This is a genomic window from Duganella radicis, from assembly GCF_009720825.1.
Lineage (GTDB): Bacteria > Pseudomonadota > Gammaproteobacteria > Burkholderiales > Burkholderiaceae_D > Rugamonas > Rugamonas radicis.
The window spans coordinates 57672-103728 of record NZ_WNKY01000020.1 but is presented as its reverse complement, the minus strand read 5'-3'; the positions used below and the strand labels follow the sequence as shown (position 1 = coordinate 103728).

Annotated in this window: 30 protein-coding genes, 1 tRNA gene, 2 pseudogenes and 1 riboswitch (1 of these 34 running past the window's edge); of the genes and pseudogenes, 20 read left to right on the top strand and 13 right to left on the bottom strand. The window is 61.7% G+C overall.

The genetic code is table 11. From position 1 onward, the window contains the following. The 10 genes from GM676_RS18390 to rpoC all read left to right on the top strand — a co-directional run. Positions 1–308 (top strand): EF-Tu C-terminal domain-related protein (locus tag GM676_RS18390; protein WP_155465259.1); only part of this gene is annotated, 308 nt, incomplete at its 5' end. A 65-nt stretch (positions 309–373) separates the two neighbouring features. Next, positions 374–449: transfer RNA gene (locus GM676_RS18385), tRNA-Trp, on the top strand. 36 nt (positions 450–485) lie between these two features. Then, positions 486–869, top strand: a complete 384-nt coding sequence (secE, locus tag GM676_RS18380; RefSeq protein ID WP_155465257.1) for a preprotein translocase subunit SecE — start codon at positions 486–488, stop codon at positions 867–869. Next, positions 869–1483, top strand: a complete 615-nt coding sequence (nusG, locus tag GM676_RS18375; RefSeq protein WP_092281524.1) for a transcription termination/antitermination protein NusG — start codon at positions 869–871, stop codon at positions 1481–1483. The genes secE and nusG overlap by 1 nt, the downstream gene beginning before the upstream one ends. A 123-nt stretch (positions 1484–1606) precedes the next feature. Beyond that, the gene (rplK, locus tag GM676_RS18370) at positions 1607–2038 is read left to right on the top strand and encodes a 50S ribosomal protein L11 (RefSeq protein WP_072789258.1); all 432 of its coding nucleotides are present in this window, start codon (positions 1607–1609) and stop codon (positions 2036–2038) included. Between the two features lie 2 nt (positions 2039–2040). Further along, entirely contained in the window at positions 2041–2736 is a 696-nt protein-coding gene (rplA, locus tag GM676_RS18365; protein WP_155465255.1) for a 50S ribosomal protein L1, read from the top strand. Between the two features lie 252 nt (positions 2737–2988). Then, positions 2989–3510, top strand: coding sequence for a 50S ribosomal protein L10 (gene rplJ / locus GM676_RS18360; RefSeq protein ID WP_371866284.1), 522 nt, complete (start codon positions 2989–2991; stop codon positions 3508–3510). Between the two features lie 61 nt (positions 3511–3571). Beyond that, the gene (gene rplL / locus GM676_RS18355; protein WP_155465253.1) at positions 3572–3949 is read left to right on the top strand and encodes a 50S ribosomal protein L7/L12; all 378 of its coding nucleotides are present in this window, start codon (positions 3572–3574) and stop codon (positions 3947–3949) included. Positions 3950–4215: 266 nt separating this feature from the next. Beyond that, the gene (gene rpoB, locus GM676_RS18350; protein ID WP_155465251.1) at positions 4216–8325 is read left to right on the top strand and encodes a DNA-directed RNA polymerase subunit beta; all 4110 of its coding nucleotides are present in this window, start codon (positions 4216–4218) and stop codon (positions 8323–8325) included. A gap of 73 nt (positions 8326–8398) precedes the next feature. After that, positions 8399–12628, top strand: a complete 4230-nt coding sequence (rpoC, locus tag GM676_RS18345; RefSeq protein WP_155465249.1) for a DNA-directed RNA polymerase subunit beta' — start codon at positions 8399–8401, stop codon at positions 12626–12628. A gap of 55 nt (positions 12629–12683) precedes the next feature. Here rpoC and GM676_RS18340 read toward each other — a convergent pair whose 3' ends face one another. Further along, positions 12684–13802 (bottom strand): SGNH/GDSL hydrolase family protein, encoded by a 1119-nt coding sequence (locus GM676_RS18340; RefSeq protein WP_211923254.1) that lies wholly within the window; start codon positions 13800–13802, stop codon positions 12684–12686. 133 nt (positions 13803–13935) lie between these two features. Between GM676_RS18340 and GM676_RS18335 the strand changes: the two genes are divergently transcribed. Then, complete coding sequence (locus tag GM676_RS18335) at positions 13936–14550, top strand: helix-turn-helix domain-containing protein (protein ID WP_155465247.1); 615 nt, start codon at positions 13936–13938, stop codon at positions 14548–14550. On the opposite strand, the gene GM676_RS18330 is transcribed toward GM676_RS18335, so the two are convergent. Beyond that, positions 14531–15883: a sensor histidine kinase gene (locus GM676_RS18330; protein WP_155465245.1), complete on the bottom strand. Its 1353-nt coding sequence runs from the start codon at positions 15881–15883 to the stop codon at positions 14531–14533. The two genes, GM676_RS18335 and GM676_RS18330, sit on opposite strands and share 20 nt — an antisense overlap. Positions 15884–16049: 166 nt before the next feature. On the opposite strand from GM676_RS18330, the gene GM676_RS18325 reads away from it, so the two are divergent. Next, on the top strand, positions 16050–16463 hold the full coding sequence (locus tag GM676_RS18325; RefSeq protein WP_155465243.1) for an acyl-CoA thioesterase: 414 nt from the start codon (positions 16050–16052) through the stop codon (positions 16461–16463). Between the two features lie 35 nt (positions 16464–16498). Here GM676_RS18325 and GM676_RS18320 read toward each other — a convergent pair whose 3' ends face one another. Then, positions 16499–18307 carry a DUF885 domain-containing protein gene (locus tag GM676_RS18320; RefSeq protein WP_155465241.1) on the bottom strand — a complete coding sequence of 603 codons (1809 nt, stop codon included), beginning with the start codon at positions 18305–18307 and terminating at the stop codon, positions 16499–16501. 200 nt (positions 18308–18507) lie between these two features. Between GM676_RS18320 and GM676_RS31860 the strand changes: the two genes are divergently transcribed. Further along, positions 18508–19161 (top strand): PEPxxWA-CTERM sorting domain-containing protein, encoded by a 654-nt coding sequence (locus GM676_RS31860; RefSeq protein WP_229262757.1) that lies wholly within the window; start codon positions 18508–18510, stop codon positions 19159–19161. 53 nt (positions 19162–19214) lie between these two features. On the opposite strand, the gene GM676_RS18310 is transcribed toward GM676_RS31860, so the two are convergent. Continuing rightward, entirely contained in the window at positions 19215–20387 is a 1173-nt protein-coding gene (locus GM676_RS18310; protein WP_155465239.1) for an HPP family protein, read from the bottom strand. 38 nt (positions 20388–20425) lie between these two features. Continuing rightward, positions 20426–20902 (bottom strand): Lrp/AsnC family transcriptional regulator, encoded by a 477-nt coding sequence (locus GM676_RS18305; RefSeq protein WP_155465237.1) that lies wholly within the window; start codon positions 20900–20902, stop codon positions 20426–20428. Positions 20903–21001: 99 nt separating this feature from the next. Between GM676_RS18305 and GM676_RS18300 the strand changes: the two genes are divergently transcribed. Together GM676_RS18300 and GM676_RS18295 are read left to right on the top strand one after the other, a co-directional pair. Beyond that, a complete protein-coding gene (locus tag GM676_RS18300; RefSeq protein ID WP_155465235.1) occupies positions 21002–23098 on the top strand; it encodes an aminotransferase class V-fold PLP-dependent enzyme in 2097 nt (698 codons plus the stop codon). Between the two features lie 167 nt (positions 23099–23265). Further along, positions 23266–32010 carry a GH36-type glycosyl hydrolase domain-containing protein gene (locus GM676_RS18295; RefSeq protein ID WP_155465233.1) on the top strand — a complete coding sequence of 2915 codons (8745 nt, stop codon included), beginning with the start codon at positions 23266–23268 and terminating at the stop codon, positions 32008–32010. Here the strand turns inward: GM676_RS18295 and GM676_RS18290 are convergent. After that, positions 31978–32553: a TMEM165/GDT1 family protein gene (locus GM676_RS18290; RefSeq protein WP_155465231.1), complete on the bottom strand. Its 576-nt coding sequence runs from the start codon at positions 32551–32553 to the stop codon at positions 31978–31980. The genes GM676_RS18295 and GM676_RS18290 overlap by 33 nt on opposite strands. Positions 32554–32664: 111 nt before the next feature. Further along, a riboswitch (yybP-ykoY riboswitch) is annotated at positions 32665–32863 on the bottom strand. Between the two features lie 72 nt (positions 32864–32935). Here GM676_RS18290 and GM676_RS18285 point away from each other — a divergent pair. Then, positions 32936–34777, top strand: a complete 1842-nt coding sequence (locus GM676_RS18285) for a M1 family metallopeptidase (RefSeq protein ID WP_155465229.1) — start codon at positions 32936–32938, stop codon at positions 34775–34777. Continuing rightward, entirely contained in the window at positions 34774–36333 is a 1560-nt protein-coding gene (locus GM676_RS18280; protein ID WP_155465227.1) for a serine hydrolase, read from the top strand. Before GM676_RS18285 ends, GM676_RS18280 begins: the two co-directional genes overlap by 4 nt. 10 nt (positions 36334–36343) lie before the next feature. Here the strand turns inward: GM676_RS18280 and GM676_RS18275 are convergent, their stop codons facing one another. Next, positions 36344–38059: a GGDEF domain-containing protein gene (locus GM676_RS18275; RefSeq protein ID WP_155465225.1), complete on the bottom strand. Its 1716-nt coding sequence runs from the start codon at positions 38057–38059 to the stop codon at positions 36344–36346. A gap of 150 nt (positions 38060–38209) precedes the next feature. Here GM676_RS18275 and panD point away from each other — a divergent pair, with 150 nt between their 5' ends. Continuing rightward, positions 38210–38569 carry an aspartate 1-decarboxylase gene (gene panD / locus GM676_RS18270; protein WP_155465275.1) on the top strand — a complete coding sequence of 120 codons (360 nt, stop codon included), beginning with the start codon at positions 38210–38212 and terminating at the stop codon, positions 38567–38569. Between the two features lie 36 nt (positions 38570–38605). Here panD and GM676_RS18265 read toward each other — a convergent pair whose 3' ends face one another. After that, entirely contained in the window at positions 38606–39595 is a 990-nt protein-coding gene (locus GM676_RS18265; RefSeq protein ID WP_155465223.1) for a DUF4351 domain-containing protein, read from the bottom strand. Positions 39596–39865: 270 nt separating this feature from the next. Between GM676_RS18265 and GM676_RS18260 the strand changes: the two are divergent. After that, positions 39866–40170: pseudogene (locus GM676_RS18260) on the top strand (IS110 family transposase); the annotation flags it as partial. Positions 40171–40350: 180 nt separating this feature from the next. On the opposite strand, the gene GM676_RS18255 reads toward GM676_RS18260, so the two are convergent. From GM676_RS18255 to GM676_RS18240, 4 genes are all read right to left on the bottom strand, one after another. Next, a complete protein-coding gene (locus tag GM676_RS18255) occupies positions 40351–41550 on the bottom strand; it encodes a hypothetical protein (protein WP_155465221.1) in 1200 nt (399 codons plus the stop codon). 18 nt (positions 41551–41568) lie between these two features. Then, positions 41569–42678, bottom strand: a complete 1110-nt coding sequence (locus tag GM676_RS18250) for a hypothetical protein (RefSeq protein ID WP_155465219.1) — start codon at positions 42676–42678, stop codon at positions 41569–41571. Between the two features lie 18 nt (positions 42679–42696). Next, the gene (locus GM676_RS18245; RefSeq protein WP_155465217.1) at positions 42697–43416 is read right to left on the bottom strand and encodes a hypothetical protein; all 720 of its coding nucleotides are present in this window, start codon (positions 43414–43416) and stop codon (positions 42697–42699) included. 613 nt (positions 43417–44029) lie between these two features. Then, a complete protein-coding gene (locus GM676_RS18240; RefSeq protein ID WP_229262756.1) occupies positions 44030–44647 on the bottom strand; it encodes a Crp/Fnr family transcriptional regulator in 618 nt (205 codons plus the stop codon). A 570-nt stretch (positions 44648–45217) separates the two neighbouring features. Between GM676_RS18240 and GM676_RS32310 the strand changes: the two are divergent. Further along, positions 45218–45409 (top strand): annotated as a pseudogene (locus GM676_RS32310) (methyl-accepting chemotaxis protein); the annotation flags it as partial. 118 nt (positions 45410–45527) lie between these two features. On the opposite strand, the gene aqpZ reads toward GM676_RS32310, so the two are convergent. Continuing rightward, on the bottom strand, positions 45528–46057 hold the 3' portion of the coding sequence (gene aqpZ / locus GM676_RS18225; RefSeq protein ID WP_155465215.1) for an aquaporin Z. 157 nt of this gene lie beyond the right edge of the window; 530 of the gene's 687 nt are visible here — the last part of the coding sequence; the start codon falls outside the window, past its right edge — the gene reads right to left on this strand; its stop codon occupies positions 45528–45530.

The following is a 46057-nucleotide window of genomic DNA, read 5'->3' as shown; positions in this document are numbered from 1 at the left end:
TGGCCAAGCCAGGTTCGATCAAGCCGCACAACCACTTCACCGGCGAGATCTACGTTCTGTCGAAAGATGAAGGCGGCCGTCACACCCCGTTCTTCAACAACTACCGTCCACAGTTCTACTTCCGTACCACCGACGTGACCGGTTCGATCGAGCTGCCAGCGGACAAAGAAATGGTTATGCCAGGCGACAACGTGTCGATCACCGTCAAGCTGATCAACCCGATCGCGATGGAAGAAGGTCTGCGCTTCGCTATCCGTGAGGGTGGCCGTACCGTAGGCGCAGGCGTGGTCGCCAAGATCATCGCCTGATAAGGAATGACGATTGCCACCCGGTCTGACCGGGTGGTATAATCCGATCCTTTGTGGTTTTATGTAGGGGCGTAGCTCAATTGGCAGAGCGTCGGTCTCCAAAACCGAAGGTTGGGGGTTCGAGGCCCTCCGCCCCTGCCACCGAATCTGGTGCAGGGCACCGAAAGTAAAATATAAATGTCTAATCAATCCGTGCAGACCGTCAGCACGTCGAATGACAAGATTAAGGTTGCACTGGCAATTGTCGTTGCAATCGCAGGCGTGATAGGTTTTTACTACCTGTCGGACAAACCAGCTCTGGTACGCGCAGGCGCACTTGTGGCTGGTTTGGCTTTTGCCGTTTTGATCTTGTGGACTTCGTCGACTGGCCGTGATTTCCTGAATTTCGCCAAAGAATCCGTTCGCGAGACGAAAAAGGTCGTATGGCCTACCCGTCGCGAGGCGACCCAGATCACCGGCATCGTGTTTGCCTTCGTGCTGGTGATGGCGATTTTCCTGTGGGGCACGGATAAGACTTTGGAATTCCTGTTGTACGACGTCATTCTGGGCATACGAAAATAATGAGCGAAAATGTGCAAGACGACGCTCAGGGCGCGGTTCCTGAGCAAGACGCTGGCGCAGCGCCAATCAGCGTACCAGTGAGCAACAAGCGCTGGTACGTTGTGCATGCGTATTCCGGCATGGAGAAAAGCGTGCAGCGTGCGCTGACCGAGCGCGTCGAGCGCGCCGGCATGCAAGACCAGTTTGGCCAGATCCTGGTGCCGACCGAAGAAGTGGTCGAAGTGCGCAACGGCCAGAAATCGGTCACCGAACGTCGTTTCTTCCCTGGCTATGTGCTGGTCGAGATGGAAATGACCGACGAGACCTGGCACCTGGTGAAAAACACCAGCAAGGTCACCGGCTTCATCGGTGGCAAATCGAACAAGCCGACCCCGATTCCGGCGCGCGAGATCGACAAGATCATGCAGCAGATGCAAGAGGGCGTCGAGAAGCCACGGCCTAAAGTGCTGTACGAAGTGGGCGAGCAAGTCCGCATCAAGGACGGTCCGTTCACTGACTTCAACGGCAATGTCGAGGAAGTCAACTACGAGAAATCGAAAGTGCGCGTCTCGGTCACCATTTTTGGCCGCGCAACGCCAGTCGAACTCGAATTCGGCCAAGTCGAAAAAGTATAAACAACCGTTCGCCAGAACGGGCGACGGTGTCAAAACCCTAGTTAATCTGGCACAAGAGGAGCCCCGTCATGCAATGGATCGCATCACGGGGCGCTACTACTCATATCCAAGACAGGAGCCATCATGGCAAAGAAAATCATTGGTTTTATCAAGCTGCAAGTGCCAGCTGGTAAAGCAAACCCATCCCCACCGATCGGCCCGGCGCTGGGTCAGCGCGGTCTGAACATCATGGAATTCTGCAAAGCGTTCAACGCGCAGACCCAAGGCATGGAACCAGGCATGCCGATCCCGGTGGTGATCACCGCCTTCGCGGACAAGTCCTTCACCTTCGTGATGAAGACCCCGCCAGCGACCTTCCTGATCAAGAAGCATTCGGGCGTGCAAAAAGGTTCGGCCAAGCCACATACCGACAAGGTCGGCAAGCTGACCCGCGCGCAAGCTGAAGAAATCGCTAAACTGAAAACCCCTGACCTGACCGCTGCCGACCTGGATGCTGCCGTACGCACCATCGCTGGTTCCGCACGTTCGATGGGCATCACCGTGGAAGGTCTGTAATCATGGCAAAACTGTCCAAACGCGCACAAGCCATCAAGGCCAAAGTTGACACCACCAAGAACTACTCGTTCGACAACGCTGTTGCTCTGATCAAAGAACTGGCCACCGCCAAGTTCAACGAATCGATCGACGTGTCGGTCCAGCTGGGTGTGGATCCGAAGAAATCGGACCAGGTGGTGCGTGGTTCCGTGGTGCTGCCAGCCGGCACCGGCAAGACCGTTCGCGTTGCCGTGTTCGCTTCGGGCGACAAGGCTGAAGCCGCTAAAGCAGCTGGCGCCGACGTGGTCGGTATGGAAGACCTGGCCGAGCGCGTCAAAGCCGGCGACATGCCTTTCGACATCGTCATCGCTTCGCCAGACACCATGCGTATCGTTGGTACCCTGGGTCAGATCCTGGGCCCGCGCGGCCTGATGCCTAACCCGAAAGTCGGCACCGTTACCCCTGACGTCGCTACCGCCGTGAAAAACGCGAAAGCCGGCCAGGTGCAGTATCGTACCGACAAGGCAGGTATCATCCACGCGACTATCGGCCGCAAGTCGTTCTCGGACGCCGACCTGAAAAACAACCTGAACGCCCTGATCGACGCGCTGAACAAAGCCAAGCCGGCCTCGTCGAAAGGTGTGTACCTGCGCAAGGTTTCCCTGTCGTCGACCATGGGCGCTGGCGTCCGTGTTGACCAGGCTACCCTGGCAGCCTAAGTTACAAAATTAAGTCGCTGAGCTGAAAAGCTTGGCGCAGTTCTTTGGGATGGCTGCTGTTTCGGCAGCAGCCGCAATCAAAGACCGTTGGGCTGGATGCATCAGGCAGGCATCTGGTTAATTGAGTTGTTTCACCCAACGCAGATGGTGTTCCCGATCAAGTTTTGCAGTCCATTGGACTCCTAACCTCGGACGCCGTTGTTCGAACCGATGGCCGGCAATTCAGCTGGTTATCATTTAAGGAGATTGACCGTGGGTCTCAATCTGAATGACAAAAAGGCCGTTGTTGCCGAAGTTTCCGCAAAAGTAGCAACTGCGCAAACTATCGTCGTGGCCGAGTATCGTGGCATCCAGGTTGCTCACTTGACGCAACTCCGTGCCAAAGCGCGCGCTCAAGGCGTGTACCTGCGTGTGTTGAAAAACACCCTCGCTCGTCGCTCCGTTGAAGGCACGCAATTCGCCGCCCTGGCAGACAGCATGACCGGTCCGCTGATCTACTCGATCTCGGATGATGCCGTTGCAGCAGCTAAAGTCGTAGCCGACTTCGCTAAAACCAACGACAAACTGGTTATCACTGCCGGTAACTACGCAGGCAAACAGCTGGATAAAGCAGCTGTCGCAGCGTTGGCGAGCATTCCTAGCCGTGAAGTCCTCATCTCGCAGCTGTTGGGCGTTATGCTGGCTCCGGTTTCGGGCTTTGCACGTGGTCTGGCTGCTCTGGCAGCGAAAAAATCCGAAGGCGCTCCTGCGGAAGCAGAAGCCCCAGCCGCGTAATTGGCCGGTTTTTTCTCAAGTAGCATTCTGAATTAACGAATCAAAATTATTGGAGTTTCAAATGGCAATTAGCAAAGACGACATCCTGAACGCAGTGAGCGAAATGTCCGTAATGGACCTGAACGAACTGGTTAAAGCTTTCGAAGAGAAATTCGGCGTTTCGGCCGCTGCAATGGCTGCTCCAGCAGCTGGCGGCGCAGCTGGCGCTGCTGCTGCTGCTGAAGAGCAAACCGAGTTCAACCTGGTTCTGTCGGAAGTTGGCGCTAACAAAGTTGGCGTGATTAAAGCAGTTCGCGAAATCACCGGTCTGGGCCTGAAAGAAGCCAAAGACCTGGTTGACGGCGCACCGAAGACCGTGAAAGAAGCCCTGTCGAAAGCTGACGCTGAAGCCGCTAAGAAGAAGCTGGAAGAAGCTGGCGCCAAGGCCGACCTGAAGTAATTCGTTGTACCGGCCGCTAACAGTTGATAGTTAGCGCCACGAGCCAAAGCTGCGGAAGTTTCCCCTTGAAAGAGGGGAAACTTTCGGCTTTGGCTCCTTTGTCGTCTGTGTCGTATTTGTAGCGTTGTATTGACGTTGCAGTCCCAATTGAATCAGCTGGAAATGGTAGAAGTTTCAGGTTTCGTCTGTGTGACAGACAGCCCGGTTCTGCTGGAATACAGGCAAAACCTGAAATTTTTTCCCTTTCTGTCACTCACGGAGTGTCCATGCACTACTCATTTACTGAGAAGAAACGCATTCGCAAATCATTCGCGAAGCGCGCCAACGTTCACAACGTTCCGTTCCTGCTGGCTACCCAGCTCGAGTCCTACCACAGTTTCCTGCAAGAAGACGTTGCGGCGTCGGCGCGCAAGAACGATGGCCTTCAATCGGCCTTTACCTCGATTTTCCCTATCGTTTCGCACAATGGCTTTGCGCGTCTCGAATTCCTGTCGTACGTGCTGGGCGATCCTGCCTTTGACGTCAAGGAATGCCAACTGCGTGGCCTGACCTTCGCGTCGCCGCTGCGCGCCAAGGTGCGTCTGGTGATCCTGGACAAGGAATCGCCGACCAAGCCGGTCGTCAAAGAGATGAAGGAACAGGAAGTGTACATGGGCGAACTGCCCCTGATGACCTCCACCGGTTCGTTCGTGATCAACGGTACCGAGCGCGTTATCGTTTCGCAGCTGCACCGCTCCCCAGGCGTGTTCTTTGAACACGACCGTGGCAAGACCCACTCGTCCGGCAAACTGCTGTTCTCGGCCCGCATCATTCCTTACCGCGGCTCGTGGCTGGACTTCGAGTTCGACCCGAAAGACATCCTGTACTTCCGCGTCGACCGTCGCCGGAAGATGCCAGTCAGCATTTTGCTGAAGGCGATCGGCATGACGCCGGAACAGATCCTGGCCAACTTCTTCGTGTTCGACAACTTCCACCTGCGCTCGGAAGGCGCGGAAATGGAATTCGTCGCCGAACGCCTGCGCGGCGAAGTCGCGCGCTTCGACATCGTCGATCCGAAGACCGGCAAGACCATCGTCATGAAAGACAAGCGTATCAATGCCAAGCATGTACGCGACATCGACGCCGCCGGCCTGAAACACATCTCGGTACCGGAAGACTATCTGGTCGGCCGCGTGCTGGCCAAGAACATCGTGGACGCGGACACCGGCGAAGTGATCGCCAACGCCAACGATGAGCTGACCGACGAAGTGCTGAACCGCCTGCGCGACAGCAACGTGAGCGACATCCAGACCCTGTACACCAACGATCTGGACCAGGGCGCCTACATCTCGCAGACCCTGCGCATCGACGACACCGCCGACCAGACCGCTGCCCGTATCGCCATCTACCGCATGATGCGTCCTGGCGAACCGCCAACCGAAGAGTCGGTGGAAGCCCTGTTCAACGGCCTGTTCTACAGCGCCGACCGTTACGACCTGTCGGCTGTGGGCCGCATGAAGTTCAACCGCCGCATCGGCCGCGATGAACTGACCGGCGCCATGACCCTGTCGAACGAAGACGTGCTGGCCGTGATCAAGATCCTGGTGGAACTGCGCAATGGCCGCGGCGAAGTCGACGATATCGACCACCTGGGTAACCGTCGCGTGCGTTGCGTCGGCGAACTGGCCGAGAACCAGTTCCGCGCCGGCCTGGTGCGCGTTGAGCGCGCCGTGAAAGAGCGTCTGGGCCAGGCGGAAGCCGACAACCTGATGCCGCACGACCTGATCAACTCGAAGCCGATCTCGGCCGCTATCCGCGAGTTCTTCGGTTCGTCGCAGCTGTCGCAGTTCATGGACCAGACCAACCCGCTGTCGGAAATCACCCACAAGCGCCGTGTCTCGGCCCTGGGCCCTGGCGGTCTGACCCGCGAGCGCGCCGGCTTCGAGGTGCGCGACGTGCACCCGACCCACTACGGCCGTGTGTGCCCGATCGAAACGCCTGAAGGTCCGAACATCGGTCTGATCAACTCGCTGGCACTGTACGCCCGCCTGAACGAATACGGCTTCCTGGAAACCCCATACCGCAAGGTAGAAGGTTCGAAAGTGACCGACCAGATCGACTACCTGTCGGCGATCGAAGAAGGCCGCTACATCATCGCCCAGGCGAACGCCAAGGTGAACGATGCTGGTCAGCTGGTCGACGAACTGGTGTCGGCACGTGAAGCCGGCGAAACCATCCTGGTGTCGCCGGAGCGCGTGCAGTACATGGACGTGGCCCCGGGCCAGATCGTGTCGGTGGCAGCCTCGCTGATTCCATTCCTGGAACACGATGACGCGAACCGTGCACTGATGGGCGCCAACATGCAGCGTCAGGCTGTGCCTTGCCTGCGTCCTGAAAAGGCGCTGGTCGGTACCGGCATCGAGCGCACCGTGGCAGTCGACTCCGGCACCACCGTGCAGGCAGTCCGCGGCGGTATCGTGGACTACATCGACGCGGGCCGCGTGGTGATCCGCGTGAACGACGACGAAGCGCAAGCTGGCGAAGTCGGCGTGGACATCTACAACCTGATCAAGTACACCCGTTCCAACCAGAACACCAACATCAACCAGCGTCCTATCGTGCAGCGCGGCGACCGTGTGGCCAAGGGCGACGTGATCGCCGACGGCGCATCGACCGACCTGGGCGAGCTGGCGCTGGGCCAGAACATGACCGTGGCCTTCATGCCATGGAATGGTCTGAACTTCGAAGACTCGATCCTGATCTCGGAAAACGTCGTGAAAGACGACCGTTACACCTCGATCCACATCGAAGAGCTGTCGGTTGTTGCCCGTGACACCAAGCTGGGCGCGGAAGAAATCACCCGCGATATTTCGAACCTGGCCGAGAACCAACTGGCTCGCCTGGACGAATCCGGTATCGTGTACATCGGCGCCGAAGTGCAAGCCGGCGACACCCTGGTTGGCAAAGTGACGCCGAAGGGCGAAACCCAGCTGACCCCGGAAGAGAAGCTGCTGCGCGCCATCTTCGGTGAAAAAGCGTCGGACGTGAAAGACACCTCGCTGCGCGTGCCTTCGGGCATGGTCGGCACCGTGATCGACGTGCAAGTGTTCACCCGCGAAGGCATCGTGCGCGACAAGCGTGCACAGCAGATCATCGACGATGAACTGAAGCGTTTCCGTCTGGACCTGAACGACCAGATGCGTATCGTGGAAGGCGATGCCTTCCAGCGTCTGGAGAAGATGCTGATTGGCCAAGTGGTCAACGGCGGTCCGAAGAAGCTGGCCAAAGGCGCCAAGATCACCAAGGAATACCTGGACGATCTGGACAAGTATCACTGGTTCGACATCCGCCCTGCGGACGACGCCGCTGCTACCGCGCTGGAAGCGATCAAGGAATCGATCAACGAGAAGCGCCACCAGTTCGACCTGGCCTTCGAAGAGAAGCGCAAGAAACTGACCCAGGGCGACGAGCTGCAACCTGGCGTGCAGAAAATGGTCAAGGTGTACCTGGCCGTTAAACGCCGCCTGCAGTCGGGCGACAAGATGGCGGGCCGCCACGGTAACAAGGGTGTGGTCTCGCGTATCGTGCCAGTGGAAGACATGCCGCACATGGCGGACGGTACGCCGGCCGACGTGGTGCTGAACCCGCTGGGTGTTCCATCCCGTATGAACGTGGGTCAGATCCTGGAAACCCACTTGGGTTGGGCAGCAAAAGGCCTGGGTATCCGTATCAGCGAAATGCTGGCACAGCAGATTAAAGTGGAAGAGATGCGCAAGTATCTGACCACGGTCTACAACGAATCGGGCCGTCCGGAAGATCTGGACAAGTTCGACGACGAAGAGATCATGAAGCTGGCGCACAACCTGAAAAAAGGTGTGCCGTTCGCAACGCCGGTGTTCGACGGTGCGCACGAGTCGGAAATCCGCCGCATGCTGGACCTGGCCTATCCGGACGACATCGCCAACCACCTGGGCATGACCGCCTCGAAGAACCAGGTCACCATGTACGACGGCCGCACTGGCGAAGCCTTCGAACGTAAAGTGACCGTGGGCGTGATGCACATGCTGAAACTGCACCACTTGGTCGACGACAAGATGCACGCGCGTTCGACCGGTCCATACTCGCTGGTGACGCAGCAGCCGCTGGGCGGTAAAGCCCAGTTCGGTGGCCAGCGCTTCGGTGAGATGGAGGTGTGGGCACTGGAAGCGTACGGCGCATCGTACGTGCTGCAAGAAATGCTGACCGTGAAGTCCGACGACGTGAACGGCCGTACCAAAGTGTACGAAAACCTCGTCAAGGGCGACCACGTGATCGATGCCGGCATGCCGGAATCGTTCAACGTGCTGGTGAAAGAGATCCGTTCCCTGGGTATCGATATCGACCTGGAACGCAACTAAGACACACGCACGGGCCCCGCTGGCAGTCGCCGGCGGGGCAGTTTAAAGAATTCATCACTACCTGGAGTGATACATGAAAGCACTGCTCGATCTATTCAAGCAAGTACAGACGAACGAGACCTTTGACGCGATCAAGATCGGTCTCGCCTCGCCTGAGAAAATCCGTTCGTGGTCCTACGGCGAAGTCAAAAAGCCGGAAACCATCAACTACCGTACCTTCAAGCCTGAGCGCGACGGTCTGTTCTGCGCCAAGATCTTTGGCCCGATCAAGGACTACGAGTGCCTGTGCGGCAAGTACAAGCGCCTGAAACACCGTGGCGTGATCTGCGAAAAATGCGGCGTCGAAGTCACGCTGGCCAAGGTGCGCCGTGAGCGCATGGGCCACATCGAACTGGCTTCGCCAACCGCCCACATCTGGTTCCTGAAATCGCTGCCGTCCCGTCTGGGCATGGTGCTGGACATGACCCTGCGCGACATCGAACGCGTGCTGTACTTCGAAGCTTACGTCGTGACCGATCCTGGCATGACCCCGCTGAAGAAGTGCCAGATCATGTCGGAAGACGATTACGCCGCCAAGTACGAAGAGTACGGCGACGACTTCACCGCCTTCATGGGCGCTGAAGGTATCCGCGAACTGCTGCGCTCGATCGACATCCACCGCGATGCCGAAACCCTGCGCGTGGAACTGAAGGAATCGAAGTCCGAAGCCAAGATCAAGAAATACGCCAAGCGTCTGAAAGTGCTGGAAGCGTTCCAGCGTTCGGGCATCAAGCCTGAATGGATGATCATGGAAGTGCTGCCGGTGCTGCCACCGGAACTGCGCCCACTGGTGCCACTGGACGGCGGCCGTTTCGCGACCTCGGACCTGAATGACCTGTATCGCCGCGTCATCAACCGTAACAACCGTCTGAAACGCCTGATGGAGCTGCGCGCTCCAGAGATCATCACGCGCAACGAAAAGCGTATGCTGCAAGAAGCGGTAGACTCGCTGCTGGACAACGGCCGTCGCGGCAAAGCGATGACCGGCGCCAACAAGCGTCCGCTGAAATCGCTGGCTGAAATGATCAAAGGCAAGGGCGGCCGCTTCCGTCAGAACTTGCTGGGTAAGCGCGTCGACTACTCGGGCCGTTCGGTCATCGTGGTGGGTCCGCAGCTGAAACTGCACCAGTGCGGTCTGCCGAAGCTGATGGCGCTGGAACTGTTCAAGCCGTTCATCTTCAACAAGCTGGAACTGATGGGTCTGGCGACCACCATCAAGGCTGCCAAGAAACTGGTGGAGATTCAAGAACCAGTGGTCTGGGACATCCTGGAAGACGTGATCCGCGAACACCCGATCATGCTGAACCGTGCACCAACCCTGCACCGTCTGGGTATTCAGGCGTTCGAGCCAGTCCTGATCGAAGGCAAAGCCATCCAGCTGCACCCACTGGTCTGCGCGGCATTCAATGCTGACTTCGACGGTGACCAGATGGCAGTGCACGTTCCGCTGTCGATCGAAGCACAGATGGAAGCCCGCACCCTGATGCTGGCTTCGAACAACATCCTGTTCCCGTCGAACGGCGAACCATCGATCGTTCCTTCGCAGGATATCGTGCTGGGTCTGTACTACGCGACCCGCGAAGCGATCAATGCGAAAAACGAAGGCATGCTGTTCCCTGACGTGTCGGAAGTCATCCGTGCTTACGACAACAAGGAAGTGGAACTGACCACCCGTATCACCGTACGTATCGTTGAGAATCCAAAAGATCCAGCGACGGGCGAATTCGTTCGCACCGTGACCCGCTACGAAACCACGGTTGGCCGCGCCATCCTGTCGGAAATCCTGCCGAAGGGCCTGCCGTTCAGCGTGCTGAACCGCGCCCTGAAGAAGAAAGAAATTTCCAAGCTGATCAACACCTCGTTCCGTAAGTGCGGTCTGCGCGCCACCGTGGTGTTTGCCGACCAGCTGATGCAGTCGGGCTTCCGCCTGGCGACCCGCGCCGGTATTTCGATCTGCGTGGACGACATGCTGGTACCGCCTCAGAAAGTCACCCTGATTTCGACCGCCGAGTCGGAAGTGAAACAGATCGAGCAGCAGTACGCTTCGGGTCTGGTGACCGCCGGCGAGCGTTACAACAAAGTGGTCGACATCTGGGGCAAGACTTCCGACGAAGTCGGCAAGGCCATGATGGACCAGCTGAAAGTGGAAGACGTCATCAAGCGTGACGGCACCAAGTCGACCCAGGAATCGTTCAACGCGATTTACATGATGGCTGACTCGGGCGCGCGTGGTTCGGCCGCACAGATCCGCCAGCTGGCGGGTATGCGTGGTCTGATGGCGAAACCGGACGGTTCGATTATTGAAACCCCGATTACCGCGAACTTCCGCGAAGGCCTGAACGTTCTGCAGTACTTCATCTCGACCCACGGCGCTCGTAAAGGTCTGGCGGATACGGCACTGAAAACCGCGAACTCGGGTTACCTGACCCGTCGTCTGGTCGACGTGACCCAGGATCTGGTGGTGATCGAAGACGATTGCGGCACCAGCAACGGCACCGTCATGAAGGCGATGGTCGAAGGTGGTGAAGTGATCGAAGCCCTGCGCGACCGTATCCTCGGCCGCGTGGCTGGCACCGACATCGTCAACCCGGAAACCCAGGCGACCCTGTACGAAGCCGGCACCCTGCTGGACGAAGACATGGTCGAAGAGATCGAACGCGTCGGCATCGACGAAGTGAAGGTCCGTACCCCGCTGACTTGCGACACCCGCTACGGCCTGTGCGCCAAGTGCTACGGCCGCGACCTGGGCCGCGGCCTGCTGGTCAACGCCGGCGAAGCGGTTGGTGTGGTGGCAGCGCAGTCGATCGGTGAGCCGGGTACCCAGCTGACCATGCGTACCTTCCACATCGGTGGTGCGGCATCGCGTGCGGCAGTGGCGTCGTCGGTGGAAGCCAAGTCGAACGGCACCATCCGCTTCACCTCGACCATGCGTTATGTGACCAACGGCAAAGGCGCGCAAATCGTCATTTCCCGTTCGGGCGAAGTCCTGATCACTGACGACCACGGCCGTGAGCGCGAGCGCCACAAAGTGCCGTACGGCGCGACCCTGATCGTCAAGGATGGCATGGCTGTGAAAGCCGGCACCGCCCTGGCGACCTGGGACCCGCTGACCCGTCCGATCATTACCGAGTACGCCGGTACGGTGCGCTTCGAGAACGTCGAGGAAGGCGTGACCGTGGCCCGTCAGGTGGACGAGGTGACCGGTCTGTCGACCCTGGTGGTGATCGATGCCAAACGTCGCGGTTCGCTGACCAAGACCATGCGTCCACAGGTGAAACTGCTGAACGACGACGGCCACGAAGTGAAGATCGCCGGCACCGAACACGCGGTGGCGATCGGCTTCCAGGTTGGCGCACTGATCATGGTGAAAGACGGCCAGCAAGTGTCCGTGGGTGAGGTTCTGGCGCGTATCCCGACCGAATCGCAGAAAACCCGTGACATTACCGGTGGTCTGCCACGCGTTGCCGAGCTGTTCGAAGCACGTTCGCCGAAAGACGCGGGCATGCTGGCGGAAGTTACCGGTACCGTGGCCTTCGGTAAAGAAACCAAGGGCAAGCAGCGTCTGGAAATCACCGACATGGACGGCAACAAGCACGAGTTCCTGATTACCAAGGACAAGCAAGTGCTGGTGCACGACGGCCAGGTGGTGAACAAGGGCGAGATGATCGTGGACGGCCCGGCCGATCCGCAAGACATCCTGCGTCTGCTGGGTATCGAAGCGCTGGCGCGCTACATCGTTGACGAAGTGCAGGACGTGTACCGTCTGCAAGGCGTGAAGATTAACGACAAGCACATTGAGGTGATCGTTCGCCAGATGCTGCGTCGTGTTCAGATCACCAATGCCGGCGACACCAACTACATCGTTGGCGAACAGGTCGAGCGTTCGGAACTGCTGGAAGAAAACGATCGCGTCACCGCAGAAAACAAACTGCCGGCAACCTACGAGAACGTACTGCTGGGTATTACCAAAGCGTCGCTGTCGACTGACTCGTTCATTTCGGCCGCATCGTTCCAGGAAACCACCCGCGTGCTGACCGAAGCCGCGATCATGGGCAAACGCGACGGTCTGCGTGGCCTGAAAGAAAACGTGATCGTTGGCCGTCTGATCCCAGGCGGTACCGGTCTGGCCTTCCACCGCGCTCGCAAAGAGAAAGAGCAGTGGGAAGTCGAAGAGCGTCAAGCTCTGCTGGCAGCTGAAAAAGCCGCCATGGCCGGCGCCGACATCGAAGCCACCGAAGTGGCTCCGCACGACGGCGAAGCGTAAGCTTCAATGCCCCACAAAAACGGCACCCTCGGGTGCCGTTTTTTTTACCGCCGCCTTATTGGGACGTTTTTCTTGCCGTCCACAGTTCCGGATGCGCGTCGACGAAGGTGGTCAGGCCGTTCGCGATGGTGCGGTCGTCGGCCACCGAGGGGTGCCAGTGGCAGCCGCCAAAGGTCAGTTTGTTGACCGGCATGAAGTGCACACGGTCTTCACCGCCCGCCTTGAGTTTCGCCACCACCTTGCCAACCTCGGCCTGGATTTCGCCGTTGGCGCCGTCGGTGGCCCACAGGATGAAGTAGGCGTCCGGATTGCCGGCCCGCAGCGAACGCACGAAATCGACGTAGCCGGTCACGTAATCGGCTTGCAGCGCTTCCCTGGTCTTCCATTTTTCCCCTGGGTTAAGCGGTGTGGAGAAATCGTTGGTGCCCAGCGCAATGACAATCAGCTGGGGGCGCCAATCGGGCGAGGTATCGCGATCGGCCTTGTTGAACAGAATGTAGGGATAAGCGGCCGGGAGGGTGTCGGCGGCAAAGCCATTGTAATTGCGTACCACGCCGCGCCCTGAAATAGCCTGGACACGATAATCGGCGCCATAATGTCGCGCGGTGATTGCGCCAAATCCCTGGGAAGTATCGGTGGTCGCCCAAACCTGCTCTTCGCTACAGTCGCGCGAGGCCGAGGTATTACCGTAACTCACAGTATGCGAATCGCCGATAAACTCGATTTGCCGCGCGCGGCGCGACAGGGGCAATACCTTGCCGCTATTATCCAATGCGAAGCCGCCGAATATATTGGGGCCGGCCTGGCTTTCTGAAATGACTTCGACACGAATGGTATGGGCCGTGTTATTTAACCCGTCAACCTGATACCAGCCGGCCGCCGGTTTAACCAGCTTGGCTTTTTCCACAGAATCGACCAGCACGCGCAATATGACATTGCCCGGCCCCACATTGAAATACACCTGCTTCCCTTCAAACGCGGCGTCGAAATAAATCCCGGGCCATTGGTATTGATAACCCTTGGCCGGGTCCTTCAACACGCGGCCGGCTATCGATGCGGGCAGGGTGGTCAGGTTGCCGGGAGCGGCACTGATTGCCGCGACGCGGGCTTCTTCCGCCATCGCGGAACTGGCTATCAGTGCGCCGAGCAGCGCGATCATAATACGTTTCTTCATGCTTCTTATCCTCCGTTGATGTGAGGGAATGTTATCACTGCGCATCCAGGAAGGGCGGGCTCGCGCATGACAGTTTGGTAAACATGATGTGAAACATGCCAGTCAACAGTGTGTTCATGCTAAGATTTGGCTCATGATCGCCCAAGCCCTCTTCACTCCCGCCCAGCAAAAACTGCTGGGCTTGCTGTTTGTACGTGTCAATCAAGGATTCCACTTGAATGAGATCATGCGCCTGACTGGCTTGGGCAGCGCGTCGGCGCAGCGGGAGTTGAAGCGTCTGCATGAGTCGGGCGTGATCGTGTCCGAGCGCATCGGCAATGTACGCCGCTTTAAACCGAACAAGGACTGCATCGTGTTTGGCGAATTGAGCGGCTTGGTGAAAAAAACCTTTGGCCTGGTCAGCGTCCTGAATTCCGCGCTGGCGCCGTTACAGCATGTATTGAATGTGGCGTTTGTTTATGGCGCCACCGCCAAGGAACAAGAGGGCATGGATACCGCCGTTGAATTACTGCTGATCGGCGATAATACCAGCTACGGTGAATTATTATCCCGCCTGCCGGTTGCCGAACGTTTATTGCGCCGTAAAATCAATCCTAATCTTTATTCCATTCCCGATTTTAAGCGCCGTCTGCGCGAACAACAGCCATTTATTCTGGAAGTTTTGCGCGGCCAAAAGATTTATGTTTTGGGCGACGAAACCGATCTTGAAAAAGTCAGCGGCGAAGATTTTAATCCGCTGGCAGACTGATTAAAAAGCAGGTGTATCGTCCGGCTTTGGACTGGCATTGAATATTGCCGCCAAAGGCGGTAATCACCTTGCGGCAAAACGCCAGTCCCATGCCAGTGCCGCCGGTGCTATAAAAGGGTTCAAATACATGTGGCAACACGTCGTCCGGAATACCCATGCCGGTATCGGTGACCATTAATTGCCGCCCCCGTAATCGGATTTCTACCTCGCCCCGCCCAGCCGCCTTGATGGCGTGCAGGGCGTTCTTGAACAGGTTGTACAGCACGTACACCAGCAGCACGTCCGAGCCGAAAAAGGTGAAGTCCTCGCTGCCGCGCACTTTGACTTTTTCCCGCATCGCGCTTTCAAACGGGTAGCTGGCCAGCGCCTCGTCCACGCATTTCTTGATTGAATGGTTGGCAAAATCGCTACGGTTAAGCGTGCCGGCGCGGGCCGAGGCCAGCATCATGTCGACGATGAAATTGGAGCGGCTGATCTCGGTTTCGATGTACTGATTGATTTGCTGCAAATATTGCAACTGCACCGCCGACAGTGTCGGCGAGATCAATTGTTGCTGTACGGCCAGCTGGTAGCCAGTCAGCAAGTCGGGCAGGCAGCGGCTGAGGATGCGCGACTGGTTGCGGATGGTGGCCAGCGGCGTGCGCATTTCGTGGGCGATGGTGGCCGCCACCTCCAGCGGATCGGCCAGCAGGTTGTAGCGCACCATGGCCTGGGCGATCAGCCCGAGGCTGGTGGCCACGAACAGCACGCCAGGCGGGTAGAACTGCATGCCGTAGTTGCACAGGTAGTCCACCGAGGCGAAGAAGTAGATCAGCAGGCTGACCAGGCAGTAACGCAGCCGGGTGCGCTCGGTCGACACCGCCATGCGCTGGCGCCGGTACAGCAGCCACAGGCCGCGTCCCACCACCAGCACGGTTTGTAACAGATGCAGCGGATGCAGCAGGCCGGCTTTGGGATAAAAGCCGAAGAAATAGCGGTACAGCCCGGCCACCAGCCAGTCGCTGGTCAGCAGCAGCACGCCCAGCAGCCCGGCCGCGCCGTAAGATAGCGCTACCCATCGCCCCTCGCCGCGCTGCACCGTCAGCTCGGCAATGAAGTGGTACAGCGTGGTCGGCAGGAACAAAATCATCAGGTAGCCCAGCTTGGCCAGCGACAGGGCCGCGTGCTCGTCCTCCATCTGGAACAGGATGGCCCAGGTGAATTGCCAGCAGAAGGTGGTGCTGCACAGCAGGAAGAAGGTCAGGCTGATGCGGCTGACGCCACGCGAATGCAACACGTAAGCGCCATAGCACAGGAATAGCAGGGAAACCACGACGGGCAGGAGGGAGTGCATGATTGCGGATTCCAGGCGAGTTGTGAGGTCAGACAAGTATTGCGCGGGATGAAGCAGCTCGCTTGTTTATTGCAACAGCCTTTGCGCCAGATCAAACATCGTTCGCGGGATCGCCTTTTTAGTGGTCTTGCCCGGCTGTCGGGCATCACACTTTTAGGAGAATCCCATGCTGATGCAAGTTACCACCCAAACCTTCGCCCACACCCTGACCATCTACCTCAAGGATTCCAACGCCTACGGCAACACCTATTTCGCGCGTTACTTCGAATGGCAGGGTATTTGCCGCGAAAAGTGGTTCTTCGAGTGCATTTCGGCCGATATGTTGCAGAAGGAGGGCGTGTTCATCACCAAGCACGCGGAGCAGGACTATTTGCAGGAGACCTTCCCGTTTCAGGAGGTTTCCTGCGAGTTGAACGCATATGACGTGAGGAAGTGCTCGTTCTGGCTGGAGTTCCGCTTTTACGCCGGCGGCAAGCCGGTCTCGGTGGGGCGCCAGCAGATTGTGTTTGCCAACCATGCCAAGCAAATCACGGCGCTGCCGGCCGAGGTGATCGAGCGCATCAAGCAGTATGTGAAGTAAGCGGGGAGAGGCGGGCCGCGCGGCCCGCCTTGGGATCAACGCTGGGTCGCGATCCAGTGGTCGACCTTGGCTTCCAGCAGGGCCAGCGGCAGGGTGCCGTCGCCCAGCACCACGGCGTGGAAGGCCGGCAGGCTGAACTTGTCGCCCAGCGCCTGTTCGGCGCGCTTGCGCAGTTCCTGGATTTTCAGCGAGCCAACCTTGTAGCCCAGCGCCTGGCCCGGCCACGCCATGTAGCGCTCGGTCTCGGTCTTGGCCACGACGTCATAACCCAGCGTATCCTTCATGTACTGAATGCTTTGCTCGCGGGTCCAGCCCTTGGCGTGCATGCCGGTGTCCACCACCAGGCGCACGGCGCGCAGCATCTCGTCGTTCAGGTGGCCGAAGTACTGGGCCGGATCGTCAAACAAGCCCATTTCCTTGCCCAGGGTTTCGGCATACAGCGCCCAGCCTTCGATAAAGGCGTTGTTGCCGCCGAATTTACGGAAGTTGGGCAGGTTCAGTTCCTGCGTCAGGGCGATGTGGAAGTGGTGGCCCGGCTTGCCCTCGTGCAGGAACAAGGTGGTCATGCCGGTGCTGCCGTACTTGGCCGGATCGTTGACCACCGACCAGAACACGCCAGGACGCGAACCGTCGCCGGCCGGCGCGGTGTAGTGGTCGGAGGCGGTGGCGCGGCTCAGTTCAGGCTCCAGGCGCAGGTCCAGCTTGGCTTTCGGCAGCAGGCTGAACATCTGCGGCAGCTTGGTGTCCAGCACGTCGCTCAGCTTGTGATAGACCGCCTGCACCTCGTCCTCGGTCTTGAACGGGTAAAACTTGGCTTGCGCCGCCACCCACACCGGCAAGCCGGCGGCGGGGCCGGTGTAGCCCAGCTGCGGTCCGACTTTTTCAAATTCGGACTGGATGCGCGCCACTTCCTTCAGGCCGATGGCGTGGATTTCATCGGGCGTCAGCGAAGTCGTGGTGGCGTTGGCGACGCGGGCCTGATACCAGGCGGCGCCGTCCGGCAGCGCGCCCAGGCCGGTCGAGGTGCGGCAGGCCGGCACATAGTCTTTTTCCAGGAAGGTGGCCAGGCGCACCAGCGCCGGCATCACCTTGTCGTTGATGGTCTTACGGTAGGCGGCGGTCAGGCGTTGCTTGTCGGCGTCGGAGAACGCGGCCGGCAGTTTGGTGACCGGGGTGTAGTAGATGCTGGCTTCCGGCGTGGCGCTCACCAGTTTCTGGAACTGCGGCAGGGCCGAGATCATGATGGCCTTCGGCTCCGTCACGCCTTGCTTGATGCCGGTGCGCATGTTGGCGATGGCCTGGTCGATCCATGCCGGCAGTTGCGATACGCGGCTCAGGTAAGCCTCATATTCCTTGACGGTGCCGATCGGCTGCGACGCTTCGCCGCCGGCGTAGTTGGCCAGGGTGACCGGGATGCTGTCCATCTGATTGATCGGCAGCAAGTGCTCGGGGAAGCGCTCCATCGCGATCAGGCCGTTCAGTTCGTATTGCAGGATGTCGTAGTTGAGGCGGTCGGCGGTGGTCAGCTGTTCGCGCGAGATGGCTTGCAGGCGCCGGGCGAACTGGCGGTACAGCTTGAACTGCGCGGCACGTTTGGCCGGGGCGATGCTCAGGCCCAATTGGTCGTCGAAGCGGTTGTCGCCATCCTCCGTCGCCGTGACCGGTTCGAAGCGCGCCACCGCGTCGTAGTATTGATCGGCAAGCTTCAGCAGCGCCTTGTGGGCGGCGTTGGCGACTTCCGCGCTCACTTTGGCGGCCGGCGCGGCGGTAGTGGCGCCGACGGGAGCAAAGGCCAGCGCGATAGCGGCGGCGAGGGGAGCGATGATGTTGCGGCGATACGTCATGTGGTAATCCTCGGTGTAACAAAGTTGGCCGCTAGCATAAGCCATCAAGGGGCTGGCGCGGCGACAATTTTGTATCAGCGACACATTGTTTTGTAGCAGAAAGAGTCGCTACTGAATTGCTATTTAATTTGTCGATGCGCTGCCGGATGAGGAGTAAGATCGATTTCCGCAGCACCCAAAAACATAACAAAGGGGGATGTATGAACGGACTGAGGAAAACAGCCCTGGCGCTGGCCGTGATGGCGCCTTTGCAAGCGTTTGCGGTCGATACCGTCAGCTGGGCCAAGTGGGCGGATGCCAGCACCGGCCAGTTCCAGTACGGCGCGACCACTGTCACGGTGACCTACACCGGACAAACCATCGGCATGGATACGGCGGCGTATATCTACAATGTGCCGTCATCGTTCACCAACGCCGAAGTGACCAACACGCCCGGCAGCAACGGCACCATCCTGATGACGGGCGGCGGCCCCACCGTCATCAACAACTTCCATTTCAGCTCGCCGGTGACCGATCCGTATATGGATCTGATCAGCGTGGGGCGCGACTCTCAGCCAGTCAATTTTGTGTTCCTGAATGGCAGCTTCAGCATTCTGGCGCAGGGAGCGGGCAACTGGGGTGGCGGCCTGCTGACGCAGTCCGGCATGACGGCCACCGGCTGGGAAGGCAATGGCTTGCTGAAGTTTTACGGTACTTACACTGACATCAGCTTCATCACACCGGACGACGAGTATTACTACGGCGCGACGGTGGGTGGGCTTGTCAATGCCGTGCCGGAACCTTCAAGCTACGCCATGCTGCTGGCAGGTCTGGGGCTGGCCGGCGCCATGGCGCGCCGGCGCAAGAATAAGTAATAAAAACAAGTGTGTCACGCCATCGGCCGCGCAGCTGCATGCGCGGCTTTTTTTTATGCCGCCGCTTCGGCGAAACGGCTTTCATACAGCGCCGCCACCAGGTCGGATTGGGTGACGATGCCGACAAATCGCTGCTCTTCGTCGACGATGGGGATGTGGTGGAAGCCCGAGTCCGCCATCAGCGGCACCAGGTCGACGATGGGCGTGTCGACCCGCGCCGTGGTGGGATGGGCGGTCATGATCTGGCCCACCACTTCGGCTTTTTCGGTGTGGCTCACGCCGGTCTTGCGCAGGAAGCGTCGCAGCTGCTGGCGGATGCTGCGGAAGTCGTCCAGCCCGCCGTGTTCGAGGAAATCGGTCTGGGTGACGATGCCGATCACGCGGCGCGCACGGTTCAGCACCGGCAGCGCCGTCACGCGGTGGGCGCGCATCTGCTGCCAGGCTTCCTCCAGGCCGGTGCCGAACTCGGCGCTGACGATGTCGCGCGACATGATGTCGGCGCAGTTGATGATGCCGAAGCGGCGCTGGTAGGCGCGCTGCTCGGTCTGCATGAACAGCGATTCCAGATCATCGCGGCTGATGTCCAGCACCTGGTTATGCTGTTGCAGCACGGCGTCCAGGTCTTCCGGCTTGAAGCCCAGCCGCACGGTCGGCACCGCGTCCTTGGTGGCGTGCGGGTTGATGTGCGGATTCTGTTGCTGATGCGGATAGGCGCGCCCGGTCAGGTTGTTGTAGGTGATGGCCATCAGCACCAGCAGCACTGAGTCGGCCAGCACTGTCATCAGCACGAATTCGAAGCCGGCCGCCTGTACCACGGCGCCGCCGATCACGGTGGTCAGCGCCACCGCGCCGCCAGGCGGATGCAGGCAGCGCATGATGAACATGGCTGCAATCGCGCCACCGCAGGCAGCGCCCGCCAGCAGCGGCAGGGGCAGGCTGTTGCCCAGCCAGCGCACGCAGGCCGCGCCCACCAGACCGCTGACCACATTGCCGCCGATCACGGACCACGGCTGCGCCAGCGGGCTGGCGGGCAGCGCGAACAGCAACACCGACGAGGCGCCGATCGGCGCCACCAGGAACACGGCGGCGTGGGTGGATTGCAGCAGCGCCTTGCCGAGGATGGCGGTCAGCATGATGCCGAGCAGGGCGCCGGCGGCGGCGCGCAGCTGCTCGCGACGGTTGGCGGTGGTGGGGCTGGGCAGCCAGCTGGCGAAGAAGGCGCGCATGGGCTTAATCAAGTATTTAAAAGATGCATTATCGCACTTTATTGGTGCGAAAGCAGACCGAGCGGCAGAGAGGTGGTGATCTTGATCTGTTCCATGGAGAACGCCGACGATACCCCGGTCAGCTTCACGGATTTGATTAACTTCTTGTAAAAACGGTCATATCCTTCGATGTCGGTGGTAACCACCTTCAACAGATAATCCACGTCGCCGCTCATGCGGTGGAATTCCTGCACTTCCGGCAGCGCCGCCACGGCATCGGCAAAGCGGGCGAACCAGTTCTCGTCGTGCTGGGTGATGCGGATGCTGACAAACACCGTCACCGGCAGCCCGACCTTGCGGCGGTTGACGATGGCCACGCGGTGCTCGATATAGCCTTCCTCCTCCAGCCGGCGCAGGCGTTTCCAGCACGGCGTGGAGGACAGGCCGATCTGCTCGCTGAGCTGGGCCACGGACAGGGTGCCGTCGCGTTGCAGGGCGTCGAGGATGGCGTAATCGTAGCGGTCAAGTTGATTCATTCTAATAATTCTCAGATTGAGGCATAAAATACCTGCATGTTAGGCGTTGTGGCGTAACTTTGGTACGTTTATTTCAGCATCAGTGCGTAAGCTATACGGATGACTACTGAAATCTATCTCGACAGCAACGCCACCAGCGTTGTTCTGCCGGCCGCCATTGCCGCGGCCACCGACGCCATGGGCCAGCGCTACGGCAATCCGAGCAGCACCCACGCCACCGGCCTCAAGGCCAAGTCCATCCTCGACCAGACGCGTGCCTGCGCCGTGCGCCTGCTGGGCGTGGGCGACGGCCGCCTGATGTTCAACAGCGGCGCCACCGAAGGTATCCATACCGCCGTGCTGTCGGCGCTGGTGTCGCTGCGCGAGCGCCGCGCTGCGGGCGAAGCCATCGGCTCGCTGCTGGTCTACGGCGCCACCGAACACAAGGCGGTGCCGGAAAGCCTGGCGCACTGGAATCGCCTGCTGGGCCTGAACCTGACGCTGCACAAACTGCCGGTCGACCACGACGGCGCGCACAGCCTGCCAGCGCTGCGCGAGGTGGCGCCGCAAGCCGCCATGGTCTGCACCATGGCCGCCAATAACGAAACCGGCGTCATCAGCGATCTCGACGGCATCGCCGCCGCGCTGGAAGGCAGCAAGGCGCTGTGGCTGGTCGACTGCGTGCAGGCGCTGGGCAAGCTCAAGCTGGATCTGTCGTCCACCCGCATCGATTACGCGCCGTTCTCCGGCCATAAGCTGTACGCGCCCAAGGGCGTTGGCATGCTGTACGTGCGCGCCGGCGCGCCGTTCACGCCGCTCATCACAGGCGGCGGCCAGGAGGGCGGCCTGCGCTCCGGCACCGAAAACATGGCCGGCATCGCCGCCTTGGGCGCGGTGCTGTCGGCGCTGGAACGCGGCGACACCTTCCGCGGCACCGCCGAGCTGTGCGGCTTCCGCGCCCGCCTGGCCGACAGCCTGCGCGCCGCCTTGCCGGGCGTGGTGTTCAACAACCCGTTCGACAAGGCCTTGCCGACCACGCTGAATTTCGCCGTGCCCGGCCTGTCCAGTCGCGAGCTGATGGATGTGTTTGACGCCGCCGAGGTGCGCGTCAGCGCCGGCAGCGCCTGCTCGTCCTCCAAGGCTGCACCCAGCTACGTGCTGGACGCCATGGGCCTGCCGCTGTGGCGCAGCGCCGGCGCCATCCGCATGTCGTTCGGCCCGCTGGCCGATGAAGCCACCATCGCCGCCGCCTGCGAACGCATCGCGCGCTGCGGCGCAGCCCTGCGCGCCAGCTGCCTGATCCCGTCCGAGCGCGGCGCCGCACCGCACGACGGCTTGCTGCAACTGGGCGTGGAGGGCGCGTGCAGCTGGATGGTGCTGGACGCCGCCAGCCGCAGTTGCATCGTCATCGATCCGCTGCCGGACCACACCGCGCGCATCGAATCCTATGTGCGCTGCCAGAACTATCAGGTGCAAGCCATCGTCAGCACCTTGCCCAATGCCGGCCGCGACATGCTGATCGAGGCGCTGGGGCGCCACTTCAACCGCCATGCCGACGCCGACGAATACGGCTGGCCGCGCCACGCCGCCAGCATCGTGCTCGGCAATGGCGCCGGCGCGTCCGCCATCCAGCTGGGCGAACAGGTGCTGGCCTGCGTGCCCTGCGGCGGCGGCGACGAGCTGCGCGCCTACCTGCTGGGCGCGCCGCAAGAGGGCAGGCTGCCGGCCGCCGCCGTGCGCTTCGCCTTCAGCGCGCGTCCCGCGCTGCAAGTGCTGGGTGCGGTCAGCGCCGGCCACACGCTGCTCTGTCCCACCCGCGACGAGCACAACCAGTTCTGCACCATTGCTGAACCGCTGGCAACGCTGGCTGCCGACGCGCAACTCGACAGCGGCGCGCTGGACGCTTTCCTGCAAGCCCACCCGGACGCTTGCCTGGTCGACGTGCGCGAGCCCTACGAATTCGCGGCCACCGTGGCGCCGGCCTGGGCCGGCCGCGCGGCGCTGAGCGTGCCGCTGGGGCGCCTGGCCGAGTACGCCAGCGCCTGGCTGCACGCCGAGCAAACGCCGCTGGTGTTCTTCTGCCGCAGCGGCAACCGCAGTCTGAAAGCGGCGCAATGCCTGCGCCGTCTCGGCCATCGCCAGGCTTACAGCCTGAACGGTGGGCTGGCACTGGCGGGCGCCGCGCCGGCGCCGCTGCCGCTGCCGCTGGCAGCCTGAAAAACGATATAAATAGTTTCTTCTCCTCACTTTTACGGGCCGCTCAGCGGCCCGTTTTTTTATTGCTGACTTTGTTATGTACGTCACCGTACAGTAGCGTACGGTGCGCCGCCGTACCATGGCTTGGCCGATAATTTTTCATTCGCAGCTTTCCAGCGAGGTCCAAGTTGAACAAGTCTAATCCCCTGCTGCCCGAGCTCAGCCTCGGCTTCCGCGAGTCCCGCAGCGGCTCCCTGTTATCAGAGGAGGATGGCGAGGACCTGCCGCTGCGGGCGGAATTGTTCAGCGCCGCGCAAATGGCGGCGCATGGCAAGACCCTGGCCAAGCATCACGAACTGAGCAAGCGCGGCGGGCGCGACCGCCTGCTGTCGCGGCTGGCCGAAAACGCCGCCGTCATCGATGCCACCTGCGACGAGCTGACCGCCGCCGTCAAGGCCGGGCGCCAGATCACGCCGGCTTCGGAATGGCTGCTGGACAATTTCTATTTGATCGAAGAACAGATCCGCATTGCCCGCCGTCACCTGCCGAAGAACTACAGCAAGGAATTGCCGCGCCTGGGCAAGGGCGCGCCGGAGGGCTGCCCACGGGTCTACAAGATCGCGCTGGAAATCATCGCCCACGGCGACGGCCGCGTCGATCCGGAATCGCTGTGCCGCTTTGTCGACGCCTATCAGGAAGTGGCCACCCTCAAGCTGGGCGAGCTGTGGGCCATCCCCATCATGCTGCGGCTGGCGCTGATCGAAAACCTGCGCCGCGTGGCCGCCCGCGTGGCCGAGAACCGCCTCCAGCGCGACCTGGCCAACACCTGGGCCGACCAGATGACCGAGATCGCGGAAAAGAATCCCAGCGGCCTGATTCTGATGGTGGCCGACATGGCGCGCTCCAATCCGCCCATCACCAGCGCCTTCGTGGCCGAGCTGGCGCGCCGCCTGCAAGGCCAAAGCCCGGCGCTGACGCTGGCGCTGACCTGGATCACCCACCGCCTGGCCGAAAGCGGCCAGACCATCGAGCAGCAGATCCAGGCCGAGATCCAGCAGCAGGCGGCCGAGCAGGTCTCGATCGCCAACAGCATCGGCAGCCTGCGCTTCCTCGGCACCATGGACTGGCAGGAGTTTGTCGAGACCATGAGCGTGGTCGAACAAACCCTGCGCCAGGACCCGGCCGACATCTACGGCAAGATGGAATTCTCCACCCGCGACCAGTACCGCCACGCGATCGAGAAAATCGCCAAGCGCTCGCGCTTTTCGGAGGAGGAAGTGGCGCAGCAGGCCTTGCAGCTGGCGCTCAATCATCATGGCGGCGACGACGCGCGCCATGGCCACGTGGGCTTCTACCTGATCGGCGGCGGCCTGGCCGCGCTGGAAAAGCAGGCCGGCATGCGGCGCCCGTGGCTGGAGGCCTTGCAGCAAACCTCGCGCGCCGCGCCGCTGACGTCCTACCTCGGCGCCATCGCCGCGATTGCGCTGGTGTGCACCGCGCTGCTGCTGGAGCGCGCCGCCTTCCATGGCGTGCGTGGCGGCGTGATGATCGCGCTGGGCGTGCTGGCGCTGCTGGGCAGCAGCCAGCTGGCGCTCAGCCTCGTGAACTGGTTCGCCACCCTGGTCACCCAGCCCAACCCCTTGCCGCGCATGGACTTCAAGGAAGGCATCCCGGCCGACGCGCGCACCATGGTGGTGGTGCCCACGCTGGTCTACAGCAAGGAGAACATCGACGAGTTGTACGAGCAGCTGGAGGTGCGCTTTCTCGCCAACCGCGATCCCAACCTGATGTTTTGCCTGCTGACCGATTTCGCCGACGCCCGCGCCGAGCGCATGCCCGATGACGATGCGCTGGTCGAGCACCTCAAGCGCGGTGTGGCGCACCTGAACCACAAATACGCCGACGGTCAGCCAGCGTCGTCGTTCCTCCTGCTGCACCGGCCGCGCCTGTGGAACCCGCAGGAGGGCGTGTGGATGGGCTATGAGCGCAAGCGCGGCAAGCTGGAGGATCTGAACCGCTACCTGCGCGGCGGCGCGCGCAATAAATTCTCGGTGGTGGCGGGCGATACCTCGGAGCTGGAAAGCATCCGCTACGTCATCACGCTGGACACCGACACCCAACTGCCGCGCGACGCCGCGCGCGAGTTCGTCGCCACCATGCAGCACCCGCTCAACCGCCCGCGCGTGGACCTGGCGCGCGGCCGCGTCACCGAGGGCTATGGCATCTTGCAGCCGCGCGTGGCGGTCAGCCTGCCGAGCGAAAATGCCTCGCGCTACGAAAAACTGTGCGGCGGCGAGCCTGGCATCGATCCCTACACCCGCACCGTGTCGGACGTGTACCAGGACGTGTTCTTCGAGGGCTCCTTCATCGGCAAGGGCATCTACGATGTCGACGTGTTCGAGCAAGTGCTGGGAGGGCGCTTGCCGGAAAACCGCATCCTCAGCCACGACCTGCTGGAAGGCTGCTACCTGCGCGCCGGCCTGCTGAGCGACGCCCAGCTGTACGAGCAATACCCGGCGCGCTACAGCGACGACGTCACGCGCCGCCAGCGCTGGATCCGCGGCGACTGGCAGCTGACCGGCTGGCTGGCCGGGCGGGTGCCGGGCCGCGGCGGCAAGCGCGAAAAGAATCCGTTGTCGCCGCTGTCGCGCTGGAAGCTGTTTGACAATCTGCGCCGCAGCCTGACCGCGCCGGCGCTGGTGCTGTCGCTGGTCACCGCGTGGCGCTGGTTGCCGCAGCCGTGGATGTGGACCATGGCCGTGCTGGCGGTGATCTTCCTGCCGCCGCTGGTCAGCCTGGCGCACGACTTGTGCCGCCGTCCGCGCGACACCTTGTGGAGCCAGCATATCCGGGCGGCGCTGCGGCGCGGCGGCATGCAGTTCTCGCACGCGATACTGATGCTGGTGTTCCTGCCGTATGAGGCCTATTTCAGCATGGACGCCATCCTGCGCAGCCTGTGGCGCACGCTGGTCTCGCACCGCCGCCTGCTGGAATGGCGCGCTTCGGCCCTGTCGCGCCAGGCCGAGGGCAACGCCAGCACCTGGCGCACCATGTGGTTCTCGCCGGTGCTGGCGCTGTTCGTCGGCGGCGCGCTGCTGGGCTGGAAGCCGGCCAGCCTGCCGGCCGCCTCGCTGTTCCTGCTGGCGTGGCTGGTGGCGCCGGCGGTGGCCAACTGGATCAGCCGCCCGATCGCGCGCCGGCACGCCCAGCTCACGCCCGAGCAGCAGCAGTTCCTGCACAAGCTGGCGCGCCGCACCTGGGCCTATTTCGACCGCTTCGTCGGCCCGGAAGACAACTGGCTGCCGCCCGATAATATGCAGGAGCACCCAGTGCAGGTGGTGGCGCACCGCACCTCGCCGACCAACATCGGCATGGCCTTGCTGGCCAACCTGAGCGCCAGCGATTTCGGCTACATCACGGTGGCCCAGCTGATGCAGCGCACCGCCCACACGCTGGACAGCATGGACAAGCTGGAACGGCACCACGGCCACTTCTACAACTGGTACGACACGCAAACCCTCAAGCCACTGCATCCGATTTATATATCGACCGTCGACAGCGGCAATCTGGCCGGCCACCTGCTGACATTGCAGCCTGGCTTGACCGGCTTGTACGATGCGCCGGTGCTGGGGCCGCAAATCGTCGACGGCCTGGCCGCCACCGCGCGCGTGCTGGATGAAACGCTGAGCGAAGCCGCCACCGGCGCCGCCGCCACTACCGCCGCTGCCGGCACCGGTGGGGCCAGCGCGCTGCTCAACGCCCTCACGCCGCCGCAGGACGCGTCCAACCTGCAACAGCTGCATGCCTGGCTGCTGCGCGTGGCCGCCACCGCCGACGAACTGCTGCCGCGTGCCACCGCCCACGGCGAGGCAGGCGGCGCATGGTGCCAGTCGCTGGTGCGGCAGTGCCGCGCCGCGCTGGATGAACTGGAACTGCTGACGCCATGGGCCGCGCTGTCGCCTGACGTGGTACTGGACACCAACATGATGCGCATGCCCACCCTGCGCGAGCTGGCGGCGCTGGCACGCGCCAGCGCCACGGTGGCGGTCAACGACCTGGCTCCGGCCGAGCGCGAACGCCAGCGGCAATTGGCGCAGCTGGTGGAACAAGGCAGCGCCGCCGCGCACGAGCGCATGCGCGCGCTGGCCGGGCTGGCGCAGCGCGCCTGCCAGTTCGCGCAAATGGAATACGGCTTCCTGTACAACCCCACCACCAACTTGCTGGCGATCGGTTACAACGTCAGCGAGCGCCGGCTGGACGCCAGCTACTACGACCTGCTGGCCTCCGAGGTGCGCCTCGCCAGTTTCGTCGCCATCGCGCAGGGACAACTGCCGCAGGAGCACTGGTTCGCGCTGGGCCGCCAGCTGTGCATCGTGGCCGGCAAGCCGGTGCTGCTGTCGTGGAGCGGCTCGATGTTCGAGTACCTGATGCCGCTGCTGGTGATGCCGAATTATCCGAGCACGCTGCTGGACCAGACCTATCAGTCGGTGATCGACGCCCAAATCGATTATGGCAAGCGCCGCAACGTGCCGTGGGGGATCTCCGAATCCGGCTACAACACCGTGGACGCCAGCCTGAATTACCAGTACCGCGCGTTTGGCGTGCCGGGCCTGGGCCTCAAACGCGGCCTGGCCGACGACCTGGTGATCGCGCCCTACGCCAGCATGATGGGCCTGATGGTGCAGCCGGAAGCCTCGTGCGCCAATTTGCAGCGCATGGCGGAACTGGGCTTCATGGGCCGCTACGGCTTCTTCGAGGCGATCGACTACACCGCCTCGCGCCTGCCGCGCGGCCAGAGCTACGCCATCATCCGTTCCTTCATGGTCCACCATCAGGGCATGGGCCTGCTGGCGCTCAGCTATCTGCTGCATGACCGGCCGATGCAGCGCCGCTTCGAATCCGACCCGCTGCTGCAATCGACGCTGCTGGTGCTCCAGGAACGCAGCCCGCAGGCCGGCGCCTTCTACTCCAACACCACCGAGCTGGCCGCCATCCGCAGCAACACGCCGGAGCAGGCCATGCCGATGCGCGTGCTGACCCAGCACACCACGCCGGTGCCGGAAACTCAGCTGCTGTCCAACGGCCGCTATCACGTCATGGTCACCAACGCCGGCGGCAGCTACAGCCGCTGGAAGGACCTGGCGGTGACCCGCTGGCGCGAAGACAGCACGCGCGACAACTGGGGCAACTTCTGCTACGTGCGCGATGTCGACGATGGCGAATACTGGTCCACCACCTACCAGCCCACGCTGGTCGATCCGCGCCGCTTCGAAGTGATCTTCTCCGAAGGCCGCGCCGAGTTCCGCCGCTCCGACCGCCACATCGACCTGTACACCGAAATCGTGGTGTCGCCGGAAGACGATATCGAATTGCGCCGCACCCGCATCACCAACAAGAGCGACCGCGTGCGCACCATCGAGGTCACCAGCTTTGCCGAGGTGGTGATGGCGCCGGCCGCCGCCGACAACGCCCATCCGGCCTTCAGCAAGCTGTTTGTGCAAACCGAGATCCTGCGCCACGAGAATGCCATCCTGTGCACGCGCCGCCCGCGCGGCGCCAGCGACGTCATGCCGTGGCTGATGCACTCGATGATGGTGCACGACGCGCAAGTGAACAACGTGTCGTTCGAGACCGACCGCTCGCGCTTCATCGGCCGCGGCAACACCGCCGCCACGCCGGACGCCATGCTGCGCGACGGCCCGCTGAGCGGGGCCGAGGGCTCGGTGCTGGACCCGGTGGTGGCGATCCGCTACACCATCACCTTGCAACCGGACCAGTATGCGACGGTGGACATCGTCACCGGCATGGCCGAGCAGCGCGAGACCGCGCTGCACCTGATCGACAAATATCAGGACCGCCATCTGGCCGACCGCGTGTTCGAACTGGCCTGGACCCACAGTCAGGTGGTGCTGCGCCAGCTCAACGCCAGCGAGGCCGACGGGCAGCTGTACGGGCGCCTGGCCAACTCGGTGATCTATCCGAACGCCGCGCTGCGCGCCGATGCGGCCACGCTGATCAAGAATCAGCGCGGCCAGTCCGGCCTGTGGGCGTATGCCATCTCGGGCGACCTGCCGATCGTTCTGCTGCAAATCAAGGACCCGGCCAACATCGAGCTGGCGCGCCAGATGGTGCAGGCGCACGCCTACTGGCGCCTGAAAGGACTGGTGGTGGATCTGGTGATCTGGTACGAAGACCAATCCGGCTACCGCCAGGCCCTGCATGACCAGATCATGGGCCTGATCGCTTCCGGCATCGACGCGCAGGCCATCGACCGGCCGGGCGGCATCTTCGTGCGCCAGGCCGACCAGATCGCCAACGAGGACCGGGTGCTGCTGCAATCGGTGGCGCGCGTCATCATCAGCGACGCGCGCGGCACGCTGGCCGAGCAGATCAAGCGTCCGGCCGCGCCGTCCCTGCGCATGCCGCCGCTGATGGCCGACAGCCGGGGCGAATACGCGGACGCCGGCCCGGTCACCCATCCGGCGCGCGGGCTGGTGCTGGAAAACGGCATCGGCGGCTTTAGCGAGGATGGGCGCGAGTACGTGATCACCACCAGCGCCGGCCAGCGCACGCCGGCGCCGTGGGCCAATGTGCTGGCCAATCCGCAGTTCGGCAGCGTGATATCGGAAAGCGGCCAGGCCTACACCTGGCACGAGAACGCGCACGAATTCCGCCTCACGCCATGGCACAACGATCCGGTCAGCGACGCCAGCGGCGAAGCCTTCTACCTGCGCGATGAGCAGAGCGGCCAGTTCTGGTCGCCGGCCGCGCTGCCGGCGCGCGGCCATGGCACATATATCACGCGCCACGGCTTTGGCTACAGCGTGTTCGAGCACATCGAGGCCGGTGTGCACAGCGAGCTGACCACCTTCGTGGCCACCGATGCGCCCATCAAGTACACCGTGCTGAAAGTGCGCAACGACTCGCTGGTGCAGCGCCGCCTCTCGGTGTTCGGTTATGTGGAATGGGTGCTGGGCGACATGCGCTCCAAGTCGGGCATGCACATCATCACCGAAGCCGATCCGGTCAGCGGCGCGCTGTTTGCGCGCAATGCCTACAACACGGAATTCAGCGGCCGCGTGGCCTTCTTCAATTGCGACGCCACGCTGCGCACGGTGACCGCCGACCGCACCGAGTTCGTCGGCCGCAACGGCTCGCTGGCGTCGCCGGCGGCGCTGCGGCGCGCACGCCTGTCGGGCAAGGTCGGCGCGGGCCTCGACGCTTGCGCGGCGATCCAGGCCCCGCTCGATCTGCTGCCGGGACAGGAGCGCGAGATCGTGTTCGTGCTGGGCGTGGGCGGCCGCCGCAACGCCGATGTCAGCAGCATGGTGCAGAAATACCGCAGCACCAACGCGGCGCAGGAAGCGCTGGCCGCCGTGCACGCGCACTGGGAGCAGGCGCTGGGCGCGGTGCGCATCGAAACGCCGGAGCCGGAGCTGGACGTCATCGCCAATGGCTGGCTGATGTACCAGACCATCGCCTGCCGCATCTGGGCCCGCAGCGGCTACTACCAGTCCGGCGGCGCCTTCGGCTTCCGCGACCAGTTGCAGGATGCGATGGCCACCATCCACACCCAACCGCAGCTGCTGCGTGACCAGCTGCTGCTGTGCGCCGCCCACCAGTTCCTGGAAGGCGACGTGCAGCACTGGTGGCATCCGCCTTCGGACCGCGGCGTGCGCACGCACTGCTCGGACGATTATCTGTGGCTGCCGCTGGGCGCGTGGCGCTATGTCTCCAGCACCGGCGACCTGGCCATCCTCGATGAAACCGTGCCTTATCTGGAAGGGCGTCCGGTCAAGCCGGAAGAGGATTCTTACTATGACCTGCCGGCCCGTTCGGGCGAGCATGGCACGCTGTACGACCACTGCGTGCGCGCCATCCGCAACGGCTTGCGTTTCGGCGAGCATGGCTTGCCGCTGATCGGTTCCTGCGACTGGAACGACGGCATGGACAAGGTGGGTGAACATGGCAAGGGGGAGAGCGTGTGGCTGGCCTTCTTCCTGTGCGAAGTGTTGAAGCGCTTTGCCGAAGTGGCCGATCTGCGGCATGACGCGGAATTCGCGGCCGAGTGCCGCGAGCAGGCACGCCGCATCGCCGCCAATGTGGAGCAGAACGCGTGGGACGGCGAATGGTATCGCCGCGCTTACTTCGACGACGGCACGCCGCTCGGTTCCCACACCAACGAGGAATGCCAGATCGATTCGATTTCGCAAAGCTGGGGCGTGCTGTCCGGCGCCGCCGATCCGGTGCGGGTGCGCGGCGCCATGGAGCAGGTCAACCAGCGGCTGGTGCGGCGTGATTCCGGTATCATTCAGCTGCTCGATCCACCGTTCGACAAAGCGGGGCCGAATCCGGGCTACATCCGCGGCTACGTGCCGGGCGTGCGCGAGAATGGCGGCCAGTACACCCACGCCGCCATCTGGACCGCCATGGCCTTTGCGCGGCTGGGCGAGACCGAACGCGCATGGGAGCTGGCGCGCATGATCAACCCGGTCATGCATGGCCGCACCGCCGAAGGCGCAGCGGTGTACAAGGTGGAGCCGTACGTGGTGACGGCCGACGTGTACGCGGTGCCGCCGCATGTGGGACGCGGCGGCTGGAGCTGGTACACCGGTTCCTCGGGCTGGATGTACCGCCTGATCATCGAGTCGCTGCTGGGCCTCACGCGCACCGCCACCCACCTCAAGCTGGAGCCGCGCATGCCGCACGGCTGGACCACGTTCACGCTGACCTATCGCCACGCCAGCACCAGCTACGAGATCCGCGTGGTGCGCAATGGCGCGACCATGCCGCAACTGACGGTGGATGGCGTGCCGCAGCACGACCAGCTGATCGAGCTGCGTGACAGCGGCGGCGTGCGGCAGGTGGAACTGTTGCTGCCGGCCGCGCCGGCGGTGGCCTCAGACGCCCAGGCTGGCGCCGGCGCCCAGTAGGGTGGCCACGCCCAGCGCCGCGAAGATCAGCGCGGCGATGCCGTGCACCAGCTTGAGCGAGACCTGGTTGGCGATCCTGTCGCCGAAGTACACGGCCGGCACGTTCGCCAGCATCATGCCCAGCGTGGTGCCGGCCACCACCGCCACGATGCCGTGATAGCGCGCCGCCAGCGCCACCGTGGCCACCTGCGTCTTGTCGCCCATCTCGGCCAGGAAAAAGGCGATCAGGGTGGTGAGGAACACGCCGTACCTGGCCAGCTCCGTGTCGTCGTCATCCAGCTTATCGGGCACCAGCGTCCACGCGGCCATGGCGAGGAAGGAGGCGCCCAGCACCCAGCGCAGGATCTCGGGGCCCATCAGGCTGGTGATCCATGCGCCGATGGCGGCGGCGAAAGCGTGGTTGGCGATGGTGGCGACGAAGATGCCGGCAACGATGGGCAGGGGACGACGGAACCGGGCGGCGAGGACAAATGCGAGCAGCTGGGTTTTATCGCCGATTTCCGCAAGGGCGACGATGCCGGTAGAGACGAGGAAGGCTTCCATAGTAAATGATGTACGCGGGCCGGAACGATTAACCAATGACCAAAGCGCGGCTCCGGCCCTGCTAAGAGAGGTTGTTTCAAAATGCACGCAGCGAGGCGCGGCGACGAAGACAGTGCGCCTGCACGGCAAGGAGCCGCAACGAAGCTGCGGGCTTTTTGAAACGACCTCCAAGGCCGCGCATCAGTCATGGTCTCGTCAAGCCAGGGGCGAATACCCTGGGCCACCTGCGCCACGGTCTGCGGACCGATTATGTTGACACAGGTTCTTGCGCCGGGGTGGCGCAAGCCGACTACTCCCCAAGAACGGCCGCCATCTTAACACATGCCAGAAACATGGCTATGCTATTCTGCTTAGCGCTACTGATAACATTGAAAGTATCACCATGATCAAGAAGACTTTGTCGGCCTTCGTGCTATCCGCATTGACCGCGCTGACCGCTCACGCCGACCCATTGAGCTACGCCCGCTACGATCAGGTGCGCACCACCGATCTGTATCTGGACCTGAAGGCGGACTTCAGCCACAAGATCCTGTCCGGCTACGCCGAGCTGACGCTGAACTGGATCGATAAATCCGTGCGCACGCTGGTGCTGGACACCAATGAACTCAACATCGCCAAGGTGCAGGTGCTGAACGTCAATGGCCGCTGGAGCGCCGCTTCCTTCATGCTCGACAAATTCGACGCGCAGAAAGGCCGTGCCCTGCGCATCGCGCTGCCGTTCCAGCCGCAGAAAGTGCGCGTGTACTACCGCACCGCGCCATCGGCCGCCGCGCTGCAATGGATGGCGCCGGAGCAGACCATGTCCGGCAAGCGTCCGTTCATGTTCAGCCAGTCGCAGGACATCAACGCCCGCTCGTGGGCGCCGGTGCAGGACACGCCCGCCGTGCGCTTCACCTACAGCGCCCGCATCGACGCGCCGGCCGGCCTGCGCGTGGTGATGAGCGCGGAAAACGACCAGCAAGCCACTGGCGCCGGCGGCTGGAAATTCAAGATGGCGCAGCCGATTCCGTCCTACCTGCTGGCCATCGCCATCGGCGAAATCGAAGTGCGCAACCTCGGCCCGCGTACCGCCGTCTATGCGGAGCCGGCGCGGATCGAGGCTGCGGCCTACGAGTTGGCCGACACCGAGAAAATGATCGCCGCCGCCGAGGGCCTGTACGGTCCTTACCGGTGGGACCGCTACGACATGATCGTGCTGCCGCCGTCCTTCCCTTACGGCGGCATGGAAAACCCGCGCATGACCTTCCTCACCCCGACCATGATCGCGGGCGACCGCAGCCTGAATGATTTGATCGCGCATGAACTGGCGCACTCGTGGTCCGGCAACCTGGTGACCAACGCCTCGTGGAAGTACACCTGGATGAACGAAGGCTTCACCATCTACGTCACCACCCGCATTGTCGAGAAACTGTACGGCGACGAAGTGGCGGAGATGAACCTGCAAGTGGAGCAGGAGGAGGCGCTGGCGTCGCTGGCCAGCATCCCGGCGGCCAAGCAGGTGCTGGCCACGCGCGGCGCCGACACCGATCCCTCGCTGTATTCCGACGGCAGCCTGATTTACCCGAAAGGCGCATGGTTCCTGCGCACGCTGGAGCAGCGCGCCGGCCGCGAGGTGTTCGATCCCTTCCTGCGCGGCTGGTTCGACTCGCACGCCTTCAAGTCGGCCACCACCGATGAATTTGTCGACTACCTGAAGAAAAACCTGCTGGACGCGCATCCGGAATACATGTCGGCCTCGGAGCTGGACGAGTGGCTGTACGCGCCCGGCATTCCGGCCAGCGCCAAGCGCGCCGTCTCGCCACGCCTGGCTGCGCTGGACACGCAGCGCGCCGCCTGGCTGAAAGGCGAATTGCCGACCGCTGAACTGGGCGGCAAGAACTGGATCGCACTGGAGTGGATGCACTTCCTGAACGACATCGATGGCAAGGCCAGCGCCGCGCAGATGCAGGAGCTGGACCAGACCTTCGGCCTGGGCAAGAGCGGCAACAATGAAATCGCCTACCGCTTCTACCTGTCCTCGGTCAAGGCTGGCTACAACGTGCGCGAGCCGCTGGAGAAATTCCTCAACAGTGTGGGACGCAAGCTGTTCGTGGTGCCGCTGTACACCGCATTGCTGAAGAACCCTAACGAAAAGGATTGGGCGAAAGCGCTGTACGCCCGGGCGCGTTCGCACTACCACCCGCTGACGCAAGCCGCGGTCGACAAGGCATTCAAGAAGCAATGAAACCGAATACGCATTTTATGGCGGCCGCGCTGATGCTGGCCGCGGCGGCGGCGCATGCCGCCAGCGTGCCGGCGTTTAATCTCGATGCGGACGTCAACCGCGCCTTGAAAACCTTCGACGTGCCGGGCATGGCGGTCGCCATCGTCAAGGATGGCAAGGTGGTGGCGGCCAAGGGCTACGGCGTGCGCAAGCTGGGCGATCCAACGCCGGTGGACGGCAAGACCTTGTTTGAAATCGCCTCCAACTCCAAGGGCTTCACCGCCGCCGCGCTGGCGATGCTGGTCGACGAGGGCAAGCTGGCGTGGGACGATCCGGTCACCAGGCACCTGCCGGGCTTCCAGATGTACGATTCCTACGTCACCGGCCAGATGACGGTGCGCGACCTGCTGGTGCACCGTAGCGGTCTTGGACTCGGCGCCGGCGACTTGCTGTGGTGGCCGAGCACCACCTTCGGCAGCGACGAGATCATCGAGCGGCTGCGCTACATCAAGCCCGCCACCAGCTTCCGCGCCAGCTACGCCTACGACAACCTGCTGTACATCGTGGCCGGCAAGATCATCGCCGACAAGGCCGGCAAGCCGTGGGGCGAGGTGCTGCGCGAGCGCATCTTCACGCCGCTGGGCATGGGCGGCACCAACACCAGCGTGGCCGAGATGCTGGCCGCCAGCGACCACGCCGCGCCGCACAGCAAGATCAATGACAGGATCGCGGTGGTGAAGCCGATGCCGGTGCCGAACGCGGTGGGCGCGGTGGGCATCAATACCAATGCCGAGGACATCGCGCGCTGGATGACGCTACTGCTCAACAACGGCAAAATGGACAACGGCCGGCAGCTGTTCAGCGCAAAGCAGGCGGCCGAGATGTGGACCGCGCAAACGCCGATGCGCATCCGCGAGCCCAAGCCGGCGCTGGCCGCCACCAGGCCTAACTTCTATGCCTATGGCCTTGGCTTCCAGCTGCGCGACTACAAGGGCCGCAAGGTCGTCATCCACACGGGCGCGTTGCAAGGCTTTTATTCGACGATGCTGATGGTGCCGGAAGAGAGGCTGGGCATCGCCCTCCTGACCAATGCGGAAAACAGTCCGGTGATGATGTCGCTGTACTACCGTATTCTCGACCAATACCTCAAGGTGCAGCCTTCCGACTGGATTCAGCTGTACGCCGATCAGGAAGCGGCGTCGCACCAGGAGGAGCTGGAGCGGCAGGGCAAGGAGCACACGGCGCGCGCGGCGGACTCGAAGCCGTCGCTGCCGCTGGCGGCCTACAACGGCGAGTACGAGGATGCGTGGTACGGCAAGATCAGCATCCGCGCGGAGGGCGGCAAGCAGGTGCTGCGCTTCGAGCGCACGCCGGATCTGAGCGGGGAGCTGGAGCACTTCCAGCACGACACCTTCATCGTGCGCTGGCGGGAGCGCAACTTCAATGCCGACGCCTACGTGACGTTCGCGCTCAATCCGGACGGCAGCATCGAGCGCATGAAGATGGCGCCCATCTCCACCGAGACGGATTTCAGCTACGACTTCCGCGACCTGAATTTCACGCCGGTGAGCAAGTAGGCGCGGCGCGCTAGCCGGCGCTTTCCACGCAGTTGCGGCCGTGCCGTTTGGCGCGGTACAGCGCCAGGTCGGCCGCGTGCAACAGATCGTCCAGCGCCGCTTGCGGGCCGCTGGCGCTGGCCACGCCGAAGCTGGCGGTCACGCGCAGGATGTGGCCATCGGCCAGTGTCAGCGGCTCGCTGGCGATGGCCTTGCGCAGGCGTTCGGCCAGCAGGCAGGCTTGCTCCTGTGTGCAGTGCGACGGCATCACCACGAACTCCTCGCCGCCGTGGCGGGCCAGGATTTCGCCATCGCGCAATTGATCGCGCACCACCGCCGCCACCCGGATCAGGACCTGATCGCCGGCCTCGTGGCCGTGCGAATCGTTGACCGACTTGAAGTGGTCGATATCGAACAGCAGCACCGACAGCGATTCATTGCGGTCATGCGCGCCGCGCAGGCGCTGGTTGCCGGCCTTGGTGAAGGCGCGCCGGTTCAGGATGCCGGTCAGGTAATCGGTGTCGGCGCGCTGGCGCAACTCCTCGATCAGGCGCTTGCGCTCCAGCTCCAGCTGCTGGCGCTCGATGCTGTTGGTGCGCAGCGTCGACAGCGCGCGCAGCATGTCGCCGATTTCGTCGGGGCGCTCGCTGCCGGTGGGATCGCGCGAGTAATCGCCGGCGCCCAGCCGGATCACCGCGCGCGTGGCGCGCAGCAGCGGCACGATCACGCGCCGCCGCACAATCAGCAGCAGCAGCGTCAATGCCAGCAGGATGGCCACGCCCGACATCGAGGCGATGATCAGCTCGCGCCGGGCGTGTTCGTGGTCGCTCCAGGCCTGTGCCTGCGCTTCGCGCAGCAGCTCGTCGCGCAGCGCCAGGATGGGTGTCATGGTGGGCACGTAGCGCTGCGCGAACTGGCCGGTGTCCATGCCGTAATCGCGGCCAGCGCGGCTGGCCTGTTCGATCTGCTCCACCAGCTGTTGACCGCGATTGAAATACACATCGTCCATGCGCGCGATCACCGCCGCCAGCGCGTCGCTGCTGCCGTCGCCGGGCGCCAGCAGCAACTGGCGCAACTGCGCCAGGCGGCCGCGCAGCAATTGCAGCTGCTGGTACTGCGCCTCTGTCAGCGGCTGGTGCGTGGCCAGCGCCACGGTCAGCGCGGAGCCCAGCCGGCCGGCATACTCGCGCAGCTCGACCGCGTAGCGCGCCTTGATCAGCGTGCGCGAGATGCGCGGATAGGCACGCTCGGATGCCAGCGTGTAGCCGGTCACCGCGTTCAACGCCAGCGGCACCAGCGCGAACATCTGGTCGACCGTTTGGCCCAGCAGCGCCGGCGTGCGCGCGGCCGGGTTCTGCGCGGCCAGCTGGCCGACGCTGTTGCGGGCAGCCGACAGTGCGCGATACAGCGGCGCCATGTCTACCGGATGCGGGGCGCCGAAATCGGTTTGCAGTTCGCGCTCCAGCTGCATCAGCGCCAGGTCGGTGGCGGCGCGCGCCTGTTGCAGCAGTAACTGGCGTTGCGGGTCGGCCGGCAGGCGGTCGCCCAGCACGGCGTTGGTGGGGCCGCGCTCGAACGACAGCTTTTCCGCCGCCACCATGGCGCGCTGCGTCAGGCGCAGCGCTTGCAAGCCGGTGTTGGTGTGCTCGTAGCGTATCCAGGCGTCGCGCGTGATGTGGCCCAGCATGCCAAGCACCAGCACCGCCAGCATGGCGGTGGACAGGGTGAGCAGGCGCGAGAGTTTCATGAAAATAGTTGAAGACTTTTACTAGAGGCAATATGCCACAAAGCCAGCCCCAGCGGGTGGCTGATGATACAATGCCCGCCTCGCGTCGCTGCCGTGTGCGTGGACAGGATGCAAAGTTTGAATGATTACTATCGAGGGAATAAGATGTCTATGCAACGAATGATGCTGCGTTCCAAGCTGCACCGCGTGACGGTGACGCAGGCCGACCTGAACTACGAAGGTTCCTGCGGTATCGACGTGGACCTGCTGGAAGCTGCGGATATCAAGGTCAACGAATACATCGAACTGTATAACGTGAACAACGGCGAGCGTTTCGCCACCTACGCCATCGCCGGCAAGCGCGGCAGCGGCGAAATCTCGCTGAACGGCGCCGCCGCCCGCAAGGCGCAGCTGGGCGACCTGCTGATCATCTGCACCTACGGCCCGATGAGCGAAGAAGCGGTCGAGACCCACGTGCCGAAGCTGGTGTTCGTCGACGAGAACAACAAGATCAAGAGCATCAAGAAGTAAAGCCGCGGCCGGTGGCGCGAGCGCGTCGCCGCCGGCCTATCCCCACACCTGCTTCAACGATTGCGCCGTCGCCAGCGCATCGCTCCAGTTCTCCAGTTGCTCCACGCTGGCCTTGGCCAACTTCCTGCGCGCGGTTTGCGGCAAGGGGCCGAAACGCTGCTCAAGCTGCCGCTCCAGCAGCGCGCCCGCGCCTAACCTGCGTCCCTGTTCGACACCCTGTTCAAGGCCTTCTTTCCGCCCTCGTTCCAGGCCTATCCTGATGCCGTTGTCGATGTAGGTTTGTTCCACTTGATTGTACAGTCTCATGTCGTCCTCCTTTTCCAACCGGGCGATGGCGCGCAGATAGCGTTGATGATGTGGCTCAGGCAAAGTCATCATCCAATTGGCTATAGTCAGTAATGCGATTATGCGCGTTCTGTTCCAGCGGTGCTGGAACACTAATCTATTCAAGTGCATCTTGGCCGCGTAGAGTTTGTCCGGATCATGATGAGCCTGCTGCGTGTGCCAGTGAGCCAGCGTGACCCAGGCGATCGGATTGTTTGAAGCCTCCAGCGCAGGAATATCTGCCGCGTAATCGAGCAGCTTGGCGATGCTGAAAGTGAACTCCTTTACCGTGCCTGGTAACAGCTGGCGGAAGCGGCGCGGCCGCCAGTTGGGATGTTCATCGGCCAGCAACGCCAGACTGATTACCGGCAGGCCGTAAGCTTCGCTGATGCGGTCGTTGTAGTCGCGCATGCGCCGCGCCAGCTTGGGATCGCGCTGCGCCTGGATTTCGATGTGGACCAGCACCCTTCTCCCGCCGCCATCGCGCAGGCATACCTCGGCCAGCTTGTCCGCCACCATGACGTCCGGCCTGGCACAGAGGCCAAGCCTGGCCAGCTCCTTGTCGCGAAAGCGTGGCCGCTGCCGCCAGTCGATGCGGGCGCTGAAATCGGAAAAATAGAAATCCATGAAGGGCCGGAAAGCATGCGTCAGCGCAGCTTTCCATGGCAGATCATAACGGGCGTGCGGGGCGGTATTCAGCATCCGCCCAGTCTGCCGTCAAGCTGTTCCGCAGCCTATGACAAAAGGCAAAGCACAGCGGTTAATATCAGTCTACAAATGCACGCGGTGAATGGAATGTAAGCGTCCAACGCATCCACCTTTCCACGGATGACGAACTATCGGACACTTCGATTTTCATGGTCGGAGGTTCCATGGTGCTGACGGCGAGGGAGTTATTTTGGAAGGGGCGCGTGACGGAGATGTATGCCGTTTGCCTCACGCAGACTGCGTATGCCGAGGCAAACGGCTTCGCGCAAAGGCAAGGTCCGCAAAGGCAACCCCTACGTCGGCCGCCTGCTGTGCGAATTTGCCCACGCCGCCAGCAGGATGTCATCGGTGTTCAAGTCGAAGTTCCAGGCGCTCAACATCCGGCGCGGCCACAAACGCTCGATCATCGCCATCGCCCACAAGCTGCTGCGCACCGTGTTTTACATGCTCAAGCGGCGCGAGCATTACCGTGACAGCAGTACCGACTACGAGGCGCTCGCTGTGCAACGCAACGCCCCGCGCTGGATAAGGCGCTGACCCAATTCGGCTTTATCCCCAACCCAGCCTGATTGGTCAACATCACATCACACATGGTCGGCGACGGTCAGGGCAGTGCTCGACCCAAACTGGTTTCTTTCACGTTAAGGCTTGGATCTTCCATTGGGACCTCGCTTTCACAAGGGCAGGCCTTTGGAGAGTCTTAGATTTGATTGTGATCAAATCCCACGGTACCAATGCGCGCTGCACTGTCAGCGGGGCCTTTGTAAGCAGAATTCAATGGTTTCTATCAGAGACGTGATTTTCCCCACAACGACAGTGCCTCTGGATTTTACGTATTTCGAAACCAGGGGCGTCATGAAAGCGTCAGTTCGGTACACGTCAACGTACGGCGCATACATTGAGTGAACGGCGTCGACAAAATCACTGGGCATTGATTCACGTGGATTTTCAGACGCCGAGGCCCACAAGGTATCGTTTGAGACCGAGATGCCGGTGCAAAAGCCGGGCGCTAGATCTTGAATTCGCGTGAGATCAAACGGCGGAGCTGCTACTTGCTTCGCCTCCATGATGCTGATACTGATGGACTGCAACCATCTTAGCCTCATCTCTTCGCGAGCTTTTGCTGAGAGTTCAGGTGGGATCGAGTTGCTGCCGTTGTCCTTGTATACTTTGCGCAATTGCTGAGATGCGTTGGATGCCGTTACCATTGATGCCTGCAGTCGCCTCGCAGGAGCCCGCAACCATTCGATAATTGGCATCATAGGGTCGCGCTGATTCCGGAACCACTGCATCATCCAATTTGGATCGCGGAGGCTCGCATAGAACGCGTTGTCAGCTTTTGCCTTCGTGGCATCGCCAACCATGTAACGCACGAGCACATCGGCATCTTGCTTGCGCATCGGGAACTGGGCCAAGATTGCCCGAATAGCGTCATCGGCCTCGGCCAGAATTTTGCGCTTCGCTTCTTCCCGAAGCTTTCCATTCTTGAAGATTTCTCGCTCGGCTTTTCTTCTTGCGTCTCTGGACAGTCCTTCCAGCTTTGGAAGGAAGTTCGATGGTGAAAGTCGATCTTCCCCGAGTACGGAGAAGATGCCCTCGCCTAGCGACGGAAACCAGTTACCTTTGTCTGAGTAGGCGTCGATCTTTAAATTTGGCTCATTTGACGCGTATCGCTTGAGCTCTGCGAGCGTGAGCTCGTCGAAGGGGATGAGTGTGTTCAATCCGCAGAGTTCGGATAGGAATTCAGCGCGAGCCTCAGCTGCATGCTCTGCCTTCGATTCGACAGGCGACATCTCAATAATGTGAGCCGCAGAGAAGCGAAAAGTCACTTCTCCGGATTTTGACCAAGAAAGTAATCGTTCCTTTATCGACAGCAGTTGGTCCGACACTCCGCGTGGATCAGTTAGTTTTGAATAATCACTACTATCCAAATACACTTGAATCGGCATGGGATGCTTTCATGTGGCTTAAACGCAGATTTCAAACTTTACCTCGTGGGACGTGGCAAGGCTAAGTTCAAGAAGCTCCTTTGTCATTGGCCATTCGGCATGGGGGTTGGCCAGCAACCGAAATTTGAACTCCTTTGTTCGTGATGTTATGTAGAACAGTGGGCTAAAAATCAAAACTCCTGAGACGTGCGTCCAAATCGGGAAGTCCAACTCGATATCCGCAGGGAGTCGTGTGGTAGCACGCGGCAGCTCACTGGCGTCTAGCGCTATCACATATGGACGACCGCCAGTATGCTGTCCATGCTCCGCCTTCCGTTTTATGGGATTCATGTAAGAGGTCAAAGGAACCAGGGAGCGAAGTGCCACTACAGGATTGCCCTTCCCATTTAGTAGAGAACCGTTTATGAAGAATCCAGCTTCCTGTTGTGGCCACCACGTTGGTGCATAGAGTCCGGAACTCTGGCCGCCAACAATACTGTCCCTGTCTGCGAGAGGAATGGCCGTTACTGACCAGAGTCCTTCCTGCTCAGCCCGCTCTCCCGGTTTCAGTCTTGCCGCTGCGGCAAAACACTTAGTCAGTATCTCCTTGTCTGAGGCGTCGCTTACAAAACATGCGATATGCCAATCAACATCACCTGGCGCTAAGGCGTCAACAAAATCGTTCAAGCCCTGCTGGACAGCCTGATGCCATGCCTTCATTTTCCCCCGAGTGACTTCCACATCAAAGCATGGCTGCCCATCCCAGTTACAGCTTAGGTCGGCCGTCTTAGATGCCCCTCGCGGAACAAACTGAACTGATGCTTCCATATGCTTCATTAGAGTAGCCACTAGAAGTTCGCTCCACAAGTCACGCGGTATATCTTCCTTTGTTTTCAGCGACTCATTGATCTGATCTTGGTAGTCCTTCTGAAGATTGGTCTGCTTGAGAATTGATATGACGAGTCCCAGGTCAATTACCTTGGCGACTTCACCTAACGCAACTTTGTCCGGCCTCCAAGACTTAGCACCTTCCAAGTCAAAGAACGCTTCAATGCACTCCTTTGCTAAATCGGTCCCACTCATTTCATTTAAGCGCTCGTGAAATTGCTGCTTAAGATTTTCACGAGGCTTCCAGAAGTCGTCATCCATCCGAAATTTCCTTAAATTTTAAGATGCGTGATGTGCCCGATCGTAGGCTTTGAATATCGCTTCATAATCAAGCTGCTTGTCTTCTCCAGCATAGTAGCGTGTGTATCCAAGCTGAAGAAAAGTCAGCAGCCCAACGTAAGCATGTGAAGCCAGCTCACCGGAATCTTCGGAAAATATTTTCGCCTCTGTCCTAGCCCATTGCTCCCACGCGCGGGTACCGGAATTCTTTCCGGGTAGGAGTGTTCCTTTGGCTTTGCAAAAGCCTAACCACGAGAGATGAACTACACCGTCCAGTGGTTTGGAACGCTCAGTTTGATAGAAGCCTTGTTCGAAACCTGCACCATACGAGGAATTCACCTTGCTCGATACTAGGTGGAGGCGCACAAAGTAATTGTCGCCCTTTCGAAAGCGGAATCTGGGCTCAAGATGGTCGACATGTAGCGATGGATTCAGTACATCTGAAAATTCAGGGTAGAAGGCGTCTAGGTACGCTGCAAAGGCTTTTCGATATCCACGGTAGTCCCAACGCACCCAACACTCAGCTTCGTAGGTAGGGCGCTTTCTAATGACCAGCGCGCTAGAAGTTCGACAGCCTGGTAGCTTCTCCAATTCCCAATCTTCAAAGCGTTGCATATCCGGGAGCTTTGAAGCAGCTACGGCGACCACGCAATACCCAGACTTGGAGAAGTCCTGAAGCAAGGTGGCGTTCTGTTTTTTTATGAAGCCAGATATGGTCATCCTGAATTCTTCTATGTTTTGCGCGAGCTGAAGCGAGGCTCACTAACGTGGTACCGGCTGCCGCCATGCTGGTTCGCCCTTGAATAGTCCACTTGCCGTGCCGCCAAGAATTCGCGGGTTTGCTAAAAAGGGCCCATCAGATTGACTATATGGCTCGACGGTCTCGTCGATCATCCAACGAACTGTTTCAGGGGGCAAGGGAGGAAGTAGTGCAGATCGATCTCCATCAATTCCGAGTTGAGCCGAAAATTTTTAACGGCGTCCGTATTCCGCGCTCGACGTAGGTCCGCAGTGGGGTTATCACGTTCCACGTCCATTCCAATGTGTGTAATCGCCAAGGGGCCTGAGCTACCTGAGCATCAATATCCGCAAGTTTAGATCGAATTTAGCGAGCTTGTGCAACCAGTCTACAAATGCACGCAGTGAATGGAATGCTGGAGCGGTTTAGACTTTTGACGTGAAAATGGCGACCGCTTTAGACTTTCGTAGCTGTTTTTTCGCCCGTTTTAGACCGGGACCGAGGCGTTTTAGTCTGGCTTAGACTGAGGTGGCGCCGATTAGACCGGATTAGATCGCGCCGAAAAAAAAAGACGCCCCAGGGGCGTCTTTCGTTTTACTTGCTGCCATCCTGCCGCAGCAGTTGCGACATGTACTGCGGCGTGATGCCGAGGAAGGAGGCCACCACCTTCTGCGAGATGCGCTGCTCCAGCCCCGGGTACTCGCGGCGGAAGGCGTTCAGGCGGCCCTGGGCCGGCGAGGCGTTCAGGTACAGGCGGCGGCTCTGGTCGATGAGGCTGCATTGCGCCGCCGCCAGATAGTAGTCGCGCAGATGGCTGTTGGCTTGGTACAGCGCGCTCACTTCCGACCAGTCCAGGCGATAGCCGTGGATCGCCGTCTCCGCCACCACAAAGTTCATCGCCGGATGCGCATCGCGTGAACGCAACAGGTCGTCGTGCGCGGCCACCGGCTCGCCGTCGGTCTGGAAGTGCAGGGTCACCTCGTTGCCGGCCTCGGTGATGAAGCCGGTGCGCGCCACGCCGCTGTGCAGCCAGTGCACATATTGCGCCGGCGTGCCGATGCGTTGCAGGTACTCGCCCTTGCGCATGCTGAAAGGCGTGGCCAGCGGCGCCAGCAGGCGCGAGGCTTCATCGTACAGTTCGGGCGTGACGCCGTAGCGGCGGGACACGGCTTCGCGGTATTTGGCGCGGTGTTCTAGGAATGCGTTGCTCATGACTCAGTGGTGTAGGAGTGCGGATGGCCGAAGAAACAATGTTGTATTTTAAATCCAGCTATGTAAACGGCCGTACAAAACGAATCCGAAAGTGTAAACCTTTTCACACAAGCTGGTGCCTTTATTGTTGCAGATTAGAATGCAAATTAAAAATATATTTCAAACTTCAAGCAGTTGAAGAGGTGCCGGTGGCAGCAGGTTCGCGTTACTATCATCTATCGATTGCAGGGCGTGGCCGAATCCACCGCGCCATGATGGACCTGCCGCTGCTTCATGGCCGAGCTGGTGGAAACCCGCAAGATTTATGTGGCCTCGCGCGACGGCCTGATGAAGGGCAAGGCGGCCGGCGACGCCGCCGAGGCCACACGCCTGCTGGAGCAAGTCTATCTGCCCTCGTCCAAGGTGTACGAGGGCATGCTGCAACTAGCTGGTGTTGCTGGCGCTGCTGGTGGTGGCGTTTGGCGTGGCCTTCGCCTGGTGGCTGACCGCCGGCATCACCCGGCCCATCAACGAGACGGTGACGTTGGCCGAATGCGTGGCCGGGGGCGACCTGGTCGATCACAGCCACCGCGTGTCGGCGAGCAGGGGCGCGGCTTCGCGGTGGTGGCGTCGGAGGTGCGCGGCCTGGCGCAGCGCTCGGCCGGCGCGGCCAAGGAAATCAAGGCGCTGATCGACGATTCGGTGGGCAAGGTGGAAGCCGGCACGCGGCTGGTGGGGCAGGCCGGCAGCACCATGGAGGAGGTGGTGAGCAGCATCCGCCGCGGCCCGGGGCGATGCAGGAGCAGGCGGCCCGGCTGGCCGGCGCGGTCAGCATCTTCAAGCTGGATGAGACTGCGCGCGCGCCGGGCCGGGCGCTGCTGGCCTAGCGGGCTTAACTGGCTTAGTCGGCCTTGCCGATCAGGCGGTAGACGGCCGCGCCCAGCAGCGCGCCGATGATGGGGGCCACCCAGAACAGCCACAGCTGGCTGACGGCCCAGTCGCCCACGTACAGCGCCACGGCGGTGCTGCGCGCCGGGTTGACCGAGGTGTTGGTCACCGGGATGGAGATCAGGTGGATCAGGGTCAGGGCGAAGCCGATCGGCAGCGGGGCGAAGCCCTTCGGTGCGCGCGCATCGGTGGCGCCCAGGATCACCAGCAGGAACATCATGGTCATCACCACCTCGGTCACCAGCGCGGCGCTCAGCGAGTAGCCGCCCGGCGAGTGGGCGCCGTAGCCGTTGGAGGCGAAGCCGGCGCTGACGTCAAAGCCGGCCTTGCCGCTGGCGATCAGGTACAGCACGCCGCCGGCGACGATGCCGCCCAGCACCTGCGAGACGATGTAGGGCAGCAGCTGGCTGGCCGGGAAGCGGCCGCCGGCCCACAGGCCGATCGACACCGCCGGGTTCAGGTGGCAGCCCGAGATGTGGCCGA

Bases quoted from the DNA above. Each gene is read 5' to 3' on its own strand.
- GM676_RS18335 (WP_155465247.1), top strand. From the start codon at position 13,936: ATGATCGCCCAAGCCCTCTTCACTCCCGCCCAGCAAAAACTGCTGGGC.
- GM676_RS31860 (WP_229262757.1), top strand. From the start codon at position 18,508: ATGAACGGACTGAGGAAAACAGCCCTGGCGCTGGCCGTGATGGCGCCT.
- rplK (WP_072789258.1), top strand. From the start codon at position 1,607: ATGGCAAAGAAAATCATTGGTTTTATCAAGCTGCAAGTGCCAGCTGGT.
- rpoC (WP_155465249.1), top strand. From the start codon at position 8,399: ATGAAAGCACTGCTCGATCTATTCAAGCAAGTACAGACGAACGAGACC.
- GM676_RS18275 (WP_155465225.1), bottom strand. From the start codon at position 38,059: ATGAAACTCTCGCGCCTGCTCACCCTGTCCACCGCCATGCTGGCGGTG.
- GM676_RS18265 (WP_155465223.1), bottom strand. From the start codon at position 39,595: ATGCTGAATACCGCCCCGCACGCCCGTTATGATCTGCCATGGAAAGCT.
- GM676_RS18290 (WP_155465231.1), bottom strand. From the start codon at position 32,553: ATGGAAGCCTTCCTCGTCTCTACCGGCATCGTCGCCCTTGCGGAAATC.
- GM676_RS18250 (WP_155465219.1), bottom strand. From the start codon at position 42,678: ATGGATGACGACTTCTGGAAGCCTCGTGAAAATCTTAAGCAGCAATTT.
- nusG (WP_092281524.1), top strand. From the start codon at position 869: ATGAGCGAAAATGTGCAAGACGACGCTCAGGGCGCGGTTCCTGAGCAA.
- panD (WP_155465275.1), top strand. From the start codon at position 38,210: ATGCAACGAATGATGCTGCGTTCCAAGCTGCACCGCGTGACGGTGACG.
- rpoB (WP_155465251.1), top strand. From the start codon at position 4,216: ATGCACTACTCATTTACTGAGAAGAAACGCATTCGCAAATCATTCGCG.
- GM676_RS18305 (WP_155465237.1), bottom strand. From the start codon at position 20,902: ATGAATCAACTTGACCGCTACGATTACGCCATCCTCGACGCCCTGCAA.
- rplL (WP_155465253.1), top strand. From the start codon at position 3,572: ATGGCAATTAGCAAAGACGACATCCTGAACGCAGTGAGCGAAATGTCC.
- GM676_RS18325 (WP_155465243.1), top strand. From the start codon at position 16,050: ATGCTGATGCAAGTTACCACCCAAACCTTCGCCCACACCCTGACCATC.
- GM676_RS18280 (WP_155465227.1), top strand. From the start codon at position 34,774: ATGAAACCGAATACGCATTTTATGGCGGCCGCGCTGATGCTGGCCGCG.
- GM676_RS18285 (WP_155465229.1), top strand. From the start codon at position 32,936: ATGATCAAGAAGACTTTGTCGGCCTTCGTGCTATCCGCATTGACCGCG.
- GM676_RS18255 (WP_155465221.1), bottom strand. From the start codon at position 41,550: ATGCCGATTCAAGTGTATTTGGATAGTAGTGATTATTCAAAACTAACT.
- GM676_RS18330 (WP_155465245.1), bottom strand. From the start codon at position 15,883: ATGCACTCCCTCCTGCCCGTCGTGGTTTCCCTGCTATTCCTGTGCTAT.
- GM676_RS18310 (WP_155465239.1), bottom strand. From the start codon at position 20,387: ATGCGCGCCTTCTTCGCCAGCTGGCTGCCCAGCCCCACCACCGCCAAC.
- GM676_RS18300 (WP_155465235.1), top strand. From the start codon at position 21,002: ATGACTACTGAAATCTATCTCGACAGCAACGCCACCAGCGTTGTTCTG.
- GM676_RS18340 (WP_211923254.1), bottom strand. From the start codon at position 13,802: ATGAAGAAACGTATTATGATCGCGCTGCTCGGCGCACTGATAGCCAGT.
- GM676_RS18240 (WP_229262756.1), bottom strand. From the start codon at position 44,647: ATGAGCAACGCATTCCTAGAACACCGCGCCAAATACCGCGAAGCCGTG.
- GM676_RS18245 (WP_155465217.1), bottom strand. From the start codon at position 43,416: ATGACCATATCTGGCTTCATAAAAAAACAGAACGCCACCTTGCTTCAG.
- secE (WP_155465257.1), top strand. From the start codon at position 486: ATGTCTAATCAATCCGTGCAGACCGTCAGCACGTCGAATGACAAGATT.
- GM676_RS18320 (WP_155465241.1), bottom strand. From the start codon at position 18,307: ATGACGTATCGCCGCAACATCATCGCTCCCCTCGCCGCCGCTATCGCG.
- rplA (WP_155465255.1), top strand. From the start codon at position 2,041: ATGGCAAAACTGTCCAAACGCGCACAAGCCATCAAGGCCAAAGTTGAC.